At 34.6% G+C, this 57,671-nt stretch carries 44 protein-coding genes and 1 tRNA gene (2 of these 45 cut by a window edge); 16 read left to right on the top strand and 29 right to left on the bottom strand.

All coding sequences use genetic code 11. The features are described from left to right. The 4 genes from WFH39_RS00765 to lpxB form a co-directional block, all read right to left on the bottom strand. A protein-coding gene (locus tag WFH39_RS00765) for a fumarate reductase/succinate dehydrogenase flavoprotein subunit (protein ID WP_336688428.1) crosses the window boundary here: on the bottom strand, positions 1 to 110 show its start. Its footprint begins 1,903 nt before the window's first position; 110 of the gene's 2,013 nt are visible here — the first part of the coding sequence; its start codon is at positions 108 to 110; the stop codon falls past the left edge of the window. Between the two features lie 15 nt (positions 111 to 125). Beyond that, the gene (locus WFH39_RS00760; protein ID WP_235131821.1) at positions 126 to 788 is read right to left on the bottom strand and encodes a succinate dehydrogenase cytochrome b subunit; all 663 of its coding nucleotides are present in this window, start codon (positions 786 to 788) and stop codon (positions 126 to 128) included. 142 nt (positions 789 to 930) lie between these two features. Continuing rightward, the gene (locus tag WFH39_RS00755; protein WP_336688427.1) at positions 931 to 2,706 is read right to left on the bottom strand and encodes a ComEC/Rec2 family competence protein; all 1,776 of its coding nucleotides are present in this window, start codon (positions 2,704 to 2,706) and stop codon (positions 931 to 933) included. A gap of 142 nt (positions 2,707 to 2,848) precedes the next feature. Then, positions 2,849 to 3,952 carry a lipid-A-disaccharide synthase gene (lpxB, locus tag WFH39_RS00750; protein ID WP_336688426.1) on the bottom strand — a complete coding sequence of 368 codons (1,104 nt, stop codon included), beginning with the start codon at positions 3,950 to 3,952 and terminating at the stop codon, positions 2,849 to 2,851. A 78-nt stretch (positions 3,953 to 4,030) separates the two neighbouring features. On the opposite strand from lpxB, the gene WFH39_RS00745 reads away from it, so the two are divergent. Beyond that, positions 4,031 to 4,540 carry a DUF2480 family protein gene (locus tag WFH39_RS00745; protein WP_214591023.1) on the top strand — a complete coding sequence of 170 codons (510 nt, stop codon included), beginning with the start codon at positions 4,031 to 4,033 and terminating at the stop codon, positions 4,538 to 4,540. Between the two features lie 123 nt (positions 4,541 to 4,663). Then, entirely contained in the window at positions 4,664 to 5,317 is a 654-nt protein-coding gene (locus tag WFH39_RS00740) for a DUF937 domain-containing protein (protein ID WP_336688425.1), read from the top strand. Positions 5,318 to 5,373: 56 nt separating this feature from the next. Here the strand turns inward: WFH39_RS00740 and WFH39_RS00735 are convergent, their stop codons facing one another. Both WFH39_RS00735 and WFH39_RS00730 read right to left on the bottom strand, forming a co-directional pair. Beyond that, positions 5,374 to 5,493: a 30S ribosomal protein THX gene (locus tag WFH39_RS00735; RefSeq protein ID WP_214591025.1), complete on the bottom strand. Its 120-nt coding sequence runs from the start codon at positions 5,491 to 5,493 to the stop codon at positions 5,374 to 5,376. Positions 5,494 to 5,680: 187 nt separating this feature from the next. Further along, entirely contained in the window at positions 5,681 to 7,075 is a 1,395-nt protein-coding gene (locus WFH39_RS00730; RefSeq protein ID WP_336688424.1) for an MATE family efflux transporter, read from the bottom strand. A 203-nt stretch (positions 7,076 to 7,278) separates the two neighbouring features. Here WFH39_RS00730 and WFH39_RS00725 point away from each other — a divergent pair, with 203 nt between their 5' ends. The 7 genes from WFH39_RS00725 to WFH39_RS00695 all read left to right on the top strand — a co-directional run bounded on the left by WFH39_RS00725 (position 7,279) and on the right by WFH39_RS00695 (position 15,556). After that, entirely contained in the window at positions 7,279 to 7,875 is a 597-nt protein-coding gene (locus WFH39_RS00725) for a DUF2975 domain-containing protein (protein ID WP_336688423.1), read from the top strand. 3 nt (positions 7,876 to 7,878) lie between these two features. Next, a complete protein-coding gene (locus WFH39_RS00720) occupies positions 7,879 to 8,085 on the top strand; it encodes a helix-turn-helix domain-containing protein (protein ID WP_039365153.1) in 207 nt (68 codons plus the stop codon). A 132-nt stretch (positions 8,086 to 8,217) separates the two neighbouring features. Further along, positions 8,218 to 10,398 carry a S41 family peptidase gene (locus WFH39_RS00715; protein WP_336688422.1) on the top strand — a complete coding sequence of 727 codons (2,181 nt, stop codon included), beginning with the start codon at positions 8,218 to 8,220 and terminating at the stop codon, positions 10,396 to 10,398. 57 nt (positions 10,399 to 10,455) lie between these two features. Then, positions 10,456 to 10,887: an ankyrin repeat domain-containing protein gene (locus WFH39_RS00710; RefSeq protein ID WP_214591029.1), complete on the top strand. Its 432-nt coding sequence runs from the start codon at positions 10,456 to 10,458 to the stop codon at positions 10,885 to 10,887. Between the two features lie 138 nt (positions 10,888 to 11,025). Further along, positions 11,026 to 12,780 carry an aspartate--tRNA ligase gene (gene aspS / locus WFH39_RS00705; protein WP_336688421.1) on the top strand — a complete coding sequence of 585 codons (1,755 nt, stop codon included), beginning with the start codon at positions 11,026 to 11,028 and terminating at the stop codon, positions 12,778 to 12,780. Positions 12,781 to 12,813: 33 nt separating this feature from the next. Next, a complete protein-coding gene (locus tag WFH39_RS00700; RefSeq protein ID WP_336688420.1) occupies positions 12,814 to 13,344 on the top strand; it encodes a hypothetical protein in 531 nt (176 codons plus the stop codon). Between the two features lie 46 nt (positions 13,345 to 13,390). Continuing rightward, positions 13,391 to 15,556: a hypothetical protein gene (locus WFH39_RS00695; protein ID WP_336688419.1), complete on the top strand. Its 2,166-nt coding sequence runs from the start codon at positions 13,391 to 13,393 to the stop codon at positions 15,554 to 15,556. Between the two features lie 291 nt (positions 15,557 to 15,847). Here the strand turns inward: WFH39_RS00695 and WFH39_RS00690 are convergent, their stop codons facing one another. Next, positions 15,848 to 16,174 carry a DUF4870 domain-containing protein gene (locus tag WFH39_RS00690; protein WP_336688418.1) on the bottom strand — a complete coding sequence of 109 codons (327 nt, stop codon included), beginning with the start codon at positions 16,172 to 16,174 and terminating at the stop codon, positions 15,848 to 15,850. A gap of 169 nt (positions 16,175 to 16,343) precedes the next feature. Further along, complete coding sequence (locus tag WFH39_RS00685) at positions 16,344 to 18,017, bottom strand: helix-turn-helix transcriptional regulator (RefSeq protein WP_336688417.1); 1,674 nt, start codon at positions 18,015 to 18,017, stop codon at positions 16,344 to 16,346. A gap of 197 nt (positions 18,018 to 18,214) precedes the next feature. Here WFH39_RS00685 and ku point away from each other — a divergent pair, with 197 nt between their 5' ends. From ku to ligD, 3 genes are all read left to right on the top strand, one after another. After that, positions 18,215 to 19,000, top strand: a complete 786-nt coding sequence (ku, locus tag WFH39_RS00680) for a non-homologous end joining protein Ku (RefSeq protein ID WP_185208849.1) — start codon at positions 18,215 to 18,217, stop codon at positions 18,998 to 19,000. Next, on the top strand, positions 19,000 to 19,602 hold the full coding sequence (locus WFH39_RS00675) for a DNA polymerase ligase N-terminal domain-containing protein (protein ID WP_336688416.1): 603 nt from the start codon (positions 19,000 to 19,002) through the stop codon (positions 19,600 to 19,602). The genes ku and WFH39_RS00675 overlap by 1 nt, the downstream gene beginning before the upstream one ends. Positions 19,603 to 19,679: 77 nt before the next feature. Then, complete coding sequence (gene ligD, locus WFH39_RS00670; protein WP_336688415.1) at positions 19,680 to 21,560, top strand: DNA ligase D; 1,881 nt, start codon at positions 19,680 to 19,682, stop codon at positions 21,558 to 21,560. A gap of 2 nt (positions 21,561 to 21,562) precedes the next feature. Here ligD and WFH39_RS00665 read toward each other — a convergent pair whose 3' ends face one another. From WFH39_RS00665 to WFH39_RS00645, 5 genes are all read right to left on the bottom strand, one after another. Continuing rightward, entirely contained in the window at positions 21,563 to 22,024 is a 462-nt protein-coding gene (locus tag WFH39_RS00665) for a hypothetical protein (protein ID WP_336688414.1), read from the bottom strand. Positions 22,025 to 22,032: 8 nt separating this feature from the next. After that, positions 22,033 to 22,764, bottom strand: a complete 732-nt coding sequence (locus WFH39_RS00660) for an SDR family NAD(P)-dependent oxidoreductase (RefSeq protein WP_336688413.1) — start codon at positions 22,762 to 22,764, stop codon at positions 22,033 to 22,035. A gap of 980 nt (positions 22,765 to 23,744) precedes the next feature. Then, on the bottom strand, positions 23,745 to 24,107 hold the full coding sequence (yajC, locus tag WFH39_RS00655; protein WP_336688677.1) for a preprotein translocase subunit YajC: 363 nt from the start codon (positions 24,105 to 24,107) through the stop codon (positions 23,745 to 23,747). A 10-nt stretch (positions 24,108 to 24,117) separates the two neighbouring features. Next, positions 24,118 to 24,615, bottom strand: coding sequence for a DUF1573 domain-containing protein (locus WFH39_RS00650; protein ID WP_336688412.1), 498 nt, complete (start codon positions 24,613 to 24,615; stop codon positions 24,118 to 24,120). 11 nt (positions 24,616 to 24,626) lie between these two features. Continuing rightward, positions 24,627 to 25,532 (bottom strand): transcription antitermination protein NusB, encoded by a 906-nt coding sequence (locus WFH39_RS00645; protein WP_087709578.1) that lies wholly within the window; start codon positions 25,530 to 25,532, stop codon positions 24,627 to 24,629. Between the two features lie 91 nt (positions 25,533 to 25,623). Here WFH39_RS00645 and WFH39_RS00640 point away from each other — a divergent pair, with 91 nt between their 5' ends. Further along, positions 25,624 to 27,285: an ABC transporter ATP-binding protein gene (locus WFH39_RS00640; protein WP_336688411.1), complete on the top strand. Its 1,662-nt coding sequence runs from the start codon at positions 25,624 to 25,626 to the stop codon at positions 27,283 to 27,285. A gap of 99 nt (positions 27,286 to 27,384) precedes the next feature. Continuing rightward, a complete protein-coding gene (locus tag WFH39_RS00635) occupies positions 27,385 to 27,720 on the top strand; it encodes a DUF3276 family protein (protein WP_002976288.1) in 336 nt (111 codons plus the stop codon). Positions 27,721 to 28,626: 906 nt separating this feature from the next. Here WFH39_RS00635 and WFH39_RS00630 read toward each other — a convergent pair. The 5 genes from WFH39_RS00630 to WFH39_RS00610 form a co-directional block, all read right to left on the bottom strand. After that, positions 28,627 to 28,941: a hypothetical protein gene (locus WFH39_RS00630; protein WP_336688410.1), complete on the bottom strand. Its 315-nt coding sequence runs from the start codon at positions 28,939 to 28,941 to the stop codon at positions 28,627 to 28,629. Then, positions 28,941 to 39,398 carry a SpvB/TcaC N-terminal domain-containing protein gene (locus tag WFH39_RS00625; protein ID WP_336688409.1) on the bottom strand — a complete coding sequence of 3,486 codons (10,458 nt, stop codon included), beginning with the start codon at positions 39,396 to 39,398 and terminating at the stop codon, positions 28,941 to 28,943. Before WFH39_RS00625 ends, WFH39_RS00630 begins: the two co-directional genes overlap by 1 nt. A gap of 114 nt (positions 39,399 to 39,512) precedes the next feature. Next, positions 39,513 to 41,477, bottom strand: coding sequence for a T9SS type A sorting domain-containing protein (locus tag WFH39_RS00620; RefSeq protein ID WP_336688408.1), 1,965 nt, complete (start codon positions 41,475 to 41,477; stop codon positions 39,513 to 39,515). 99 nt (positions 41,478 to 41,576) lie between these two features. Next, positions 41,577 to 43,814 (bottom strand): S8 family serine peptidase, encoded by a 2,238-nt coding sequence (locus WFH39_RS00615; RefSeq protein WP_336688407.1) that lies wholly within the window; start codon positions 43,812 to 43,814, stop codon positions 41,577 to 41,579. Positions 43,815 to 43,838: 24 nt separating this feature from the next. Then, positions 43,839 to 45,056 carry a hypothetical protein gene (locus WFH39_RS00610; RefSeq protein WP_336688406.1) on the bottom strand — a complete coding sequence of 406 codons (1,218 nt, stop codon included), beginning with the start codon at positions 45,054 to 45,056 and terminating at the stop codon, positions 43,839 to 43,841. A 772-nt stretch (positions 45,057 to 45,828) separates the two neighbouring features. Here WFH39_RS00610 and WFH39_RS00605 point away from each other — a divergent pair. Continuing rightward, positions 45,829 to 46,035 (top strand): transposase, encoded by a 207-nt coding sequence (locus WFH39_RS00605; protein WP_336688676.1) that lies wholly within the window; start codon positions 45,829 to 45,831, stop codon positions 46,033 to 46,035. A gap of 117 nt (positions 46,036 to 46,152) precedes the next feature. Here WFH39_RS00605 and WFH39_RS00600 read toward each other — a convergent pair. The 11 genes from WFH39_RS00600 to WFH39_RS00550 form a co-directional block, all read right to left on the bottom strand. Next, positions 46,153 to 46,228, bottom strand: a tRNA-His gene (locus WFH39_RS00600). 35 nt (positions 46,229 to 46,263) lie between these two features. Further along, positions 46,264 to 46,983 (bottom strand): bacillithiol biosynthesis deacetylase BshB1, encoded by a 720-nt coding sequence (gene bshB1 / locus WFH39_RS00595; protein WP_336688405.1) that lies wholly within the window; start codon positions 46,981 to 46,983, stop codon positions 46,264 to 46,266. 78 nt (positions 46,984 to 47,061) lie between these two features. Continuing rightward, the gene (locus WFH39_RS00590; RefSeq protein WP_336688404.1) at positions 47,062 to 48,711 is read right to left on the bottom strand and encodes a tetratricopeptide repeat protein; all 1,650 of its coding nucleotides are present in this window, start codon (positions 48,709 to 48,711) and stop codon (positions 47,062 to 47,064) included. Between the two features lie 95 nt (positions 48,712 to 48,806). Further along, positions 48,807 to 49,679, bottom strand: coding sequence for a PstS family phosphate ABC transporter substrate-binding protein (locus tag WFH39_RS00585; RefSeq protein ID WP_336688403.1), 873 nt, complete (start codon positions 49,677 to 49,679; stop codon positions 48,807 to 48,809). Further along, positions 49,669 to 49,863 (bottom strand): DUF308 domain-containing protein, encoded by a 195-nt coding sequence (locus tag WFH39_RS00580; RefSeq protein ID WP_214591146.1) that lies wholly within the window; start codon positions 49,861 to 49,863, stop codon positions 49,669 to 49,671. The genes WFH39_RS00585 and WFH39_RS00580 overlap by 11 nt, the downstream gene beginning before the upstream one ends. 78 nt (positions 49,864 to 49,941) lie before the next feature. After that, positions 49,942 to 50,784 (bottom strand): energy transducer TonB, encoded by an 843-nt coding sequence (locus WFH39_RS00575; RefSeq protein WP_214587381.1) that lies wholly within the window; start codon positions 50,782 to 50,784, stop codon positions 49,942 to 49,944. Between the two features lie 24 nt (positions 50,785 to 50,808). Next, the gene (locus WFH39_RS00570; RefSeq protein ID WP_214587382.1) at positions 50,809 to 51,384 is read right to left on the bottom strand and encodes an ExbD/TolR family protein; all 576 of its coding nucleotides are present in this window, start codon (positions 51,382 to 51,384) and stop codon (positions 50,809 to 50,811) included. Positions 51,385 to 51,396: 12 nt separating this feature from the next. Beyond that, a complete protein-coding gene (locus tag WFH39_RS00565; RefSeq protein ID WP_214587383.1) occupies positions 51,397 to 52,005 on the bottom strand; it encodes an ExbD/TolR family protein in 609 nt (202 codons plus the stop codon). Positions 52,006 to 52,067: 62 nt separating this feature from the next. Further along, on the bottom strand, positions 52,068 to 52,931 hold the full coding sequence (locus WFH39_RS00560; protein WP_214587384.1) for a MotA/TolQ/ExbB proton channel family protein: 864 nt from the start codon (positions 52,929 to 52,931) through the stop codon (positions 52,068 to 52,070). A 240-nt stretch (positions 52,932 to 53,171) separates the two neighbouring features. Continuing rightward, on the bottom strand, positions 53,172 to 56,186 hold the full coding sequence (locus tag WFH39_RS00555; RefSeq protein WP_336688402.1) for a leucine--tRNA ligase: 3,015 nt from the start codon (positions 56,184 to 56,186) through the stop codon (positions 53,172 to 53,174). Between the two features lie 185 nt (positions 56,187 to 56,371). Further along, positions 56,372 to 56,845 carry a lipocalin family protein gene (locus tag WFH39_RS00550; protein WP_235131754.1) on the bottom strand — a complete coding sequence of 158 codons (474 nt, stop codon included), beginning with the start codon at positions 56,843 to 56,845 and terminating at the stop codon, positions 56,372 to 56,374. Positions 56,846 to 57,043: 198 nt separating this feature from the next. Between WFH39_RS00550 and WFH39_RS00545 the strand changes: the two genes are divergently transcribed. Next, on the top strand, positions 57,044 to 57,671 hold the 5' portion of the coding sequence (locus WFH39_RS00545) for an acyltransferase family protein (protein WP_336688401.1). Its footprint extends 350 nt past the window's final position; the window shows 628 of its 978 coding nt (coding positions 1–628); its start codon is at positions 57,044 to 57,046; its stop codon lies off the right edge, out of view.

The following is a 57,671-nucleotide window of genomic DNA, read 5'->3' as shown; positions in this document are numbered from 1 at the left end:
ATATCAATCTTGTCTCTGTTGTTTGGTGCAACAAGGTTCATATGGTCTTTATGATTTTTCCATTTATCCTTAAGAGGACCCGCTGGAATTTTTGAATCTAATTTACTCATATTAGTATATTGATATTATTGAGTTACAAAGTGAAAAATTGCGATAAAGATAAAACCTGCAGGAATCAGGATAGAATACCATTTTCCGAAAGCCTTAATTACCGGCGTATATTTTGGATGTCTTGCCCCGATTGACTGGAATGAAGACTGGAATCCGTGAGCCAGGTGTAATCCTAATAAAACGAAAGAGATTACATACAAAGCCACTCTCCAGATATCTGCAAACTTCTCGTGAAGTTCCGGCCAGAAACGTTCAGCATCAGGAGCAATTCCCTGAACATACTTGTAGTTGATTTCGTGTAACCAGAAATCATAAAAGTGAAGCGCTAAAAAAGCCAACACTACAGATCCGGAAATAATCATATTTCTGGACATCCATGAAGAATTTGCAGAAGCATTGTTTGCCTCATACTTCACAGGACGTGCTTTGTTATTCTTAATTTCAAGAACAAATCCCATAATGAAATGGAAAAAGACTGCAAAACCAAGAATAGGCTGCATTAAGAACTGCACAAAAGGATTATAGCCCATGAAATCTGATGCGGTATTGAATGCATCACGGTTTAGGACTGATAACAAATTGGTCGTCAAATGCAGTATAAGAAAAATCAGCAAAAACAGAGCTGATAATGCCATAGCATATTTTCTACCTATCGTAGAACTCGTTAAACCTGCCATATAAGTTTAAATTTGATTTTCCACAAAATTAAGAAATGTTAACAACATCAAAAAGTGAGAAATCTCACAAAAACCCAGTTTGTAATCTTTCTAAATAAGACTTAAAATATTATAAATAAAGGAAAAACACAAAATGTAATGATTAATTAAAGTTATAAATTTTGCCATTATAAATTACTTTTGTTACATATTTCGGGAAGGTTTTAATCTGGTAATTACGGATGCGTCTTGCAGAGCAGTAAGGATTAATCACAAACTGAATAATTTTTCTTTTGTCGGAAGCTTCTTCAATCCAGAAACAGGCTTTGCTTCCCTTTTTTACCGATATCATTCTCGCTTTAGAAAAATCATGGAACAAAATTTCATCACGCCGACTTTCATAAAAATTACAACCTGTTCTTAAAACGTAAAAAATAAAAACTGTCATCAATACTATTGTCAGGTTTTTCAGTTTTGGTTTTAAAATGAAAAATCTCAGAAAATAAACGATTAGAAATAAAGCAAAAACTTCAACAACATTCATCGGTATATTTTCATGGAACAACAGATCGAAATCTGCAAACCAATGAATGATTGTAAGCAAAATATTAATAACAAAATCATACGCAACATTCATCAGATTAAAATCAAGATTTAAAGCAATGAAAACGGTCATTAAAAATGAAAAAACAATAATTACTTCAGAAAAGGGAACAATAAAAAAGTTCGCAGCAATTGAAATAAACGAAAACTGATGAAAATAGTACAGAACCAGAGGAAGCGTTGCCAACTGGGCAGAAACGGAAATCGAAATTGTATTAAAAATTAACTTTTTCAACCAGTTATCCTGTATCGGAAAATAATTTAAAATCGGCTGATTCAGCCAGTAAATTCCCAGAACCGCACAAAAGCTCAACTGAAAACCGACATCAAAAAGCTGCTGAGTATCAAATATTAAAATAATAAAAGCTGACAGAGAAAGTGAATGCAGCAGATCGGGTTTCCTTTGAAGCAAAACGTAAACAAAATAAATACTCAGCATTAAACCTGAACGCACAACAGAACTTCCGAATCCGATAAAAACAATAAATAACCATATAAAAATTAAACTGGAAATTATTGCGTATTTTCTGAATTTTAATGGTAAAATTTTAATTAATAAAAGATAAAACAATCCGAAAATTACGACAATATGTGTTCCTGAAATGGCAAGAAAATGCACCAATCCGGAACGGTTAAAATCCTGAATCGTCTGCCCATCCATTTCCGTTCGGTCGGCAAGAATAATTCCTTTTAAAAATTCTTTCGACTTTGAAGACATTCCGGCTTCGTCTATTCTTTGCAAAACTTCCAGTCTTTTCTGAGAAAATTTCTCCGTGAAGCTTAAATCTTTTCTTTCCGCTTCCGCAATTTCATCATTGATATAACACTGGTATTCAATATTTTTCCTTAAAAGATATTTCGAATAATTAAACTGAAAATCATATTGTGGCGGCTTCGGCTTTGAAATGTAAGCCTGAGCCTGATAATAATGTAAGAAATCAAGTTCCTTTTCGCTTTTCGGGATGTAAATAACAGCATTGAAAGTTTGCTTTCCGGCTTGTATCACGCCTTCATACTTCCGATTTTTATCACTGGAATTCAGTTTTTTAGCTATTTTAAAAATAATGGTTTTATTTTTAGAAACCGAAACATTTCCGGAAGCAAAAGCATTGAAAAAATGCAGAATGATTCCGATCCCAAAAAACATAAAACCGAGAAAATAAGGTTTCGCCTTATGGAGGTAGTAATTTTTAAGAAAAGTGATGGCTAAAATGAAAGCACAAATAATGATAATGAAGTAAACAAAATTTTGATCCAGAGAAAAAAAGTCCTGAACAAAAATACCCAAAATAAACAAGATGGCAAGAATTAAAATCGGCTGTTGATTCAATTTCAAAATTTGTGCTTCTCAAAAATATTTAATTGAATAACAATCAGCAAATCAAAATTTTAAAATCTTAAATTTTGACCTTAATTCATGATATAAAAGAAAAATCGCAGAAAAATTTTCTACGATTTTTTATGGTTTGTTTGATTTTTTAAACCTTTAAAATAACATCAGCCGCATTTTCACTGGCTCCTTTTCCGCCTAGCTTTTCTCTCAGCAAATCGTAATCTCTTAAAAGCGGTATTCTTTTATCAGTTTCTAAAATCTTTTTCAGTTCTTCCACCAGATTCTTCGTGTTAAGGTCATTCTGAATCAGTTCTTTAACAACTTCACGATCCATAATTAAATTCACCAGAGAAATATATTTGATGTTTTTAACGAGTCTTTTCGCAATTGCATAAGAAATTTTGCTTCCACGGTAGCAAACCACTTCCGGAACATTCAGTAAAGCAGTTTCTAACGTGGCTGTTCCCGATGTTACCAAAGCTGCTTTCGAGCACCTCAGCAAATCATACGTTTTATTTGAAACAAAATGCACATTTTCGTCTACATAATTCTGATAAAATTCTTTAGGCAAACTCGGCGCTCCTGCAATAACGAACTGATATTCTTTAAAGTAAGGTCTTACAGAAAGCATCATTTCCAGCATTTTTTCCACTTCCTGTTTTCTGGAACCAGGCAAAAGCGCAATAATCTCTTTTTCGTTTAAATTATTTTCCTTTTTAAAATCTTCAACGTGAATATTTTGAAGCGTTGAAATCGCATCCAACAAAGGATGACCTACAAAATGCGAATGTACCCCGTGTTTTTTGTAAAAATCTTCTTCAAAAGGAAGAATGACCATCATTTCATCCACATATTTTTTAATGATCTCTACTCTCCCCTCTTTCCATGCCCAAAGCTGTGGAGAAATATAGTAAACGACTTTAATGCCTAATTCTTTGGCAAATTTTGCAATCCTTAAATTGAATCCGGGATAATCCACCAGAATTAAAACATCCGGTCTGTTATTTCGGATGTCTTCCTTGCAGAATTTAATATTATTGAGAATCGTCCGAAGATTTCTGGCTACTTCAAGAAATCCCATGAAAGCTAAATCACGATAGTGCTTCACCAAAGTTCCGCCCTGTTTCGCCATTAAATCTCCACCCCAGAATCTGAATTCCGAATGGGGATCTTTCTGCTTTAAAGCCTTCATTAAATTGCTTCCATGCAAATCTCCGGAAGCCTCTCCTGCGATAATGTAATATTTCATTTCTATAATCAGAATAGAGAACAAATAAGACGTTGTACGATCTTAATTTGTAAATTTGTTCAAAGATAATGATAAAAAATGTCAGAAGAATTTGAAATACGGAATAAAGTTGCGGAAAGCGGTTTAATCAATTTTGATCTTACGGATCTTGTTCCGAAAGGAGCCAGAAAAGGAATTGATCTTAAAGATTTTCTTTTCATGGAAATGATCTTAAAGGAAAAAGACTTCCGCGAAAAAGTGGCAGCCATTGATGTTGAAGAATATCGTGATGCGTATGTATATGTATACAATTCTGCGGATGCGATCGTTCCGCTTTGGGCGTATTTTTTAATCACGGCAAAGCTTACAGGGGTAACCAAAAAAATAGTTTTCGGAAACCGTGAAGATCTGGAAGTTATTCTGATGCACAACGCTATTCAGAGTCATGATTTTGATGAAATGCGCGGAAAAAGAGTGCTGGTAAAAGGATGTTCAGATAAAGAAATTCCTGAAAACGCCTACATCGAACTGGTTGAACAGCTGCAACCGATTGTGAAGTCGCTGATGTTTGGGGAAGCGTGTTCCAATGTTCCGATTTTAAAAAATTAAACTCTAATAATCAACAACTTAAAACAAATTATAAAAATTAATCTCAAATTTTAATTAAAAAAAATCTTTGGGGAATATTTTTTGATAACTTTGGTTTACTTAATAATAAAATAAACACAAACTATGAGTTTAATCGACCTACTTACAGGGAACACCGGCAACCAGGTTGCCGAACAGGCTGAAAACAAATTCGGGATCAGCAAAACGCAGGTTATTGCTTTACTGGCAGTCGCTGCACCATTAATTATTTCTTACCTTAAAAACAAATCTCAGGATGCAAAAGAAGCTGAAGCGTTGAACAATGCTCTGGATAAAGATCATGACGGAAGCATTCTGGATGATGTTTCTCAGGCAGATGCGAGACAGGCTGAAGGAGGTTCCATATTAAGCCATATTTTTGGTGGAGATAAATCGAATGTAGAAAACCAGCTTTCACAGAATACAGGAATTTCCATTGACAAAGTGGGTCCTGTTTTAGCCATGCTGGCTCCGGTAATTATGGGCTACATCGGCAGAGAAAAGCAGCAGAACAATGTAGGAGCAGGAGGTTTAGGTGATCTTTTGGGGGGAATTCTTGGGAATGCATCCAATCAGGCACAGCAACAGCAGTCTAATCCATTGAATGATATTTTAGGAAGCGTTTTAGGCGGCGGAAATTCTCAGTCCGGAAATCCTTTAAATGACATTCTGGGAAGTGTTCTTGGAGGAGGCAATCAGCAGAAGCAGCAAGGCGGAGGCGGTTTGGGAGATATCCTTGGCGGATTTTTCGGAAAATAATTTAATTTTGTTATCATAAAAAAGACCGGAGATTATTGTTCTCCGGTCTTTTTATTTTAATTTTTAGCTTTTTCTTCTGAGGCAACAACTGTTTTTGAAGCTTTTCTCGGTCTTCTTTTTCCATAGCTTCCATTGTTGATCTTACCTCTTCTAGATTTTTTGTCTCCTTTTCCCATAGAAATAAATTTTAGTTGATTGATGACGAAATTAAAAAATACCCTTTAAAAATAAAAGATTGAAGCTGTTAAAATTTTTATAATTCTGTAGCGGGAAGCCGAGAGAAAGGTGTTGGAAGATTATATTAAAGCGTAAATCTATCTTTGTTAAAAAACCTTTAGCTCCAATCTTCCATCATCCATACTTTTACACTTTTACCGTTTTCCATTTTCCATTTTTAAACAAAATAAAAGCAACAATAGTAATTAAAGTTTCGGTTACGGGAATAGATATAAAGACCCCTTTCGGTCCCATTCCGAAATATTTCGATAGAAAATAGGCTAAAGGAATCTGGAACAGCCAGAATCCGCACAAATTTACCCAAGTCGGAGTCCAGGTATCTCCAGCTCCGTTAAAAGCATTAATCATCACCATTCCTATTCCGTAGAAAATAAATCCTACCGCCATAATATGCAAAGCATTGGTAGCAATAGTTTTAATTTCAGGTTCGTTGGTGAAAAATCCGACTAAAAAATCTCCCATAAAAAAGAAAATAATACTTACGGTTACCATAAAGATCACATTATACTTTACAGTTTTCATAACGGACTGTTCTGCTCTCAACATTTCGTTGGCTCCCATATTTTGTCCGACTAACGTCGATGCGGCGTTGCTTAATCCCCAAGCCGGAAGCAAAAAGAACATCATTAAACGTAAAGCTGTCTGATACCCTGCGGAAGCGTTTTCTCCGCCGGTTGTTGCGACCAGCTGAGCCAGAAAAATCCAACTGCAGGAAGCAATTACAAACTGAAAAATTCCGGGAGTTGCAATTTTTATCACGGATTTAATGATTTCAACATCGGGTTTAAAATATTTTGACTGAATTCTGATCTGCGTATCTGCAATCAAAAGATGATACAATTGATAGATCACTCCAATACTTCTGCCGATCGTAGTAGCCAAAGCCGCTCCCGTTAATCCCATTGCCGGAACCGGACCAAAACCTTTGATTAAAAGCGGACATAAAATTATATTCGCAATATTAGCGATCCAGAGAGATTTCATTGCGATGGCAGCATTTCCTGCGCCGCGAAAAATTCCGTTGATTAAGAATAAAAGTATGATGATGACGCTGCTTCCCATCATAATTCTTGTGAATTCTTTTCCGTATGCTGCTGCTTCGGGCTTTGAACCCATCAGAATTAAAATTTCCTCAGCGTAGATCACTCCAAGCAGACTCAATAGAAAAGTAATAACAAAAGAGACCAACAAAACCTGCGCTGCACTTCTGGAAGCCTGTTCGGGATTTTTTTCTCCCACTCTTCTTGCTACCATCGCTGTTGCCGCCATACTCATCCCGATTGCGATGGAATACATCACGGAAAGTACAGATTCTGTTAATCCCACTGTCTGTATTGCAAACCCACTTTCTTTAAGATGACCTACAAAATACAGATCCACCAATGCGAATACAGATTCCATTGCCATTTCCAGCATCATGGGAATGGCGAGAAGAAGAACCGCACTTCTTATCGTTGCTTTGGTGTAATCTACTTCTTCACCGCTTAAAGCTTTCTTCAGAAAATTGAAATATTTTGACATTGTTGATTCGGTTTTATATTCCGCAAAAATATAGATTCAAAAATGATTATAACTTGGCTTATGAAAAGTTTTCTGAAAAAGATTCTGAACAGATCAGTCGAAGCGCATTTATCAACTCAGAAAAATAAAAATAAAAATTTCAATAAATAATTATCGTAAAACAATAAATAATTATATATTTGCAATAATAAAAATGAATAACCATGAAAATCATCGGTAAAAATTCTCTTTCACAATACATCAGCTATCTGCTTTTATTTCTGGCAGCTTTTTTTGCTCTTCAGCTTATTTACATTACCATTGGTTTTGCTGTTTCTTTTTATAATTTCAAGACAGCAAATAATATTCTTTCAGACTTTTTTATCATCGGAACCGATGTAGGCTGGTCTACAAATGAATGGAGACAACCAATGGAATATCTGATGAAATTTAAGTTCTTTATTCCTTTCACCGAACAGAATCTTCTTACAGGACTGTTTAATCCGGGAAATGTGTTAAGCAATGTTTTCAACGAAATTTTTATAACCCTGCTTTTTTTAATCAGTTATAAATTTTTACGAGAAATCAGCAAAGAAAATGTATTCAATGCCGATGCTTTACTTTGGCTGAAAAGGTTCGGCTGGCTTAATATTATTTATACAGCTGTTACATTGGCTATCGTTCCTTTTACGGTAAAAAGTTTCTTTGCGGTTATGTATTCTGTTGTAATATTCTTATTTTTCGGAGCCTTAATATTATTCATTGTAGAATTTTTCAAAAAAGGGTTAGAACTTCAGGAACAAGCAGATTTAACAATTTAATTTATGCCAATAATCATCAACGTAGACGTCATGTTGGCGAAAAGGAAAATGCAGTCTCAGGAACTTGCCGAAAAAATTGGCATTACTCAGGCTAATCTTTCCATTCTTAAAACCGGAAAAGCCAAAGCCGTAAAGCTTTCAACACTGGAAGCCATCTGCAAAGCACTGGATTGCCAACCCGGAGACATCCTGGAATATGTAAAAGATTAATATTCTTTAAGATTTTAAAACTAAAAAATCCGTTAAAAGTATTCCCAAACCTCACAAACTTCCTTAAAACCATTATTCACTCACAATAATATCAGATCTGACTTTTTAGATTTGACAAAAAATTTAATCACTATGAAAAAATATTTCATCGTCCCATTTCTTCTATGGGGAATGACTTCTTTTGCCCAGCAAAAAATTGAAAATCTCGATTTTGAAACCTCGGAAAACAATTCTCCTGCATTATGGAAATTAATGGGAAATAATTCTGCAAAAGTATTTTCCGATTTTAATGAAAAACAGCAGGGAAAGGCATCTGCAGTGATAGAATCTGAAGGTACAGAAGGCTTCAGAGCAATCATGTACACCCTTCCCAACAATTATGCAGGAAGAAAAATTACGCTTTCCGGATATCTCAAAACAGAAAATGTAACGGATGGATTTGCAGGATTATGGATGAGAATTGATCCTGAAGTTGCTTTTAACAATATGCAAAACGTGGGTCTGAAAGGCACAAACGACTGGAAAAAATATGAGGTTACCCTCAATATGTCTCCGGAAAACACACAGCAAATTGTTATAGGAGCATTGCTTTCAGGAAAAGGAAAAATCTGGGTAGACAACTTAAAAGTTTCCATCGACGGAAAAGACATTGATCATGCTAAAATTTTCGAAAAAAAATTAACGAAGGTTGAGCTTGATAAAGAATTTGATAAGGGTTCTACGATTTCCAATATCAACCTCGACCAAAATAATATTGAAAACCTTAAAAAACTATGCCTAATCTGGGGGTATCTGAAATATTATCATCCAGGCGTAGCAGAAGGAAATTACAACTGGGATTACGAACTTTTCAGAATTTATCATAAGCTTGAAAATGCTTCTTCTGAACAGAGAGATCAGATTTTAACAGACTGGATCAAAGGTTTAGGCAAATTTCAGACAGCAAAAAATTCTGAGCCTAAAAATGTGAAGATGAAACCGGATCTCGACTGGATCACCAGTTCCGGTTTCTCGAAAGAACTTACAGAGGTGCTTTTACAACTGAAAGATGCTAAAAGACCAAAAGTCAATTATTACGTCGATTTCTTTCCGAATGTAGACAATCCTGATTTCAGGCATGAAAATCCTTACAGAGAGATGAAGTATCCCGATGAAGGTTTCAGGCTGCTTTCTCTTTACAGATACTGGAACATAATTCAGTATTATTTTCCTTACAAAAACCTCATCGAGGAAGACTGGAAAGGCGTGCTCAAAGAATTTATCCCAAAATTCATCAACACAAAAGACGAAACGGAATACAATCTCGCTTCTCTGGAACTGATCGGAAGAATTCACGACACTCATGCCAACATTTGGGGAAACAGCAAATCGCTTGAAAAATATTTTGGCGAAAGGTATTCTCCGGTAAAATTAACTTTTGCAGAAAATAAACCTGTGGTTGAAGGCTTTTATGACGAAAATTTAGGAACACAGACCGGATTGAAAAAGGGAGATGTCATCACGGAAATTAATGGTGAAAATATGGACAACATCATTAAAAATATGCTGAAATATCTTCCTGCTTCCAATTATCCTACTCAACTTCGGGACATTTCGAGAAAATTGTTGCGAAGCAATGCAGAAACCATCAATCTTACCATTTTAAGAGACGGAAAAACGGAAGAAAAAACTATAAAAACCTATGCTTATTCAGACATTAAAATAAAAAAAGAGCCGAAAGAGTTTTTTAAAATGCTCGATGGCAACATTGCTTATGTTTATATGGGAAGTGTAAATGCCGATCTTCTTCCTGAAGTTTTTGAAAAAATTAAAAACACGAAAGGTTTGGTTATCGATTTCAGAAGCTATCCTTCAGATTTTGTGGTTTTTAAAATGGGAAAACTGCTAAAACCAGAATCCTCGGATTTCGTAAAATTCACGAATACAAGCAACAGTCAGCCGGGACTTTTCACTTTTACACCAAGCTTAAAAACTCAGGGAACGGGAAAAAAATATTATCAGGGTAAAATTGCCATTTTAATTAATGAAACCACGCAAAGCAGTGCGGAATATCATACCATGGCTTTCAGAACCGCACCAAATGCAAAAGTTTTCGGTTCTACAACGGCGGGAGCTGATGGAAATGTTTCGGATATAAAACTTCCTGGTAATATTTCCACCATGATCAGCGGAATCGGCATTTATTATCCCGACGGAAAAGAAACCCAGAGAATAGGAATCGTTCCCGATGTAGAAGTAAAACCTACAATAGACGGAATAAAAAACAATAAGGACGAAGTTTTGGAAAAAGCAACAAAATGGATTAATAATTAGCAACACTGATCGAAAATTTTATTTAGCTTTGTATATTCTTTAGATAAATCAAGTTTTATGAAAAAAATAATTACAGCAACTTTGCTATTCGGACTTTCTGTTTTTGCCAACGGATTATTTGCACAGGAATTATCAGCAGACCAGCTGAAAACCTTCCGCACCGATAATCTGGAAAGTTTCCAGAAAGCTTTCAGTCAGGAAGATTTTTCAAAATGCTATACCGTAAATGGTACAAAGACCGATCTGCTTTCTTTGAGTGTAAAAGAAAACAAAAAAAATGTCTTCAATTATCTGGTGAGTAAAACTGACGTAAATAAATCCTGCAGCGATGTTACTCCTCTAATGAGCGCAGCAGCTTCCGGAAATATGGATGCCGCAAAAATGCTGATGAAATTCGGGGCTAAAAAAGAGGCAAAAGACAGCAAAGGCAAAACGGCAAAAGACTACGCTGTTAAAAATAAACAGTCTGCAATGGCAATGGTTCTTTAATTTTTTTAGAGATAAATAATTTAAAACTTCCTTCGGGAAGTTTTTTTGTTTTTAAAACCTGCAAAAATCTTATCTTTGCCAACGGAAAATTCAAGGTTCGGATCTGAGCCTTAAACATTGAACTTTAAACAAATAATTATGTTTCGATCGCACACAAACGGAGAATTATCTCTTAAAAATCTTAATGAAGAAGTTACACTTTCAGGATGGGTACAGACTATCCGTGATAAAGGATTTATGATTTGGATAGATCTTCGGGATCGTTACGGAATTACGCAGCTTGTTTTCGATCAGGACCGTTCTACGGCAGAACTGATGGAAAATGCTAAAAAACTGGGACGTGAATTTGTGATTCAGGTTACCGGAAAAGTTATCGAAAGAGTAAGCAAAAACCCTAATATTCCGACAGGAGAAATTGAAATTTTAGTAGAGAAATTAACAGTTCTTAATGAATCTCAGCTTCCACCTTTCACCATTGAAGACGAAACGGACGGTGGCGAAGAATTGAGAATGAAATACCGTTACCTTGATATCAGAAGAAATCCTGTAAAAGACAAATTGATTTTCCGTCACAAAATGGCGCAGAAAGTAAGAAACTATCTTTCAGACAACGGATTTATCGAAGTTGAAACTCCGGTTTTAATTAAATCCACTCCGGAAGGAGCGAGAGATTTCGTGGTTCCGAGCAGAATGAATCCGGGACAATTTTATGCATTACCACAGTCTCCGCAGACTTTCAAACAGTTATTGATGGTCGGTGGAATGGATAAGTATTTCCAGATCGTAAAATGTTTCCGTGACGAGGATTTGAGAGCCGACAGACAGCCGGAATTTACACAAATCGACTGCGAAATGGCTTTCGTAGAGCAGGAAGATGTTATGAATGTTTTCGAAGGAATGACGAAAACTTTATTGAAAGATATTACAGGTCAGGAATTCGGAGATTTCCCAAGAATGACATTTGCTGATGCGATGCAGAAATACGGAAACGACAAACCGGACATCCGTTTCGGAATGGAATTCGTGGAACTGAATGATTTAGTAAAAGGCAAAGATTTCAAAATATTTGACGATGCAGAACTGGTTGTCGGAATCAATGTTGAAGGTTGTGCAGATTATACAAGAAAACAGATCGACGAACTTGTGGATTGGGTAAAAAGACCACAGATCGGAGCTTCGGGAATGGTTTGGATTAAATTCCAGAATGACGGCGTAAAAACTTCTTCGGTAAATAAATTCTACAGCGAGGAAGATTTGGCAAAAATCATTGAAAAATTCGGAGCTAAAGAAGGAGACTTGATGTTGATTCTTTCCGGAAACGAAAATAAGGTAAGAACTCAGCTTTCGGCTTTAAGAATGGAGCTTGGAAACCGTTTGGGATTAAGAAAAGGAAACGAATTCGCACCACTTTGGGTGGTTGATTTTCCTCTTTTGGAATTTGATGAAGAAAGCGGACGTTATCACGCGATGCACCACCCTTTCACGTCTCCAAAACCGGAAGATATTCATTTGCTGGAAACAGATCCGGGAAAAGCCAGAGCAAACGCTTACGATATGGTATTGAACGGAAATGAAATCGGCGGAGGTTCCATCAGAATTTTCGATAAAGATCTTCAGTCTAAAATGTTCGATCTTTTAGGATTTTCAAAAGAAGAAGCAGAAGCACAGTTTGGTTTCTTAATGAATGCCTTCAAATACGGAGCGCCGCCTCACGGTGGATTAGCTTTCGGGTTTGACCGTTTGGTAGCAATTCTGGACGGAAATGAGGTCATCAGAGATTATATCGCTTTCCCTAAAAATAACTCAGGACGTGATGTGATGATCGATGCGCCTTCTTCGATTGCTGATGAACAGCTCGATGAACTGGAACTGAAATTAAATTTAAAATCATAAATTAGAAGCGGGGAATTTTTCTCCGCTTTTTTTATGAAAACACTAATTTCTCTAATAGCCACTTTAGGATATATTTCTGCAATAGTCTGTGCAGTTTATTTCATAATCATATTTATAAAGAAAATACTTTATTACCCTCCAAACGTAAAAGAAAAAGCTTATGAAGAAATAATGAAGCTCTCTTACATTTCAGGATTATTGCTTGTATTTAGCTCAACCTGCTTTGGGGTAGCTAAAGAAATTGTAGAATATGATTTTAAAAGAACGTTGAGAAAACACACTATTGTTTCAGCAGATATTGAAAACATATTTTTTAGTCAGGAGGATATGAAAGGTATTTTTGATCATTTCGAAAATGATGAAGGACGTTACAGGTGCGAAAGCTTTAGCGGAATTATTAATCTGGATAACAACGAATCGATTTCTGTTGAAATTATAAAGCATTGCTATGAAAAGAACAGATACATTATTGTTTCTAAACAATACAGCGTAGAATCTACCATTGGAGACATCAACACGGATAAGTTTGATTATTTAAAAAAGAATATTGATAGTATTCAATAATTTTTAAACATACATCTCGTTAATAAAAGAATCATTTCTTTTTGTCATGAAAAAACTAATACCACTATTCTTTTTATTTTTTATCCATTTATTCAATTGTCAATATGCAGAAGGACAATATTATGAAAGTGAAATTTATAAACTAAAATTAAGAATTGAGAAAGGTGACAAAAAAGCTCTCTATGAACTAACACCTTATTTTGACAGCTCAAAAAAACTGGCGGAATATCTTGGGCATCATTATTATGAAACTGAAGAATTCTATCTTGCAAAAAGAGTTATTGAAGAAAATTTCATTTTTCCTGAGCAGGCAATTAATCTTGAAGAAATAAAAAATTCTGAAACTTATTCTGATTTCTTTAAAAAGAACGAAAACAAAATTAAGTATTCTCCAGAATTAGAAACATTTTATATTACCCCTCTCAAAGACAGAAAAGATTTCATAGAATTTCGGGAGCTGCCGATTGCAAAACTACAGAAACTTATTAAAAGACGCTCTGAAATCATCACTAAAGATTGGATAAAAGCAAGAGGAATTGATGTTTTAATACGCCAGAACAATCCCGAATCTCTTGTAAAAATTTGTGAAGAATTTTATCGTTTAAGAGATAAATTCAACTTTTTCAATAGAGATCAGGAAGATTTTCCGGAGCTTTTAAAATTGCTGATTCATAAAGATATTGGTTCTGTCGGAAGAAATGATTACAGAGTATGGGATACTGATGATTCTAATTTTGATAACAATGCAATCCTTAATTTGCTTATTTATTTCTCAAAAAACTACAAAAATTTTGTTTGGGACAATTCATCACATTGTTTCATTAATAAGTCTTTGAAATCTAAACAAATAGACGATATCGCGAATCTTTTTGAAGAACTCTCCAATGATAATGACTCCATTGCTTTAAATACATTCATTAAGCTTTCGCAAAGCGACACTAAAAGAGTAAACGAAATTAGTGCAGAAAAGGAAAGAAACATTCTTAGCAGTACTAATTCTATTATTCCAATGTTTCCCTATAGATTTCTTAGCCAGCTATCCCTTCTTACGTTGTATTATAGACAAAACCATATCGATTTTCAGGGAACAAAAGATCTTCATACGTATATTGAAAAATTAAGTTCGAAGATTTCTTTTAAAGAAAGAAGGGAGTACGAAAACTATTTAATAGACCATCTTACTTTACAGGATCTCACTCCATTAGAATATTGGTCATTGATTTATGAAAAAAGACCAAAATTATCAGAATCTGTTTCACGAATTTTAGACATTTATTATACGAAAAACTGGGATACAATTCTCAATGATGAAAAGCAGTTAGAATTGTATCTAAAAAAATCTTTATTATACGGAAGAATTGGCATTAACGGAAATGTTAATTATTATCTTTTTAAATTCACAGGAAACGGAGATGATGTGATAAAACTTTTAGATAAAATTAAATCAGAAGATCCTGATATTGTTTTTCAAATAGAAAATGCGAAAAAAATGTGTCTGAAAAGTTTTGACTATCCCATTTCACCTCAAAAAATATCCGATGGAAACTTTAACAGTGAAAAAGTTGATCTGAAAGATGAGACTGAAAAAATAAAAGTTACAGCAAAAGACAGTGATGATTTTGAATATAAAATTTTAAAACTTTTTTCAAAAGTGGGGTATTCACAGATTCCTGAAGCATTACAGATTTTAGAAAAATTAAATTTTAAAGAAAATAGCTACAATAACAAATATTCAATATTTGAAAGAGATTTCGGTTTTTTTGTAATTGAAAACTGGAAAGATAAAAAAGTAAGAGACGGATTTTTATCCGTTTATCAATCGCATACGGAAAAAGAGCTTTATAAATATTATCTTGATCTTGCAGGAATTGATTATAAAAATCAGGATGAAAGTTTAGATTACGATAAAATTTATGAAATTCTGAAATTCAATATTGTGACACCTTTCACTGGCAGTCAGGAACTTGAAAATGAAGTTGGTGCTGTTATTAAACTTTTAGAACTGGAACAAAATACTACACTGGGTTATCCTGATAAACTTTGTAATTCTGCAGGAATGTACATTTGCCCGCCTTCCGACCGCGCTTGGGAATGGAGAAAATATTTAAAAGATAAAAAACTACTTAAAGAAGAGCACTCCAGAATTGTTTCATTTAATTATGGCTATTATATTGATAAAGTTCTTCTTTATAGAGAAATAAACTCAAAATAAACCATCAAATATTCATCATATAACAAAATCCTTATAGAACTTACTGAAAACAAAAACAATATAAAACGGAATAACCGTAGATCCTTCAACATTACTGCTGATCTGTAAAAAATAAAAAGGTCTGAATTTCTTCTGACCTCTATTGGTTTTTTCTCCGCTTGTTTATGAGGATGATTTTTATGTTGATGTAATGGGTGTAATTTAAACCTTGATAAGAAATCTTTTGCAAAAACTGAAAATCTTTTTATAGAGAATAAAAAGATTTGTCAGTCTTTGTGAAGAAATGAATTTTTAATTGATAAAAGAAAATTTATTTACAAACATATTACCGATAATCGGTAGTGGAGTTTCTTTTTCATTTGCGGCATTTATTATTCCCAAAATCATTAAAATAAAGAATAAATAGCCAATGTATCCTAAAAAGTGCAATGACGGAACAATAGCAGCAACTATCGTCAGCACAATATTAAATAACGTGGAAACAATTGCCAATCCCAAACTCTGGCTGAGATGAAAATTAACCAGCTTGTCTTTTTGCGATTTGTCTCTTAAAAAAAATGCGATAAGCCATCCGATAAGCGTGATATACGAAATAATTGCTAAAACTTTGTTGTTCATGTTTTGAGTTTTTAAATTTCTGAATAAGATTATTTTCAACTCGGCAAAGATATTAGCGGCAAATCAGCAACAGCAATTTTGAGTGTCTATAAAGTGTCTATGAGGAAATTAAAAACGTCTACAAAACGTCTACACCAAATTTAAATCGCTTATTTTAAACCATTTACAACTAAGAAAGCTGCTGTATAAATTGATCCAGATCTTCATCTTTCCCCAGATTAAGCTTCTGTTTTATTCTGTAACGCGCCATTCTTATACTTTTTGGCTCTACATTCATCTGGGATGCAATTTCTTTAGTGGAAAGTTTCATCAAAATAAAACCACAATATTTTAAATCCAGCTGTGTAAGATTCTGGTTGGCTTTATCCAGTAGTTTATTGAAAAATTCAGGATAAATGGTATTGAAATTAGATCTGAACTTTTCAAAATCATCATCTACCAGAATTCCCTCTTCTATTGCTTTAAAAATCTGATGATCTATGACAGAAGGCGCGGCAGATTTTTTTTCCATCAGTTTTTCTTTAAGATTATTCAAAATTTCATTTTTCTTTTCAAGATGAAGCACACTTCCGATCAATTCTTTACGAACCTGATTTCTCTCAATCTCTAATTGCTTATTTTTCTCCGAAATAAGATGCATTCTCAGCTTATTATTCTTCTGATACTGATACCAGATGATCAACATTAATACAATCACAACAATCATGATCAGGATATAGATTCTCTGGTTAAAATTTTTAGACATCAGCGTTTCTATTTTTTCTTCCTTTTCTTTCATTTCATATTTTATGATGCTGTTTTGTATCGCTTTGTTTATATTTTCATCGTTTGCTTTCTTACTTGCAGCCTGAAAAAGCTGGTCGATCCTGTAGAATTCTTCCCAATCTTTTTGCGTCGCTGCGATTTTCTTCAGATCATCATAAAATAAAAGTTCTGTGACAGCATCCGGATAAGGCATTGCCTGTGCCTCCTTCAATCCACGATGGAAAAAAGCTTTGGCTTCATCTATTCTCTTATCTTCCAGCAGAATATCTCCCTTTGCGCCATAATAATTCCTGTATATGGACAGATAGTTATACCTTTTAGCAAGATGTAATGCTTTATTAAGATAAACATCGCCTTCCGGATTTTTCTTATAAAAAAGCAAATTATATCCGTAATTAAAATATAATGAAGCCAAAGCAAATTTCTGCGTGGTTTCATTTTTATTCTTTACCAGATCTACCGTTTCCTTTAAATATTTTAACAGCTGCTCCGAATTGTATTTTGAAGCCCGGTTAATATTAAAATCATTCTTCATGTAATTGGCAAATCCGCATCTGGCATTAATAATTGCTCCCACATCTTTGCTTCGATCCGCCAGTTCCAGAGATTCATTCAAAATTTTCACATCCTTATAATTGGAAATATAGAAAACAGAAACTCCAGCATCACTTGCCATTGCAAAATTTTCATTCAGCTTAAAAAGCCTGAAACTCTTTAAAAAATAATTAATTGACTGGTCATTAATCTCCAGAATCATGTATAGCTTTCCAATTGCAAAATTGTAATATGCTTTTGCCGGAGAACTCCCATTCTTACCGGAAAATTTTTCAGCTTCCGTAATATACTTTTTCGCAGATTCATAATCTTTTTTCGTAATGTAGGTTAATGCCAGTAAAGAATTCAGAAGCAGTTGGCTCTCACTAGATTTCGCAGATTTTTTTAATACAGATAAATCTCTTACTGCTTTGTTTAAATCTTCGTTTCTGTTGTTAAAAATATCAATTGCTTTTTCGTTCTGCGCTAAAAGCAACGTCTGAAATAAGAATAAAAAAAATACTGTGATAATTTTAAATTTCATAGAATTTTACCGATATATCTTGCTGTGGTTAAATAAATGTTACGGTAAAGGTAATATTATACTTCCGGATTCTTACGGAGTATTTCTTACATAACCTGTTCCTAAAAAAACATAAATAACTCAACTGTAATTATTTAAGATACCACAAAATAATTACACGGCACAATCATTGTACGTTTTACTTAAAATAAAGTACGATGAAAGCAATCTGGAACGGCGCCATTGGCTTTGGATTAGTCAATATTCCTGTCAAAATATATTCTGCTACCGAAACCACCAAACTGGATTTGGATATGCTGGATAAGTCTGATTTTTCGAATATTAGATTTAAAAGAGTGAACGAAAATACAGGCAAGGAAGTGAAATGGGAAAATATTGTAAAAGGATATCTCATGGACGACAAATACATTATTCTGGATGAAGAAGATTATGAAGCGGCAAGTCCTGAAAAATCCAAAATCCTTTCCATCGATCAGTTTGTAAAAGAAAGTGAAGTAGATTCTGTTTATTTTGAAAATCCGTACTATCTCGAACCTCAGAAAAATGGGGAAAATGCCTATCGTCTTTTGCTTAAAGCTTTAGCAAAAACAGAAATGGTGGGAGTAGGAACATTTGTTCTGCGCGAAAGTGAAGCCATCGGAATGATCCGCCCTTATAACAATGAAGTTCTGGTTTTAAACCGATTAAGATTCGCACAGGAAATCAGGGATTACGGAGATCTTAAAATTCCGGCGGCGAAAGCTCCGAAACCTGCTGAATTAAAAATGGCAGTAAACCTTATCGAACAGCTTTCACAGGAATTTGATCCTGAAATGTACAAAGACACCTATTCTGAAGCTTTAATGAAGATCATTAAACAGAAAGCGAAAGGTAAAAACATCAAAACGAAAAAAGCGGAACCTGCAAAAGAAGGAAAAGTAATTGATCTGATGGCGCAGTTAAAAGCCAGTTTACAGAATACAAAATCCAAAAATGCATCATAATGGCTCTGAAAGATTACAACGAAAAGCGGAAATTCGACAAAACCAGCGAACCGAAAGGAAAAACAAAAAAGAGCAAAGATCAGCTTATTTTTGTGATTCAGCGACACGCTGCATCACGACTGCATTATGATTTCCGTCTGGAAATGGATGGTGTGCTGAAAAGCTGGGCAGTTCCGAAAGGACCTTCCTTAGATCCTAAAGACAAACGTCTTGCGATGATGGTGGAAGATCATCCTTACGATTACAAAGACTTTGAAGGAAATATTCCGGAAGGAAATTACGGAGCCGGACAGGTTGAAATCTGGGACAGCGGAACCTATGAACCTCTTGATAACAATTCCAAACTTTCAGACGAAAAAGAGCTGCTAAAAGAGCTTCACGCCGGATCTTTGAAATTTATCCTTCACGGAAAAAAGCTGAAAGGCGAATTTGCTTTGGTAAAAATGAAAAATACGGAAGAAAATTCATGGCTCTTAATCAAACATAAAGACAATTTTGCAGAAAGTGATTATGATGCCGAAGAAAATACCGCGAAAAATTCTCAGGTCACAAAATTTTTAGAGGAAAAAAAAAGCCTCAAAAGCAGCAAAAAAAAGTCATAATCTCAGAAATAAAGCCCAAATTCAAAAGATACAATTCTTTAGTTGACGAAAAGAAAATTGAAAACTTTATCAAACCCATGCTGGCAAAACCTCATGATGAGGCTTTTGATGATGAAGACTGGATTTTTGAAATCAAATGGGACGGTTATCGCGCCGTTGCCGATTTAAGCAACGATCAACCCCAATTCTACTCCCGAAACGGAATTTCTTTCCTTTCAAAATTTGAAAAAATATCGCGGGATTTTGAAAATCAGATTCATCATATGATTCTTGATGGTGAAATTGTTGCCTACGATGAAAACGGAAAACCTAATTTCCAATGGCTTCAGCAGATTGGAGATAATCCGGATCTGGCTCTCACCTATCAGGTTTTTGATATTTTATGGCTGAATGGTCATTCTACGGAAGAACTGCCATTGATTCAGCGGAAAGAGCTTTTAAAGGAAGCACTCATTGAAACCGACGTCATCAAATACTGTGATCACGTTCCGGAAAAAGGGACTGCATTTTTCAGTCAGATGAAAAAGATGAAGCTCGAAGGGATGATCGCTAAAAAAGCCAACAGTATTTATGTAGAAAATTATCGGAGTTCCGACTGGCTGAAAATCAAATTTACCAATACTGAAGAAGCCATTATTTGCGGTTTTACAGAACCTCGAGGTTCAAGAAAAGGTTTCGGAGCTTTGATTTTAGGAAAATATATTGACGGAAAGCTCACGTACAGCGGACATACGGGAACGGGATTTAACCGCGAACTGATTCAGGAAATTCTTCAGAAATTAGAAAGAATCGCTGTTCCAAATTCTCCTTTCGAGATCAAACCTAAAACCAATATGCCTGTAACATGGACAAAACCTGAACTGGTGTGCGAAATCAAATATTCTGAAATTACCAAAGACGGAATTTTCAGACATCCTGTTTTTATCGCGCTCAGAGAAGACAAAAACCCTGAAGACGTTGAAAATACTTCCGAAGAAACAGAAACTATTTCCCAACCCAAAATGACTAAAATGACAACTTCCAAAAAGATAAAATCTTCTGAAAACGAACAAGAAATTACCCTGAACCGACACAAAGTAAAACTGACCAATCAGGACAAAATTTATTTCCCAAAAGATGGTATTACAAAAGGCGATGTCATCGAATATTACCAGTCGGTTACAGAGTATATTTTACCTCATCTTAAAAACCGTCCGCTTTCACTAAACCGTTTCCCGAACGGAATCGAAGAGCAGAATTTTTATCAGAAAGATGCCGGTGACAATATTCCTGACTGGATAAAAACAACACAGGTTTATTCGGAATCGAATGATAAAGACATTGATTATATTTACTGCAACGACAAAGCTACTTTGGCTTATTTAAACAATTTAGGCTGTATTGATATGAATCCGTGGAATTCTTCACTTCCCGATCTTGATCATCCTGACTTTTTGGTTTTAGACCTCGATCCTTCGAAAAAGAATACGTTTGATGAGGTTATTGAAACAGCTTTGCAGGTGAATGAAGTTTTAGGATCTGTAAAAATCCACGGATACTGCAAAACTTCCGGAAGCACGGGAATTCATATCTACATTCCGATGGGCGGAAAATACGATTTTGATCAGGTGAAAGATTTTGCGCACCTTTTAATGAAACAAGTCAATGAAAAATTGCCAAAACTCACGACACTGGAAAGAAGCTTACAAAAGCGTGACAACAAGAAAATCTACCTCGATTATCTTCAAAACAGAACCGGACAAACTTTAGCGAGTGCTTACAGTTTGCGGCCAAAAGAAGGAGCTTCCGTTTCGATGCCTCTGGAATGGAAAGAGCTGAAAAAAGGCTTACAACCTACAGATTTCAACATTCACAATGCTTTAGACAGAATTAAAGAAAAGGGAGATTTGTTTAAACCTGTTCTGAGAAAGGGAATTGATATGATGAAGGCGCTGGAATTGTTGGGGGATGTTGAATAAAATTAATCGCTTAAATTTTCAATGATTTTTAAGCAAAAATCAATACTATTCTTATCTCTTAAATGATTGGTTAATAAATACAAATTATCAATAATATCATTAATCGATAAAATTAAATCGTTCTTAAAGAATTTTCTTTGCATTAAATGTAGTTCTAAATCATCATATAAATATTGTAAATATTCAACATCATTAATTTTAGAAAAACATTCGCAGAAAACATAATCTGAATTATACTTCCCTTGTAAAATAAAGTCATTGGAATGTAAAAACCTTGACACAATATACATTTGAAAATCTGCCGATTTAAAAACCTCTTCCACAAAATCATCATGCTGTTTTGGAGTTAAATTTTCTAAAATATTCTTTAAGTAAGGATAATGTTCATATTCGAAATTTTCCGAACTGTCATAAGAGCTTATATTGTCAATATAAGTTTTAATTTCTAAAAACTGATCATTCATAGTATGAGTTAAGGAAGTTTCGCCACCAGACTTTCAGGCAGCATTTTCAAAATCAGATAAATGATTTTCCATTTGAAATTCGGAACAATAGTGAAAGAATTTCCTGCGTTTACGATATGTTTTGCCACATAATCAGGTTCCATCATTAAAGATTCATTCAATTGTAAACCTTCATTGATTTTTGTACGGATGTAGCCAATTACTAAAGCATTGACTTTTATATTTCTTAAAGCCAATTCCTGTCTTAAACCAGCTAAATACGTGGTAAAAGCAGCTTTTGTACTACCATAAACAAAATTGCTTTTTCTCCCGCGAACTCCCGAAAGCGAAGACAATCCGATAATCCTTTCGAGATTTTTATTGTTTTTATCCCTCGCAATAATATTCAGAATAGAAACGGCTCCCATATAATTGACCAGCATCATTTGCTGAGCTCCTTTGAAGTCTATCAAAGCGGTTTCATTATCCACTAAAAAACCTGCTGCATACACCACAATATGAGGTTTTACAGGAAGTTCATCATAAAATTTCTGATGAGAATCAAAATCAACAGCATCAAAAGATAAAACCTTCACTTTGGAATTCAGATTATGTTCTAAAACAAATTGTTCTAAAGAGATTGTATTTCGGGAGGCGGCAATAATGGAAAATCCTTTTTCAACGTATTGTTTCGCTGCCTGTTTTGCAACATCGGAATTCGCGCCTAAAATGAGAACGGTTTTGTTTGTGTTTTGATTCATGGGGCAAAGATAACTTAAACCACAAATAACACAAATATTTTCACTAATGGCACAAAGATTTACCGCTATTTTTGTCATTTCGACGAAGGAGAAATCTATTTTTTCCAACCGTTAAGATTTTAGTTGAGGAGTTAAGATTATTAAGGTAGAAGCTTCGCTTTTAATTTCTCGGAGATTTTTTAAACACAAATTTCACGAATGTTTTTTCACAAATAAACACAATTGCTAAATGCTATCCTGTCATTTCGACGGAGGAGAAATCTAATTTTTACCATTAAGATTTAGTTGAGGAGTTAAGATTATTAAGGTAAAAGCTTTGCTTTTGATTTTCAGAATTTTTTTTTAAACACGAATTGCACGAATATTTTTTCACGAATAAACACAATTTACTAAAATCTCGCTTGTCATTTCGACGGAGGAGAAATCTATTTTAAACCGTTAAGATTTAGTTGAGGAGTTAAGATTATTAAGGTAAAAGCTTTGCTTTTAATTTTCAGATTTTTTTTTAAACACGAATTGCACGAATGTTTTTTCACAAATAAACACAATTGCTAAATGCTCTCCTGTCATTTCGACAGAAGAAAAATCTATTTTTAACCGTTAAGATTGAGTTGAGGAGTTAAGATTATTAAGGCAGGAGCTTCGCTTTTAATTTCTCGGAGTTTTTTTAAACACAAATTTCACAAATGGTTTTCACGAATAAACACAATTGCTAAATGCTATTTTGTCATTTCGACGAAGGAGAAATCTATTTTTAAACCGTTAAGATTTAATTGAGATGTTAAGATTATTGAAGTAGATTCTTCTCTCCGCTTGGCTTCGGTCAGAATGACCATCCTACGTTAAAAATAATTGCAGGTTAAATTTCTACGAAGGATAACCTTTCCGGATATTAAAATAGAAAAATATTCATATAAAAATTTTCGGCGGGGTGAGCTTTGCTCACCCCGCCGAAACGAAATATTTTAAAAACTGAAAAATTATTTTTTCTCAGTTTCAATTTCTTTTTTGTCTTCCGCTTTATCAAAAGTCTTGGATTTATCTCCGAAACGCGCTTCCGTAAATTCTCTTGAAACCGCAGCTTTTTCGAATTTCAGCTTTCCGGATAATGTTTCAATAACGAAACCATCTTCCTGAACCTGAGCAATTCTTCCGTGAAGTCCGGAAGTAAGAACCACTCTTGTTCCCACTTTAAGAGTTTCCTGGAAGTTCTTCTCCTGCTTCTGCTTTCTCATCTGAGGTCTGATCATCAGGAAGTAGAAACCTACCACCATCACCCCCATCATGATCATCATCATTCCTCCGCCGCCTTGTGGCTGTGCCTGTAAAAATATGGATAACATGTTCATGATCTTATGGTTGAATATTAGCAGTGAAATTGATTCGGATCGGAGCTTTTTCTACGTTTGCAAAAACATCAGCAAATTTGTTAACATTTCCGTCGAAGTTTGTAGAATCGAAATGCAAAGTAATCTTTCCTTTTTTACCCGGCATAATCGGTTCTTTTGTAAAATCAGGAGCTGTACATCCGCATCCGGGCTTTACTTCAGAGATAACCAAAGGATTTGTTCCGGTATTGGTAATTTCGTAAACGTGTTCTACTTTATCACCTTTTTTAATTTTTCCGAAATCAAAATTGTTTTCAGAAAGTGCAACCGTAGTTAAAGGCTGATTGGAAACCGGAGCCGCAGTTGTTTCTCCTGAAACCGGAGCTACAGCAGCAGAGTCTCCCGTTGCTGCAGGCGTTGAAGCTGCAATTTCAGTTCCTGTAACTTCTTTATTTTCTTTTTTGCAGGAAACGAATCCAAAGCCTATGACAGACAAAGCAATGATGGATAATGTCTTTTTCATATGAAGATAATTTATATTCTGTTTAAATCTTTACAATATTTATCTAAAATTCCGTTAATGAAAATATTGGAGCGGTCTGTTGCGAAAACTTTTGCGATCTCGATATATTCATTAATGATAACTCTTGAAGGGGTAAAAGGAAAATTGTCCAGCTCCGCCATTGCTGTTGATAAGATCACTTTATCCATTAGAGAAACTCTTTCAAGATCCCAGTTTTCCAGTCTTTCTTCCAATTTCTTTTCGTTGTTTTCCCAACTGTCCAAAGTATTTCTAAGAAGCTTCATTGCGAAAGTTTTATCGTCTTCGTCTTTAATCATTTTAATTAAAGTACGGCTTTCTTCATCTTCTTTCAGGAAACCGATGGTCTTCTGCACCATTGAATTCGCGATGTGGATATCATCATACCATGAAAGTTCTTTATCACCAAGATAATCATGAAAATCATCGTTTTCGGCAATATATCTTAAGAATAATTTCCCGATAAACTTCTGATCTTCCTCAAAAGAATATCCTTCTTCTTTCATAAAATCCTGATAACGCTTTCCGGCAGACATTCTCTGGAAAGTTTTTACCAAAAGATCATCATGCAGGTCCCATTTCAATTGCTTGTGCTGTCCTGTGAAAAATAATCTCTCAGGATTTTCTTCCAATTTAATTAAAACTTGATTGTTGATGAATTTTTGGTTAGGATTAATGTCAGCATCGGTTTTGATGTATTTGTTTTTACCGATCTCAATCTGATTTTCAGCCAGTTCTTTCAGCGCAACCAAAAAGTTTAACTGATAGATGTAGAGATAATAGATTTTCTCTATTCCGGCAAACATATTTTTCTCTAATACATCAAACTTTACAGGATTCTGGTAATAAGAATACACAGTCTGTACTACTTTTTCACGGATTTGTCGTCTTCCTAACATTCAAAGAGCTTTTTTATGGGTGCAAAGATACGAAATTTAAAATTTATGAAATTCGTAGTCTGAGGTGATTTTTGTAATTTTGTGAAACTTTATGAAAGCGCTAAAAACATTAAACCCCTATTTCTGGAAGCACAAAATATTGTTGTTCTGGGGAGTATTATTCATCATTGCAAGTAATTTTTTCAATATATATAAGGTTCAGTTTGTAGGAAAATCTGTGGACGAGCTTACGAAAAACGGGAATTTAGGTTTCAACAGACAGGTTTTAGTCTATGTTGCCATTATCGTCGGCTGTTCTTTACTCACCGGATTTTTCACCTTTATGATGCGGCAGACGATTATTGTGGCTTCAAGAAGAATAGAATATGAGCTTAAAAATAAAATCTACAGACATTATCAGGATTTATCTTTAACGGACTATAAACAAACCACGATCGGAGATTTAATGAACCGTTTAAGTGAAGATGTGGTTGCAGTAAGGATGTATCTCGGTCCGGGAGTGATGTATGTTGCCAATTTAATTGTTCTTGTGGTAATCACAGCAATTTATATGCTTACTACGGATGTTTCTATGACACTCTGGACTTTGCTTCCCCTTCCGATTTTATCCTTTGCGATTTATAAAGTAAGCTCAATAATCAATCAGAAATCAAAGATCATGCAGAAAAGCCAGTCGGCGATTTCTACTTTTGTACAGGACAGTTTTTCGGGAATCCGCGTGGTGAAATTTTTTGCAAGGGAAAATTATATCAAAAAAAATTATGGTACGAAGGTAACCGACTATCAGAACAAAGCATTGGATCTGGCAAAAACGGAAGCTTATTTCTTTACGATTATTTTATTCGTTATCGGTTTGCTGAATGTTGCCATTATCTGGATCGGCGGACAGAAATATATTGCAGGAGAATTAAGCATCGGTAAAATTGCCGACTTTTTCATGTATATCAATACGCTTATTTTTCCTTTCTCAATGGTTGGCTGGGTTACTTCAGTGAATCAGAGAGCAGAAGCTTCCATGCAGAGAATTAACGAATTCATGGATAAAAAATCTGAAATCGTTAATAAGAACTTCGACAATTATGAAATTAAAGGCGATATTGAGTTCCGAAATGTTTCTTATGTCTATCCGAATACAGGAATCAGAGCTCTGGATAATCTAAGTTTTACTCTGAAAGCCGGAGAATCTTTGGCGATCATGGGAAAAACAGGAAGCGGAAAATCTACGATTGCATTGCTTCTCTGCCGTTTGATTGATCCTACGGAAGGTGAAATTCTAATTGACGGTAAAAATTTAAAAGAACATAATTTAGAAAACTACAGAAATTTCATCGGATATATTCCTCAGGAAAGTTATCTGTTCTCAGATTCCATTGAAAACAACATCGGATTTGCCATCGACAGACCTTCTCACGAAAAAGTGGTGGAATACGCCAAAATTGCTGATGTTGATAAAAATATTGTTGAGTTTAAAGAACAGTACCAAACCATGGTTGGAGAGCGTGGCGTTATGCTTTCCGGAGGTCAGAAACAGCGAATCTGTATTGCCAGAGCGCTGATTAAAGATCCGAACATTATTATTTTTGACGATTCCCTGTCTGCTCTGGACACTGAAACAGAACAGAACATTCTTGAAAATATAGACCGAAAAATCCGTAATGCAACTTCTATAATCATCACACACAGAGAGTCTAGCGCACAGAGAGCCGACAAAATCCTCAACTTAACCGAAATTAACAATTCCGTAACAGCATAGCAGAATCGTTCACAAATGTTAAATAAATCATAAAAAAAATTTTGTGATTAAAAGAAAACTTTTATATTTGTTCTTAACAAGATTAAAAAATATCTAACAATGAGTGAATACAAGGAACGCCATGAAAATGAAATTTTCACGAAGGTGTTAAAAGCAGGGAGAAGAACTTATTTCTTTGATGTGCGCGAGACGAAAGCAGGAGATTATTATCTTACGATTACCGAAAGCAAAAAGAATTTCGGAGAGAATGGAGAAGCTACATTCGAGAAGCATAAAATTTACCTTTATAAGGAAGATTTTAAGAGTTTTCAGGAGATGTTTAATGAGTCCACAGATTTCATCATTAACGAGAAGGGTGAGGATGTAATATCAGAAAAACACGACAAAGACTTCAAAAGCAGATCTTACACCATCGATTCTGACGACGAAGTTTAAAAAAGAATAATTCTAAAAACACAAGCATCTGAAAAAGGGTGCTTTTTTTTTGCTTATGTATTTTATCTGAGCAGAGCATATTTTTCTTTTTACTGAGGAAAATTAATTATCCAAATCTAAAATCCGCCACACAAATCGTTGTGACAGATTCTATTACAGGCACGGATTGTAAATCCGCGCTATCGGTTACCTGCAGTCACCCCAACAACGATTGTTTATCTTCACCAATTTTAAAATACGAGCAGTAAGCTCTTCATCATAAACATATCTTCCAACACCAACCCTATATACAACACCATTTTTATATGTGAAAATAGCTTGAATTTTTCTATTATTCAGATATATATCAATATCACCATAGCTGTAGGCAATCCCCACTTCTTCTCCTTCAGAAAATTGATTAATTCTGTTACATATAAATATGAGATCATCATTATTTTTAATTTTTAAAAAGTCAATTCAGCCATTATATGCATACCATCTATTTTCAATAGTAATATTATTTTTACTGCAATCAATAGGGGGATTATTACATGAATTAAAGAAAAGAGGGAAAAGAGGGAAAAAAATTAAAATTCTACTATTCATATTACAATTTATTTAGATTTATTTTTACGAGCTGCTTCTTCTATGTGCACTTTTATATTGGTTAATCGGATGTCGCGGATTTGTACTCCGTGGCTATATCACATAAAACCTACTTCAATATACTATTTAAATTTGCACAATTTCTTGCAACGATAAAATAATAATCTCTGCCTCTTTCACTACTTTTCTCTCTACTTTATGAATCTTATATTATCGTAAAAATAACGCTTTCTAAAACAAAAACTTTGCAGATTGCAAAGTTTTTGTTGATATTAAAGGCACGGATTACAAATCCACGCTATCGGGCTTTTTAATGTTTTATTCATATTCTAAATTCAAATAAAATATTGATTCCCCCCTAACAGCTTTTATTTTTAAACTATTTTCTTTTTTAATCAAGCTATCTCCTATTTTTAGTTGATAATAAATACCATCTCTCACAATAAGTTTTTTATTATCATCCATTACTACAGTTCCTTGACCATGATTATCATAATCTCTGTATAAATTTTTGACTTTTGAATTTATAGTTATATTAATTTGGTTAGGATGTGATTTTATTAAAAAAAAAAACGTTCCAAAAAAAAACAATAAAATTGAAATAACAATTATATCTATAAGCCTAATTTTCATTATTTATCAGATTTATTAGATGAGTTATATAAAATATAAGTTGTTCCTGTTTGATAAGAGCCTCCTGCTTTTGCTTTTAAGTTAAATAAGATAGCCGGATTTAATCCTTTTGAAACAGCACCTCCTTTTGTTTTATATCCTGATTGATAATTTACACCTAAATCTCCATTACCTCCTTGGCTATATGAAAACGGTCCAATCCCTCCTTGAAAATTGGTATAGCTTCCTTTTATACTATTATCCCCTTTTGGATGAATTGTAATAGGTCCGTTTATACTTTCATATGTATTATAATTAAAGCCAAGCCCTGCAGAAAGCCCTGCGGATCCATATAAATTAAAATATAATCCTCTATCATAATTCCCATTAAAGTATCCCAGTTCAATGCCCCCCCCTGTAATTGGTGTTGCTTCTAAACTCACAGATAAAGACCATGGATCATCGAAAATTTGTACCCCCCAATTACGTTCTGAATTTGGATAATTTGTAAAATATTGTCCTCTCTGTAATTCTGGTCCATTTACATCATGATACTCAAATTTATCTGGATCTGAATTTGTCATGTTTAGCCATGACCCATCTTCATATAAATTTACTTTACCAATTTCTTCATCTCCTAATCTCACACTTCTAATTCCTCCTTTACCAATATAATGCCCTTCAACAAGTCCATTCTCAACTAACTTATTAAATTGCTCTACTGATGTTAGAGATTTATCATATACATAAGCATGCTTTTTATCATCCCAAAACCAATCTTTTCCATTTGGATCTGTCAGATTTAATGGATTATTTGCACAATAGGTATAAGGAGAAAAGTCTGGGTGTTTCTCCGCCAGTGGATCAACATTTAACCAAAGACTTACTCTTGGGTTATAATATCTCGCTCCATAATAGTAATACCCTGTTTCGCCATCCATTTCTTTACCATTAAACTTATACTGGCTGTTTAAGTCATCCTTATAATGGTTTTCCACGAAGATTTCTCCACTTGGGAAATACTCCATATTCTGGGTTACTTCGCCATCTAATCCGGTAATGAAAGAACTGCTGCCTAAATGATCGGGATGGAACCAATAGATTTCCTTTTCCTCAACATTACTTGCATACGAAGATACGCAATTTCCGGTATATCCTCCATTCTGCCCATAATTTACTGGCGGGGTAAGGTTATTGGTCTGCATAATCACCAGATTGCTTTGCGTAGCCGTCTGCAAAATCTGGTTAGAGACATTCACAGGATTAATTGGCGATGTTGTTCCTCCAAACGGGATAATAAGCCATGCACAGTCAAATGCTCCTACGTTTCCGCTGTTACCGTTTTTAGACTGTATTCTCTGGCTTCCTGCATAATAATGCTTGGTGTAGCTTGGCTCCTGTAACATTCCGTTCTGAAGATCGTAGGTAAGCTTAAGTGTAATGAGTCCGCTTGGATAGATTGATGCTTCATGAATGGTTTCACCGCTTACTTCTATATGGTTGCTATTGTATTTTCCTATTTTTCCTTTAAACAAAACATCTTTTATAATACGCTCTCCTCCTGCATCATAGGTATAAATTGCCGCACCATCTGCTTCCGGTGTGGTAGGATTGGTATCTACAAATCGTAACCTGTTTTCTTCGTCCCACAGATACACCGCTTTTTCTTCCTGATTGGTACACGTCTGCTGCAGGATCTTCGTAGGATTTCCTTTAGGATCATATTGATAATCCTGAAACTTCACTCCCGGATCGTCCGGATTACAGCATGTAGCATTCGGGACAACATTCGGTTCGTCTATAATTCTGGATGGCGCATGCGGATGCGAAGGATCCTGATATTTATAGTTCAGACGGTAGGAAGTCGGTTCAACAGTAGCCCAGTTGTTAGAAGTAGTACCTTCCACCCACTCATGCTTTTGCGTTTTGCTCATGATATTATGCATATTATCATACGTCATCCCTACGGTGAAACGGTGTCTCTCTTCTGTAGGAACGTAAATAATATTACCCTGAGAATCATAAGTTTCCTTCATTTTAATCCCTCTCCAGTTCCCTGATGAAGACGTAAGACGGTACAGATCGTCATATCCATACGCATAGTTGGTTCCTCCTCCTAATAATCCCTGTACCACAGGCGCGTTGTTGTGTACCTGCATTACATTAGATACCACATCATACTGGTAAGTATTCTGCATAAAGTATCTGTTGCTGTTTTTAGCATACATTTTAAGCAGTCTTCTACGGTTGGTTTCGTATTCATAGGTCGTTTCCGTACCGTTTCCATACTGAAGATAAACTCTCTGCTCAAATTTATCATACCCCAGATTCTTTATGATGTCCCTGCTGAAACCATCTTTTACAGAGTTCATCTTGAAAAGATTACCTGCCTTATTGTAGGTATATTTTACTTCTTCTCCATCCGGATAGGTGATCTTTTTCACACGGTTCCAGGTGTCATATTCCCAAGATGTTCCAAACCAATATACTCCTGCGTCCGGAACGGCAACAGAACGGCGTTGGTAGATAAGTTCGCCAAGTCTTCCGTATTTCAGATACTGCGTTCCTGTAGCATCTGTCTGATACCAAAGTCTTCCCACCGCATTATTATCCATTGCAGATGCGTCCATTGCAGCTCCATAATAATATTTAACATTATTTTCAGGATACACAGGATAGTTTACTTCTTTCAGTCTGGTATAATCATACTTGTAATTAACAATTTCATTGGCTGCATTGGTTTTTGAATTCATATTTCCTGCCGGATCATACTTATAAGTGGTAATGCCACTATCAGGATGATTGTAAGAAATTCTTCTTCCTAAATCGTCATATTGTGACGTCGTGATATTTCCTGCCACATCTTCCACCTGAAGAATCTGTCCGATCGCATCATGCGTGAATTTTGTTTTAATATCTCCGGTGTTCGAAACTTCCCAGACAGAAGTTGTTCTGCCTTTGATATCTGTATAAGACTTTTTAATGCTTCCCAGTTCATCTTTAAAGGTGGTTGCAAACATCTGTCTTCCCTGTACATCATCAGCAAAGCCATATTCTATGGTTGAGAACAGGTTTTCTCCCGGTAGTTTTGTATACACTACTCTGTCCAATACATCATACTGATTAATTGTTGGCTCAGTAGTGTCCACAGAAGCATTGTACAAGGTGTTTCCACTTCCTAGGTTTTCTGTTGTAGGATAGTATGTTTTTAACGCTCTTCCGAAAGCGTCTGATTCTACTTTTCCGACAATAATATATTTAACTCCATCATTATAAATATCACCCGTTTTTTTCACCTGAATGGCTTCACCAAAACCATCCGCAATGGTGATGGTATTGATGGTGCTTGTTCCTTGATATTCTGGATCATAATGCTTGGTTACTGCGTAAGATTGCGCATTGGTAGCATTAAGCGGAGCATTGGTAATAGGGTTGTATTCAAACTTTATTGTCCAAGGTATGTTGTTGAACATTTCATACGGTCCTGTAATTTCGGTAGTTCTTGCTTTTGCATCATACACATATTTCATTGGCTGCAAATTCATGTCTTCCGTAAGCGTAGGTACACCGAAACGGAAATCGTACTGCGTTTTGCTGGTGTATCCAAATGCGTCCTGAACTTTTACAGGATAGGTCTTCACATTGTCATCATAGGTATACTGATGGAAGAATCTCTGGTTTACGCTGTTTGTAGGCCCTGTAGATTTCGTAATGTTTCCGTACACATCATATTCAAAATCATATACAGAGTAATCTAAACCTTGATTCTTGATGACAATTTTATTCAGATCTCCTGTTAAAGAATTGTATTCTGCTCTTTTTTCTCTAACAACACCTGTTGCTGTATTTTTTACTGTTTTAGGAGCAATAACATATTTCCCAGGAGCAACTTCTTCGTAAGTAACTTGAGAAGATACTATTTCTGTATTTCCAATCTGTGTATCGCCATAATCTGTTACTTTAACAGCGTTCCCCCATTCATCATATTCTGTAATACTGCTCGAGGTGTATTTAGTAGCTGTTGCTAGTCCTTCATAAAATTTAGAATCTGTATTCTTAAGCGCAACAAAGCAAGCATAATCCGTATGATTCTTTTCAGATTCTTTTTCCAGATTTAATAGGGTGTTTAATGTATTTGGACTATGAATTTTTCTCAGTTCATAAGTATTATTTTTTTCAGTCCAAATTTTCCCAGAAGCATCTAATAATTTTTCATTAAGCAATGCTCCTTTTAAATAGTAGTTTTTATTATTGAACGTTTGCTCTGTTTTTCTGTAAATTACGTTTGAGGAAGCTCCTCCTTGTTTTGTGTCAATCTGATTAACCGTAACTTTTTCAAAACCATAGAAAGTACGTTCTCGTCTGCTGTGATAAGGATTTGCATACTGAATGGTAACTTTTGAAACATCAGGGCTGAATGCATTATCTCCGGTAAATCCATCATTGGTCGTTACTGTTTTTAATACATATTTGCTTTGTGGCATATCGTACGTATTCCCAACTCTCTCATATTCCACTTCCCAGCTTCCTCCGGATGGAGTGGTTACTTTGCGAAGGAGGTTGGTTGTACCGATTTGGTTAAGTTGTACCGTGACAGAGTTTGTATCGTCCGATGTTACAAAATCTGGATAGCCGTCTCCGTTTACATCTTTAAAAGTAGAATTTGATTTTGTTGCTGAAAAACCTTTTGAAACTCCTGCAGTAATATTCAATTTTAGTCCTGTTGTAAAAGCAGGAGCAAAAGGAATTGGTATTAAAACTGTTCCAGCCACATTTCCTCCGACATTAACAGATTTATCTTTATGCAAATCTGTTGCGCTTAAAGCAGATACATTAGGTAATGATGCTAAAGAAATTCCGTTTCCTGTGTTCAAATAAATAGTTGGTAAAGAACCACTATAAATAATTTTGTCAGGTAAACCGTCTCCGTTGATATCAATTAATTCTTTGGATGTCGTACTTGTAGTGGATGAATAACTCAAACCAAAATCAAAACTACCCCTGAATAGAGAAATCCCTGCTCCTAGCCCTGCCCCAGTACTCTCTCCTTCGGAAACAAAATTATTGCCCCAAGAATCATTTCCTGCGAATTGCTTTCCTATATTTAGCTGAAAATTTCCATCACTATATTTGTCTGGTAATCCATCTCCATTAATGTCTAAAAATGTTTGCTTTGTAAATTCTGTAGACTGTTCAATATTTCCACTGATCGATAGTTTCGTAGCTGCTTTTCTACTTTCGCTTTCGCTATTAACAAGACTTTCATTGAATGCATTTTTATCTTTATTTCCACTTTTTGGCTGTATAAACGCCATTCTTGTTGAGTTTCCATGAACGAAAGAAAAACCAGAACTTAAACCAGAGTTAGAGGCTCTGGACAATGATTGACTTCCCACATTTAATGGATCTGTATTAGATAAAAATCCTAATGGGAAAGTTGTTTTAATGTTTGTCTTATTAAAATCGTCAGGAAATCCATCTCCATTGTAATCTAAAACATTACGTATGGATTTTCCTTCGGAAAAGATAGTTCCCGATGCATTTACGCTTGCATTTCCACCACTTACTCCACCTGCTACACTTACACTTTGATTCCTTAAAATAATAGAAGGAGCTGAAAGTTGTGAGCCTATGGTCTGACTTAAAGAATAATTATTGAAGTTACTATCTATATTATGAACTCCTGCTCTAGATGCAATTATTAAATTTTGATTAATGTATATTGATGGATCTACATCTGACCATCTTCCTTTATCCACATTATTTATATTGGACGTTAAGGTCAGAAAATAGTTCTTTGATAAAGAAGCATTATTATCATTTATAGTTACATTTCCATTATTGTCAATAGTCGGATTATTAACCGTTGGATTGGTTCCTGGATCTTGCGAGTATACTTGGCTTAATGCTAATCTTGTCTCGTCTACTTTCATTTCTGTAACACTACCTCCATTAGCATAGTTTCCTGCAAGTGTATAATTTTCTGTAATGTTACTACCATTGGCCTGATTATTACCATTTAGAACAAATCCGCCCCAACCTCTGTATAATAATCCAAATCTATTATCATATTGATTGGAAGCTAATGCTATCGATGGATTTTCAGGTGTAAATATTGGTCTATGAGCAACAATAGGATTAGACGTAATAATTGTTTGGCTTGTTCCAACATTATTAATACTGATTCTTGCTCTTCCCCCATTAAAAACATTCAGTTCATATGAGTACGTTCCTTGAGCTATTGGTGTTGAAACTAAAGAACTCTGAGAAGAATCTGCAAATAAATTAGCAACAATATTTCCTTGATCATCATATACAGTCAATTCTGCAGTAAAAGCACTATTGGGATCTGGAGACGAAAAGGCCATAACATTAAGTGTCAGCGTATTATTGGCCAAAGGGGAACCTACATATATAGATCCTGTTTTATTAACTAAAGTCTGAATGGTAGATGTTCCTGGGTTATCTATGTAATTCCCTATATAACTTGCTAGTGTAGTACTAAGATTAGGTAATGCTGCGGCAAAATCTTTTTTAGAGTTAATGGTATGTTCAATATAAATTATTTTTCCTACATCAACCTGTTTCACTTCATAAGGGGATGTATAGATGGTACTATTAACATAACTGTTTCCTACTTTTTTTCTAACAACAACGGTTTTTGAAAGTAATTTATTTACAAATTTTAAAGATGATGTTATGCTTCCCTCATAATTAAAACTACTTGTAGGAAAATTATTAATTTTAGCATACAATTTCTTTCCTACATCTGTAGATTGTATTGTATAAAAGTATTGATCTCCTCTATCGTTATACATTGTGTACTCTACCTGTACATAATACTTATCACCGGTCTGACTTTCAGTAAATTCAGGAATTACTTTAAATCGTGTCCAGTCAATTTGTGTATCAGTCAAAACTCTTACAGACACCTTATCATTTGGATTCAACTGAATAGGAGATGAATTAATGTTTCCATTATATATACCCTCTGAAGCAATATTATACTCAGGCTGATCAATATCATTAATTGTCCAAATTACCTTTGCATTATCGGATAATGGAACACTTTTATTAAGTGAAATGTTTAATGTTCCTGCATTTCCTGCGTAAAATACGCTATTGTTAGAACTTACGAAATCTTCTTGAGCTCTATATACAGATAAGTTTCTATTATCACTGTCCACGGCTGGATTATTGAGAACAGAGTAGGTAATCTCTGGATTCCAACTGACCTGATCTAAAGTGCCATCATATTTTGAAGATATTCTAAAGTATAATTTCTCTCCTTTGGCTATATTTATTACTTGATCTGCAAAAGAATGAGAAGTGTAATCTCCAGCGTTAATATTCTGTACTATTGGATCATTATTTTTATACTGGAAAGAAACAGCAACCCCATCTGCATTACCACAATCTTCATCTGGACTACAAGACAGCTGATTTAAACTAAATGTATTTTTTACTGTAACAATACCCGTATTTGGAGCTACCCATATTCTTACAATATCATGCAACGGATTTTGCTCTAACATTTTCTTCTTATCTGCCTTATCTTCATTATCAAACAATGAAGAAGCCGTTTGTACATTAGAAGCTGTAATGTTTATAGGATAAGGAGTTTCGGTACTATCTAAATTAAATGTTGGAACAAATTTTTGAATTATCGAATCATAAACCAATCTGTTAAAATATACTTTGCCATCTTTTACAAAATCTACCAACCCGTCACTATTAAAATCCATAAAATATGACGTAGTAGTAGATGTACTGTTAGAATAATCGAATCCAATACTTCCTCCTCCAAAGTTCCCATTAATACCTACACCCCATGCAGAACTTTTAGATTTTCCAACTTCTGTTAAGCCTGCAACTTTTACTATTGAATCAAATTTTTGAGTCCCTGTGCTTGTTAATGAAATATTTTTAGAATAATATATTATTCCATTATTCAAATACACCCTATCTGGCAAATTATCCCCATCAATATCTAAAACGCTTATTTTACTATCTGACAATGAATTAGACACCGATCCATGCGCTCCAAAAGTCCCTTGTCTAAATGAAAATAATCCCTGATCTCCCACTGGGTTTCCTGCCATATTGTAAAAGCCAATATTTACCCCAAAGCTATATCCTGTAGATTTTGAATAATTTCCAGATAACATAGAATAGCCCTGAATGAAATCTCCAGAAGATAATAGCCCTGAAAAACTCGCATTATCTGGTGCTATCCATGGTTGTGGAGATCCAAATAATGTTGCAGGAGCCTTATCATATTCAATTTTATTGGTATAGAATATCACATCTGAAGCATCTTTTTCTGTGATACTCTCTAATAAAGATTTTTTGAAAGACGAGTCGTCATTTCGATAGGTAAATCCATAACTTCTAATCTTCTCACTTCCGTATTTTACTTCTATTGAAGAAAGTCTTTTGGATTCTATCTGCAAAAATCCTAAGCGTCCATTTATTTGTACATCTTCCCTTCCAGAAACTGTATTAAAAGTCACCTTATAGTTTTTGGGAGGATTTTGCATATCATGTAACGTATAGTTAATTTCTGAAATATGCAGTTCTTGTCCTCCATTTCCAGGATTCCCTCCGTAAATAGATTTATCATACGTGTACACTACATAATTTCCATTGGTATCTATGGTTTTATACAATGCCCAATGTCCTATGTTGCCGCTAGTATCTTTTAAATAATATTGTTCTGGATTATTGGCTGTTCCATCATTTCCAAAAATGCTTCTCGTTCCATCTTTAGATATAACCTCCCACCAATATTCTTTAGGAGAACTTCTATGACGGATAATCTTGCTGTATCCTCCCTCTATTCTTGGATAAAACTTAGTATAATCTTGTACAACGCCATTTTCTATTTCAAAAATACTATTCCTGTTTTTTTTAAAACCTTCTGCTCTATTCGGAAGAACATAAGTATTTGTTGCCACATCTTTAAAGGTAAGCTGTTCTCCTCCTAAAGTATAAATTTCTGATTCAAAAGTAGGATCATAAGTAGGAACTCCCCATCGTGTATCAATGGAAATCGATGGAATAGAAAGATCCCAACCTAATCCTAACCAGCCATTTCCGCCTTCGCTGCTGTAATTCACTGAAAGTGAAGGCTGCATTCCGCCTCTTCCTGCTGGTAATTTAATTGGAAAACTTGTATTAACAGTTCCCATATTGTTCGCGGTAGGTGGCGCAATAGAAACTATTCCTTCTGTTGGATTAGCAGCTTTAATGTCTTTTATGGAGTTAGGAGCATAGCTTCCTGTTTCCGGAGATTCGGGAACTTTAATGATCCCGTTTACCATATCCGTAAAATGGGTTGTTTTAGATACAATAACATTGCTACTTTTGTGAAGAGAATCTCTTTCGGCTTTCTCTAAAGGAATCCATTTTTTCTGAGTAAGATCAAAATAAAAGGTTTTGATATCCTGTTCGGTATATCCTGCCGGTATTTTAGATTTATCATATCCAATGGATACTTTTGCCGGCACCGAAAAATTCTCTCCATGAGGTAAAAATCTATATCCGAAATGATCTGCCGTTACATTTACCATTTCAGGAGTAAGAGCAGGCATATCAATATCTCTGAGAGCAGTAATGGAATATACTGCAGTATTTTTCACAGAACTTCCTTCTATTTTTAAGGTAGCTGAATTTAAACTTAATTCTTCTGCCTGGCTTTGAGCATTTATATATTTAGAGTTGGTTTGACCCAAATATGAATTTGCAAATTCTGAAGGAGCACTCTTTTTATCCGAAGCAACTATACGAAGATTTCTGATTTTGTAGCTGTAATCGGAAGAGTTAGGAATTGTAAATACAATAATATTTTTGCCTTCTTTAACAGCAGTTGCTTTTACCGGCTCTGTTTGGTGCGTCCAAACTGTTGTTTTTTCTACGTTTTGACCTCCTACAGCCAATTCATCATTGATAACTTTGCTTACCTGCTTATAATCTTTTAATCCATAAAGATCATATTCCAAGCTATATTGTTTATCAGATCTGATTTTTTCATTTACTGTAACATTAAATATGTTATCATATATCTGATCTATCGGATGTTCGGAATCTTTTCCTATAATTCCTTCTTTTATATCAGAAATATACAACCCTGATATCGGCTGATTAATAAAAGCTTTTTGTCCGCTAATCAACTTTTTATTTCCATTTCCTGATCGATTAAGGATATCTTCAGAATCAATATTTTTCTCATTTGGATAAGAAATAGTATTTTCTAAAGTCTTATCGGTTTCTGAAGTTTTTTCAGTATTCTTCAAAAAGCTGCCGTCATTTTGAACAACAGTTGAATAATGAAAATCTGCACCCGGTAAAGTTTCTTTGGGCTTATTTAAGTACGCTGTATTTGCGTAAGCATGAAGCTGTGTCCATGAAGTAAGAAAAACCAGAACTTTTACAATTTTAGGATTTTCTCTTAATCTACTTAATATCGAATTTCTCATTTGTGTATATGCTTTTCTACTACAAAATGATTACCTGTAAACTGTTGAAAGAATTTCAGGCAATTAGTTTTTGTTTAATTCCTTTTTTATCTATAAGAGATTGTTTATTAGCGGCTAATTGGTGACGATGAGCTTAAATACTTTTAATTCAGAAGTCGTTTTCACAACAATTACATAAGCTCCCTCTACTAAAAGCGTATCTTTAATTTCATAATAGTCTTTTCCATTATCCTGTATGGTCTTTACAAGCCTTCCCGAAGCATCATAGATTTTGATATCTACATTCTCTTTTATATCTGATATAATTCTTATGGTAAACACCTGACCTTTAGGCACTGGATTTGGGTATAATACAATTCCGTTTTCTCTTTTACGAGTTACTTTTACTGTATCTTTTTTTGTACAGCCATCTGGTGTATTCACTGTTACCGTATAAACTCCAGGTTCATACACTGTAATATTAGCGGAAGAGCTGCTAAATCCATTATCTGATGTCCATTGATAAGTAGCATTCGGATTCGAGATCTGGGTACTTGCGTCGAAATGAGCAGATCCTCCGGAACTTATTATCACATCAGGTCCTAAATCTAAATTGATCGAGTTAAAATCATTGACTGTAAAATCTTCATTAATTATATTCCCATCCGCATCCGTAATGATAAGATGATAGTTTCCGATTACCAAGTCGGGGAAAGATAACTGGGATGTAGAAACATTAAAATTCTGATTAATACCGTTACCCGTTAATTGAATATGGTAAGGAGCTTTACCTCCTTTAATATTTATATTTAATGTTCCCTTCCTCTGTGTACAAGTAGGCTGCTGAAGTTCATTAATTGATAATATTTTATTTCCTAAAGCAAAAGTGAAAACATCTGTTCCTGATAAATCCTGATCAAAGGTGATATTATTAAAATGAACATTTTGATCTGCATCTACATAATCCATAGGAAATACTTCTACGTTGACAGAATTAAAATTTCCCTGTCCGGTTTTATCAATAAATAACCATAACTTTTTATCTGCAGGTATAGTAAGTATATTTTTAACAGAAAAAACCACTTCAGTCGGAATGGTCTGAGAAGTCTCTGTAGAAAATCTGGTTTTCCATTTTCTTTTAAACAACTGATATCCGGAAGTAGGAGTATCTAACAATAATTGCTCTTTATTATCTCCCCATATAAGAAAACTTTGATCGGGAAAATCTGCATCATTGCTATTGTTGTCTAAAGCTAATTTTTTAGCTGCAATAATAAGCCGCTTATTTTCTGAAGAACTCGTTGCCTGTTTCTGATATAAACCTGAATACTTATCTCTGGCAATTCCTGCTATGTTTGCAGAGTAATTAGTAAAGTCATCCTGCTTCCATATCTTTTTACTTTTTGAACTATAATATTCAGTATAAGGCATTGTAACTGCATATTTTACAGCCAGATAAGAATTTACACGGTTTCTTTCATTTTGAGTAAGAATTTTACGGTATATGAAAAATTCCGGAAGTTTACCTTTAAAATTTTGCCAGCCGGTACTTCTTATATCTTTTCCTACGTACATAGAAGATATTCCCGTCGTACCTATAACAGAATGAATCTTTTCTGAGGGAATTCCGAATCTTGTATACATACTGAATGAAGGAAGATCATCAATATTACTGGTATTGATATAGCTAATCTGTTCATTGTTATATCGGAAAATATTTTTTGTGCTGAAATATATTTCCTTCTCGTAAGACTTTTCTGAAGAAAACATAGCTGTTTCCGTGGATGTATTTTGATTTTGATACGCTGTAAAGAAAGTAGTCTTATCCATAGTCTCCATCAAATATGGAAATTTCAGATAATCATCCACCCCGTCAAAATCCAAACTTTCATTATAATTAAATAATGTATAATTAGGTTGGTTCTGAGTAGATATCGCTTTAATTTCATTCTGATTCCCACTATAATCCTGATAAGTTAATGCAGGAGTTTGTGCAGAATTAGCTTTAAACCAAACACTCACTCCCGAAACACCGCCAGGAGACTGGGCAAAACACATATCCAGCAAAAGGATATGAAAAAAGAAAAGTATTTTTTTCATCATAAGTGTTTATCTCAAATTTTGAAAATTTGTAATCGCTGAGAATCGTCTAAAATATTTTTATCGCGCTAAATAACGGCACATTCGATTCTCAAAGATTTATTTTTTAATAAGCTTTTTAGTTTCTTTAAAGTCACTACATTCTAAACTAACCGTATAAATTCCAGAAGGATAATCACTCACATCAATTGTTCGTAAATATTCGCCTTTTGGAAATGCTTCACTACTTTGGTTATTCAGAATAATTTTTCCGGAAGCATCATATACGGATATTTTTACTGCTGATGAGTTTTCTAATCTGAATTTTATATGAGCTTCATCTTTTGTAGGATTCGGAAAGATTGCAAAATTACTTTCGCTTTTTATAGTTTCAGGAAGAACATTCTGATCCGAAACTCTTTTTTGTGCAACATATCTGAATGCTGAAATCATATCAAAACAAGGAGTAATGAGTGCATGAAAGCCTGAAGCATTTTCTGCATGAAAACCAACTTTCAATGTAATATCTTTTGAAGCCAGATATTCAACATTTTGTACAGGAGCAATAATTTTATTACTTGCTACGATCTGCTTTGCCCAGATAGTTTGTGGAGTTGTAATGTCATCAATCGGACTTGTAAGTATTTTTAAATCTTCTTTATAACAAAAATCTACATTAGAAACAACAATAGAAAAATTCTGAACACCATTTGGAAGTAATGGTGTTGTGTTTGTTTTTGGGGACACAATAATTTTGTAAGTGTCCTTAGTAGGATTTTTAATATCTACTCTCTCAATTGTATCTACATTATTCGTGGAATTTTTAGTCGCTGCTGCCGTAACATTATTCATTCCTCCTAATTTCCAAGGGTAATAAACAGTCTCTGTACCATTTGAATTTACTTTAACAATTTTAAGATCAAGATCATTAACTAAATTAGGGGTAGAAAGATCTACAGTATTGCTCACAAGATTTCCTTGAGGATCAGTCCATGATATCGTGGCGGATAAAGGCTGGCTAACATCCAAAGGAACTACATACAAAGTATATTTATTTCCCTGATTAAGAGAAATCTCTTTGATTAATGTAGATTTTTTATAATCCCCAATAATTCCTTCAATATTATCATGTATAGCAGCAACTGCTCTTTTCGCATCTGCCATTCCCCATCCGTAAATATAATCTGGCCCTTCCGTTCCCTTATCATTAGCTGTATGAGCCAACAAAGCACGAACTGTAGAAGATTGCATATAGCTTTGAGAAGGACTCACAGATTTATAATATTGCTGTAATAATGTTATAATACCAGAAACTACAGCAGTCGCTGATGAAGTTCCTTTATAAGTTCCGTATGCGGAGTCATAAGTCTCAATAGATGAATATATAGTCTCTCCAGGTGCGCACAGGTCCGGCTTTATTCTTCCGTCGTCAGTTGGACCATAACTGCTGAATGAAGAAATATCAAAATCTTCATCAGAATTCATATTAAGATTTTTTTTAGCAGAAGCCACAACCAAAACATTTTTAGCAATTCCCGCTCCTTCAAGTAAATCATATCCTCCCTTCGCAGTTACCTGAGGAACAAGAGCAGGATCTATTTCTCTGGAATTTCCCGCAGCCTTAACAATTTGTAAATATGGTTTTAAATACATCAGGTTATCCCAGTTCTGTGCTGTAGAATTATATTTTCCAAACTGATAGGTTTGAAGATATAAAGGATCGAAACCATAACTATTATTGGCAACTAAAATACCCGTTGGATTATTTGGGGAATAAGCTTCATTAAGCATTTCAGATACATCATTTACCCAATCATATGCATGAAGTTTAGCATTAAATGCAATTCCTCTTGCATTTGCGTCTCCATTACTTCCAACCATTGTTCCTGCAATGTTCGTACTGTGCCTTGTTATAGTCTGATTTTGAGAAGAATCATAAGTAATCTTTCCGGAAAGCAATTCATGAGTAACTCTTGGCTTTGAATAATCCCACTGTCCTATTATCATATTTTGTCCTGAAATGTCTAATCCGGCAGTTCCTCCAGCATATAATGTATTAGCTTTTGTCATTTGTGCCGCTCCGGCATTCAATGTCGTATAGTATAATGGTCTGCCATTTTCATCAGAACCAACTAATTGCTTATTATTTCCATCTTTTTCAATAAATTCCGGAAATCCTAAAGATTTTAAACGCTCTACTTCCTGTTTCTGTTTATTCTCTTTATTTATAATCTGTAACTGGAAATTCTTTTGATCTTCTATTAATCGATTATTGGCATCTTGCTTTTCTTGTGAAAATACCGACATGAAAAAGAATACAGAAATTCCCAAAACTGACTTTTGGTATATTTTATACATCGGAAAATATTTTTAGGATTATTTCTACTTTGCCTTTTCTAATTTTTCTAATCTTTCATTCAAAGATTTAAGAATATCTGCCTGACTTTTGATTAAGTTCTCTTGTTCTTTATTTTTCTTATTCAGATCAATGGAATATAAAGTTAGTTCTTCAATTTTTTCAAGAAGCTTATTGGTTGTTATTCCTAGTTCTAATCCATTCTCAATAATTTCTTTTGAGGATGAAAAATTAGGCAAATGGTGATATTTTTTGGTAAACTCTTCTACTTCATCTAAAGATAACAATTTATAATCATTCTTTAAATCAGAAGCCCCGTTATAATACTTTTGAAAAACATAATCTGCAGGTACCTGCAAATCGATTTTCACTTCCTCTGCATGAATTTTTCCTTTTACTGTAAGTTTTGAATCTGGATTTACCGAGCCTATCCCTACATTTCCGTTGTTGGCAATTCTTAATCTTTCAGTCCACCAATTGTTATTTGCAACATTACTCATATTAAAAAATTGAAATCCATCTTTTGAACTTTGCATCATGGTATGAACATTATTCTGTACATCGCCCATCTGGATCGCTGCAGCTTGACCAATATCACTCGTAGAATTCTGACGATATATTTCTAAATCGTTACCTATATAAGAACTTGTATTTCCTTCAATCTTAACTCCTAAATTATCCGCATTATGAATTGTCAATTTTCCAGCTGGTGATGTTGTTCCTATTCCTACATTACCCGACTGTGCCTTAACTACAAAAGCTCCACTAGTAGAGTTAGGCTCTATTACTACATCTCCATTTCCTCCCCGGATAATTGTTTTACTATGATACTGTCCTCCAAGATTACCAAAAGATAATATATTACCGGAACTTTCTGAATAGCTAATAACAGGAACGTTGTATCCGTTAGAATTTAGTTTAATATAATAAGAGCCATCATTACCATTATTGTATCTTTCGTTAGCAGTAACAGAACCATTAACATCTAATTTTTGGGTTGGGTTATCAGTCCCTACTCCTACACTTCCATTAAGTGTTATTCTTACCTTTTCAGAATTGTTTGTTCTAAATATTAAAGGCTGAGCATCTATAGTACCTAAGAAATTTGTAGATGGATTTGTTCCGTTGTTACCTGTCGTATTCCAGATTTGTGCTGAAGAGAATACAGCGATCAGAGAACTTATCGTGAGTAATATTTTTTTCATTCCTGTATTTTTTTTCGCAAATATATATATTTTTTTCACTCAAAAAAATTTGTATAAATTAACATCAAATGGTAATAAAATTTATTAGAATCACATATTTAAATACTTAAATCAAATTTTAAATCATAACCCTAATTTATTTACATTTTATCATTCGTAATTAATTATTATCCTTAATAATTTTTATTATTTTTTTATTATAAACCCGTGATAAGTAATAAAGAATAAGCATTTTGATTTTAATAGTAAAATCCACATTCTTTATTATCCAATATTTTACGATTTTTCTATCTCTTAAATGAAAAGGGTTAAAAAACGTATTCATAAAATCTTATCATTAATTATTCCCACAGTTTTGTATTTTTTACCATTTTACTTAGTTATTTTAAATCTGTAAGTAATAAATACGGTATTGTATTATAATAATTTTACAAATTCATAATTTTCTAAATTCATTAATTTACAATAACATATTTTAAAACATATGTATCAACCTTATTTACAACTATTACAGCATTTGTTCGCAAGAAAAATGAAATTATAAAACAATCCATAGACAGGAAAGTGAAACCTGAAATTCAGATTTTTGAAGACCGAGATACCCGAAAACAACTCCTGATAACAAGCCTACATTTACTTTTCGAAAGCATGGAAAATGGACAAAAAATCGGATTACACAGGCAGAACTCCTGTTTAGAGAATATCCTGACTTAGAAAAAATCTACCATTTATCGGATGGTTTAAGGAAGATATACAATCATAACATCTCCAGATCAGTTGTGATGCTATAGCTTGACTATTGGTTTAGAATATTGAAGAGTCAGGTTTTAAATCATTATCGACGCTCAAAAATACCATTATAAATCATTACAACGATATTCTCAATTATTTTGAAGCAAGAAGCACCAATGCCGCTACGGAATCTTTTAATGTGAAAATAAAAAATTTCAGATTACATCTGAGAGGTGTAAAAGACAAAGCGTTCTTCTTATTCAGATTAACTAAACTTTTTGCATAGCCCCCAACTTTTGCGCTTGATCCAGAAAATCTCAGGAATAAACTTTTAATTTAATTTGTTGAAATTAAAATCTGTTGTAAAATAAAAAAGTACACTTTTGAAAAGTGTACTTTTATTGGGTGAATGATGGGTCTCGAACCCACGACCTTCGGAACCACAATCCGACGCTCTAACCAACTGAGCTACAATCACCGTTTTGTGAGTGCAAATATAGGAAAGATTTTTTAATTACCAAACAATTCCATCAAAATTTTTCAATGCAATTAGCTTCTCAGACGTAAATCCCTCAGCATAAGTCACTCCCGATAATCTTCCTAAATCCATCGCTCGGTAAGTTAAGCTGTCCAAAAAGTTTTTTGAAGTAATCGGAGTTTCCGGCTCTTTAGAATCCGGATCATAAAACTGAGTCTTAAAAGCCTTACAAGCTTCAATTTTCGCATCCAGAAATTCTGAAATATCAATAACGAATTCAGGTTCCACATTTTTCCATTGCATATAGTTAAAAATATGTTTTGGCCTCCATGCTTCCTGATTTTCGCCTTCCAAAACTGTTTCGATTTTTCTTAAACCGGCTAAAAAGCACGCATCCGACACTAATTTCGATCCTTTTGCATGATCGGGATGTCTGTCATCAGTTGTATTAGAAAAGACGATTTCCGGTCTGTATTTGCGAACCATTTTTATAATCCTCATCTGATACTCCTCGTTATTTTCCAAAAACCCATCTTTCATATTTAAATTTTCTCTGATAGAAACACCGAGAATTTTTGCAGCATCTAATGCTTCATTTTTTCTGGTTTCCTCAGTTCCTCTCGTTCCGAGTTCTCCTCTCGTAAGATCAACAATAACGCAGGTTTTTCCTTCTGAAACCATTTTGGCTATCGTTCCTCCACATCCCAATTCTACATCATCAGGATGTGCACCAAAAGCTAGTATATCTGTTTTCATACTATCAAAGATAGGGCTAAATTAAAAACTTCCCAAACATTAAGAATGGGAAGTTTCATTATTTATAATTGTATTAAATTATTTATTAAGTTCTGCATTTAATTTTACTGCATCCTGATAAGTTGGATCCAACTGTACAGATTTTGCAACATAATCTTTTGCTTTTGTCAAGTCTGAATCTTTAGACATGTATGCTACAGCAAAATAAGCATAAGCAAGGGTTTGCTTGTTGGCATCCTGTTCTGTAGGTTTCACAGTGCTAATGAATTTTTCGTATGCCATTTTCGCAGCATCACTATTTCCGGCTTGCTGGTAAGAATATCCTAAACTGTAATAACCAGGTGCCCAATCAGGTAATAAAGCATTCATTTTTTGCCATGTCGCGATTGCACCGTTCCAGTTTTTTGCATCCTGATAAGCTGTTGCCAACTTAAATAGAGAGTCTGAATCCTGAGCATTCGCTGCAACTTTCTGCTTCAATCCTTCGATTGTAGGGTTTGTAGGTCCTGCATCAATATCAGCCTGAGAAGCGCCTCCTCCTGCTATTTTTACCAATTCCATATCCCACTTTAATGTTTCATCTTTCGCTGCTTTTGCGATAGCTATTTTTTGTTGTGCTTCAGATGTTAAAGCGGCTTTCTTAGCGGTATCTTTTTCAGTTTTTGCTAAACCTGCTGCGATAAGCCCTTGCAGCCCCTGATCTGCAGGTTGTACTCTTGATTTATCAGCCTGAGAAACAAAATTATCCATATTCTGTTTTGCTTCTGCATATTTTCCGTCAGCATATAATTGATACGCTCTTAATTTAAATTTAATAGGATCATTGATCTTATCAAAAATCTTATCTAAAACCTGCTTGGAATTTGCATAGTCTTCATTAGTAAAATAAAGCTTTGCAATTTCTAATTGAGTATATGGGTCTTCATCAGCGTATTTTGTATAGTTGATAAGATCCTGAGTTGCTTTTGCGTTTTGCTGATATCTGATATCGTAAGCAGCAAGAGCTTTATAAGCAGGAGCATAAGAAGGATCTGTCGCGATTGCTTTATCTATGCTTGTTTTAGCTTGCTGCCATTGTTGCGCAGCCATCCATAAAGTACCAATTCTTGTATAAACCGACGCTTTATTTTTAGCCAGAGGAAGGGCTTTGTCATAAGCAGACATTGCATCTCCGGGCATTCTTTTTAGTCTGTAAGCATCTCCTAAAGTATAATAGTAATGAGCCGGAACTCCTTTTTTCTCAGCTCTTTCAATCGCTTTATTCAAATACTGAATTGCAAGATCAGGAGAGTTATTTTTTTCAAATAAAGTCAATGCTTCTGCCGCTCTGAAAAGAACTTCTGCATCTTTCTCTTTTGAATCTGTTACAATTTTCTGAATTTCAGCAATAGCATTTTTATCTCCTTTTCCAAGTTTTACAGTTGCTAAACCTAATTTATTTAAGTAACTTTTACTGTCTGCCGCAAGACCTTTGTTAAAATTCTCGGTTGCAGCCACATAATCAGGTTCTCCCTGCTTCAGATACGTATTCCCTAAATAGAAATAGTTTTCTGCAGTAGGTGCTGAAGCGATCATGTTCGTAAAATTAGTTTTTGCCTGAGCATATTTATCGCTATCGATACTGTTGATACCATCCTGTACAGTTTGTGCAACGGCAAAGTTGGTAAAAAACATTACAGCTGCTCCAAAAGCAAGCTTCTTTACATTCATATTCATTATATCTTTCATTTTATATTTTCTAATCAAAATTCAATTTAATTAATACACAATTTTCAGACCAAAATAATACATTTATTTTGGTTAAAGGATTAATTTAATACTTTTTAACGCATCTGAACTTCTCGTCTGTAAAGATTATAAGGTTGCAAGCCTTCTTTCTGAACAATCATCTGTCCAAGTTGTGTGCACGAATACCTTATAAAGCCATTGGCAAGATTGAAGTTTCCTTCGTTTGTTAAAAAATATAGGACTCTTGTAAATGGATAATTCATTTTACGGAGGTTTTCAAAATCTGTATTGTAAAGTTTTCCCTTGTCTTCAACAGGAAGAATTTTCACCATACTTCTCAGCTGTTCAGATTCCTTATCATAAGGACGGCTGAAAGTATTAAGACCGATAACCCCTATTTTATCAGGATATTTATTGAGTTCTTCAATAATATTCTTGCTTCCCGGAATGACTGAAAATTTTAAATCTTTTGGGAGTTTTTTAAGCTTTTGCGCAACAAAATTCAGATTGCTGGAATTTGCTCCGTCAAAAATAAATTCTTTATCGTCAGACTGTAATCCTTTCTGAATCTCATCAATTGTAATCTTTTCTTTGGGAGAATCTTTGGGAACAACAAAAATAACAGCATCTGCTGCAAATTTTGCGGGCAGAAATTTCAGTTCAATCTGTTTTTCATATTCTTTAATCTCTTCAGGAGTAAGATCTCTCGACATTACAGCGATTCTTACTTTATTGTTAAGTAAATCAATAAATCCGAGATCTTCTTTTTTGGTAGTTACTTTTATTTTTGTTTCAGGATAATTGATCATATAGCCTTCTGCTAAAGCCTCTGTTACACTTTTAAAAGATTCATCGGTGAGAATTGTCATTTCACCTTTATGGTATGACGCAGATTTATCTTCTTTTTTACAACTTACTGCTACAATGCTAACGAAAAACAGCATTATAAGTTTAATACTATTCTTCATTTCCTGAATTTTTAATTCTAGTAATTGCTCTGTAAATTCTGAAAATTCCATATAAAATAAGAAGTCCACCTAGCGCGTAGGCAACTCCAGGATCCAAAACTGTGAAGAAAAATTTGTAGAATATCACTACAATTCCCAGAACGATATAAAATAATCCCGTAACCAGAGATAACCAATTGAACATCATGTAACAAAAATACCAAAAAAAATAAAAAGAGAAGCAAATGCTTCTCTTTTTTAATTATTATTTTAAAGATAAATCTTATCCTTCAAAATTCATTGTTAAAGGTAATCTGAATCTGTAACGTACAGACTGACCGTTAATCTTAGCAGGAGTCCATTTATTTTTAATAGACTTAATGGTTCTGATTGCTTCAGCATTAAAATCTGAATTTCCACCACTTGCTTTAACGTCAGTAATACTTCCGTCTCTCTCTACCACAAAGGTAATCTCAGTTTTTACCGTACCTTCATCTCCGTTCATTGCTGAACCATCAAAGTTACTGGATACTTTATTTCTGAAAGCATTAATACCTCCAGGGAATTCAGCAGTCTGCTCAACTTCTGTATAAACCTGTGTATCGCTTACCTGAGGTTTTACTTCAGCGGTAGATGCCTTTGTACCTGTTGATGGCGGCGGTGGCGGCGGAGTGTAAGCCGGAGCTTTTACCCCTTCCTGATTTACCAGACCCGTCGTTGTTTCTAATTGCTTAGAAATTGGTGGCGGTGGTGTTTCAATTTTTGGAGCTTTTACAGGCTCTGGAACCACGTTTTGAATAATTTCAATTTTCTCTTCCTCTTTTGGCGGAGGTGGTGGTGGTGGTTCTTCTTCTTTTGGCTGCTCAATAATTTTATCTTCCTGAAGAACATCTACCAGATCAGCCTTAACTTCCTGTTTAGGCGGAGCAGTAAGTCTCTTAATGGTAAGATAGATAAATGGAGACAAAGCAGCAATAAGGAATAATGCTGTTCCAACGATGAAAGATTTTGTCAGAAGTTTTGGGTACTGATGTCTTAAATCGTATGCACCATATTCCTTGTTTCTATTTTCAAATACAATCTCATCTAAAGTAAGATTCGGATCGTATACATTTTCATTTGCCATAGATTTACAATTTTATGGTTTAAATTACTTAGTAGCCGGAGTTGCAGCTGCAGCTCCAGAATTACCCACTTTTTTATCGTAAATAGCTTTTTCCCAAGGTTTAAGATCAGTAACACCGTACTGCTCGCTTTTTGTAATTGCCATTTCGTCAAGGATATCTACGAAGTTTTTATATACAGCATCGTCAGTTGGCTTAATAATAACCGTAAATTTAGTTTTATCTGCCGCATTTGCTTTTGCCTGCTCAATTACTTTTCTGATTCCTTCTCTATCAAAAGTAGTTTCGTTAAGATTCTGATCTGTTAAAGACGTGTTGTCCTGCTGATGCCAGAAAATCTTATTGTCTTTACCTAATAATAAAGATATAGAGTTAGAAAGTTTAATTTCTGTTGGAGGTGGTTTTTTTGTTTCATCCTTCGGTTTTGCCGGAAGACCCAAATCCATTACATTCGGTTTAGAGAATGTGGTTGTGAACATAAAGAAGGTAATCAATAGAAAACCCAAGTCCACCATCGGAGTCATATCGACTCTGGTACTCTGTTTCTTGGAACGTACCTTGCCGCCTTTGGCGCCCTTTTCCTGTACTTGTACTTCTGCCATTTCTAAATGATATTATTCATTAGGTTTACCTTCTTGTGATGTAATCAACCAAAATTTAAGAAAATCGATATCTCTTAAACCCTCAAATAAGCTTTTAACTTTTGGGTATTCTGTTGTAACGTCTCCTTTAATTGCTAATTTGTAATCAGGATTTACGTTCAAACTTTCTTTTACCCAGTCTACTAACTGCTTATTTGTACTATCCATAGGAATCCCTGTAGGACTCTTGAAATTTTTCTGCTCGTCATCTGGCAAATCAAGATAGCTTTTAAGCTGGTTCATAGGAACCCCAATTGCTTGTACTTTCTGGAATGCAGCTTTTTCGTTATTGTCAAAAGTAATTCCATACTTTCTTCCCATATTGTCTAAAAGCTGTATTCTCTCAGATGCATTTTCTACTGGCTGAAAATAAAATTTTCCGTCCGGAGTAGCGTTGATGGTCATCAAACTTGCATCAGGAAGTAACTTCTCTGATATTGAAGATGGCGGTTTAATCTGCTCCACATCAGGTTTTTTAAACTGAGTGGTCAAGATAAAGAACGTAAGCAGCAGGAACGCAACGTCACACATTGCCGTCATATCCGTCACTACTCCATGTCTTTTTGGTTTGACTCTCGCCATTATTATTAATGATTTTTAATTAAACTTCTTTTTACTTACTGCAAATTCCTTGCTAAAAATTCTTAGTTGAATTCAGCAAAAGACTGTTGGATACTCATTGCGATCTCGTCGATCTTATAAGTTAATCCGTCGATTTTAGAAGTAAAGAAGTTATAAAGGATAATAGCGATTGCTGAAGTACCAATACCTAAAGCTGTGTTAATCAAAGCCTCAGAGATACCAGTAGAAAGTGCAGCAGCATCCGGAGTACCACCTCCTGAACCTAATGCGAAGAACGCCTTGATCATCCCGATTACTGTACCTAAAAGTGCTACTAACGTTGCAACAGTACCTAAAGTAGAAAGGATCATCATGTTTTTCTCAAGCATTGGCATTTCAAGAGTTGTCGCTTCTTCGATTGCTTTGTTAAGCGCTACCATTTTTTGCTCTTTGTTTAAAGTAGTATCGTGAGATAAAGCTTTGTAAGTCGTAAGACCTTCTTTTACAACGTTACCAACAGAACCCTGCTGTCTGTCGCACTCTTCTAAAGCTTCATCAATTTTGTTCTGGTTTAGTAAGCTTCTTACCTGTACAACGAAGTTATCTAGGTTACCTTTTCCTGCTGCTCTTCCTAAAACTAAAGCTCTTTCAATTGAAAAAACAATAACGGTAAGCATGAAAGTAATCAAGATAGGTACAATAACCCCTCCTTTGTAGATAATCCCTAAGAACGATTCCGGGTGAATGTCTTTTCCTTCAACATCAGAGAAAGCAACAGACCCTGCACCTAACTTATCGGCATCCTTAAAGTTACCTGGACTTCCCAAAACGAATAAATAAATACAAATTCCTATTGCAAAGATAATAGGAATAATTACAGCTGGGTTTAAACCTCCCGACTTTCTAGCAATTACTTGCTCATCATTTTTTGAAACATTCATTTCCATATTTAACTAAATTATATTGTTTTAAAATTTTACAAGGTGTAAATTAAAGGCAAAAATAATTAAAATGCAAGAGTCTTAAATAAACATTTGCCATTTTTTTGATAAAGAAATTTTAATACACTTTCGATATTATAATTATTTTCTCTTTTTTTGGTAATATTTTTCAATTTTAGCATTTACGTTAAAAAATCAAAAAATTTAAGCCTTCATTTTTTTTAATTTGCCAATGTTAATTTTTTTTTAAATTACTATATTCACAATTCTGTGAGGAACTACAATGATTTTCGTCGGGGTTTTACCTTCCAGAATCTGCAGCATTTTTTCGTCTTTAAGTACAACTTCCTCTACTTCTTTCGGAGAAAGCTGTGCAGAAAGTGAAATTTTAAACTTCATTCTTCCGTTTACACTTACCGGATACAAAATTTCGTCTTCCACTAAGTAATCCTCGTTCAATACAGGGAATTTTTCAAATTCAATAGAATCCTGATGCCCTAATAAGCTCCAAAGCTCTTCACAGATGTGAGGTGCATACGGAGAAATGATAACGGCTAAAGGTTCTAAAATATTGCGTTTGTTGCATTTTATTTTTTGCAGTTCGTTTACAGCGATCATAAAAGAAGAGACAGACGTATTGAAAGAAAAGTTTTCGATATCATAAACCACCTTCTTTATTAAGGTATGCAAAACTTTGTATTCTGCTTTAGTTGGCTCTTCATCGGAAACCGAGAACGTATCTCCGTCAAAATAAAGATTCCAGAACTTTTTAAGGAAGCCATACACTCCACTCAGACCTTGCGTGTTCCAAGGCTTGGATTGTTCCAACGGACCTAAGAACATTTCATACAATCGTAGACCGTCTGCTCCGTATTCTTCGCAAATATCGTCAGGATTTACCACATTGTATTTTGATTTAGACATTTTTTCCACTTCACGACCTGTGATGTATTTTCCGTCTTCCAAAATAAATTCCGCATCTGCGTAATCCGGTCTCCAGGCTTTAAAGGCTTCAGTATCCAATTCATCAGTTGTTCCTTTTAATAAGGATACATCAACGTGGATTTCAGTTAATGAAACACTGAAAAAATTCAATAATTCTTGATCAATTTCAAAACCAATAATTTCGCAGAATTTTTCTACTATTTTAGTTGTTTCAAAATCAATAAGACTATTTAAGTCATTTTTAATTTTTTTTGAAAGGAATAAGCTCTCAAATTTTTCATTAAACTTCTTAATGTAATTCTCAACTATCTCTTTTTGTTTATTATCGATAGTTAAGTTGTAGTGTTTTAAAAGATTTAAATCTGTAGCAACTAATTTACATCTATAAACAAAAGCACTCATCCCCAAAATCATTCCTTGGTTAATCAATTTTTGGAAAGGCTCATCCTGATTAATATATCCTCTGTCTTTTAAGAACATATTCCAGAAACGGGAATATAATAAATGTCCTGTTGCGTGTTCGCTTCCTCCGATGTACAAATCTACCTGTCCCCAATAATCTGACAATTCTTTTTTAGTGAAGACTTCTTCATTTTTCGGATCCATGTATCTTAAGAAATACCATGAGCTTCCTGCCCAACCCGGCATTGTAGATAATTCTAACGGGAAAACTGTTTTTTCGTCAATTAAATTCGTATCGACTACTTTTTGGTTGGCTTCGTCCCACGCAAACGTTTTTGCATTTCCCAATGGTGGATCGCCATCTTCTGTTGGTAAATATTTTTCAACTTTCGGAAGTTCCAAAGGCAAAGCGGAAGTCGGCAATGTATAAGGCATTCCATCCTTATAATAGATAGGAACCGGTTCTCCCCAATATCTTTGTCTTGAGAAAATCGCATCACGCTGTCTGTAGTTCGTTGTTCCGTGACCAATTCCTTTTTTCTCAATAGCTGAAATAATCAATGCTTTTGCATCGTTATAATTTAATCCATTTAAGAAATCAGAATTTACGCAAACAGAATCTTTAGAATCGAAAGAAGCTTTCTGAACATCTTCTTCCGTTTCCACTACTTTCTTTATTTCTAAATTAAATTTCTTTGCAAATCTGTGATCGCGCTCGTCATGTGCAGGAACTGCCATTACAGCACCTGTTCCGTAACCCATCAAAACATAATCTGAAATATAGATCGGCATTCTTTCTCCACTGAAAGGATTTAAAGCATAACTTCCCGTGAAAGCGCCTGAAACATTTTTCACGTCCGCCATTCTGTCACGTTCCGTTTTCTTGGAAGTTTCTTCAATATAAGAATCTACCTCAACTTTTTGCTCTGCAGTTGTTATGGTTTCCACCAAAGGATTTTCCGGAGCTAAAACCATAAAAGTCGCTCCGAAAATAGTATCCGGTCTTGTTGTAAACACTTCAACGATTTCATCATGTCCTTCCACATTGAATCTCACCTGCGCTCCCTGAGATTTTCCGATCCAGTATTCCTGAGAATCTTTCAAAGGCTGCGGCCAGTCCAGAGTTTTTAATCCCTGTAATAATCTTTCAGAGTACGCAGAAATTCTCATGCTCCACTGCATCATTTTCTTTTGGAAAACCGGGAAACCTCCTCTTTCGGATTTTCCGTCTTTTACTTCATCATTTGCCAGAACGGTTCCCAAAGCAGGACACCAGTTCACGGTGGTTTCGGCTCTGTAAGCCAAACGGTAATTTAATAAGATGTCTTCTTTATCAATTTCCGAAGCTTCTTTCCACTCTTCCGCCGTGAAATTTAATTCATCGTTCTGATTGGCATTTAATCCTTCCGTTCCTTTTTCTTCAAAACGTTTAATTAAATATGAAATAGGTTCCGCTTTATCGGTATCTTTATTATACCATGAATGGAACAGCTCAATAAAAATCCACTGTGTCCATTTATAATAAGAAGCATCGGATGTTCTTACTTCTCTGCTCCAGTCGAAAGAAAAGCCAATTTTTCTAAGCTGCTCTTCGTATCTTGTAATGTTTTGCTCAGTCGTAATCGCAGGATGCTGCCCTGTCTGAATAGCATATTGTTCAGCAGGAAGTCCGAAACTGTCGTAACCAACAGGGTGAAGTACATTGAAACCCTGATGTCTTTTGTATCTCGCGTAAATGTCGGAAGCAATATATCCAAGAGGATGCCCTACATGGAGTCCCGCTCCGGATGGATACGGAAACATATCGAGAACATAAAATTTAGGTTTGTCTGTATTATCGGAAGTTTTATAGGTCTGATTTTCTTCCCAGTACTTCTGCCACTTTTTTTCTATCTGCTGATGATCGTAAAACACTTTTTATAATAGATGTTAGATGTTAGACTTTAGAGATCAGATTTAATTTTCATTATTAATTCCAAAATCAAGATGCACAAAAATAATGATTTTAAAAGAAATGGAAATTTAAATTTGATTAAATAATGCACAAAAAAATCCCATCCGTGGATGAGATTTGTATTTTATATTGATAAATCAGACTATTACTGAGTGACTCTCTTGAATGTATAGGTTTCAGAATGGAATTTTGTAGGATCTGTTTTATCTTCAAACATGATATTTAATGCAGTATCGCTGATGCTGATGATTTTTCCCTGATCCGGCTGAACAATACCCTGATATTTTATCTGAATAGCTTTGCTGTCTTTATCGTAAGTATAAGTGAATGTTCTGTCGAAAGTCGGCGTGCAGGTTCCCGGTGTTGCGCTGTCTCCCATATCCGTTCTTTTCCCTCCATTTCCGGAAGCGAACGTCCATCTTGAAGTTTTCTGGCAAGTTGTGTCAAAAGAAATACCGTCGGAAACAGGAACCTGCCCTGTTGCAACTACAGTTACAACTTTTTTCACCGGCTGCCAAACTCCTACCAACGGAGCCTCGAGTACCGTTTCGTCGTTGTTATTACATCCTGTCGCTACAAATAATGATAAACCTGCAAATAATAATGCTAATTTCTTCATATATCAAATTTTTCAAGCGCTAAAATTATGATTTATTTATATTATTATACAATTTTTTTAAAGAAATATTATTAAAATTTATTATTTTCTGTGTATTGATATTTTAAAACGGATGTTTTTCCCTGATTTGGCAAACATTCATTGTCTTCAATATTATGTTTCTGCGAAAAAAACTATTTTTGTAGCAAACAAATGCAAATGCAAGACATTACGAAAAACAATTTTGATTTTATCCGTGTTCTCCTCGCTTTTATCGTTTTTTTGGGACATCTCGGAGCTTTAAGCGTTTCTCCGGAGCTGAAATTTCTGGAGCACAGTCCTATCGAAGTTGCTGTTTTCGGATTTTTCGTAGTGAGCGGATTTCTTATCGCCAGAAGTTATGAGCGTTCTTCCAGTCTCAAAAGCTACATAAGCAAAAGAATCAGGAGGATTGTTCCCGCTTATTTACTGGTTGTTTTTCTTTGTGCTGTTTTACTAAGTCTTGTAAGCAGTTATTCTTTCAGGGAATATTTTACCAATACGCAGGTTTACAAATATCTTTTCTGGAATTCCATCTTTTTAAATTTTAAAGCACCGTGGCTTCCCGGAGTTTTCGGAAATCAGGCAGTGAACGGAGCACTTTGGACACTAAAGATAGAAATGTGCTATTATTTCGCTGTTCCGCTTATATTTTTACTGTTCGGAAAAAACAATAAATACAGAAACATCAGTTTAATCATTCTTTATTTCCTTTCCCTTGTTTATCTTAATTATTTTGAACATCAGGGAAAAATTTCAATGGCAAAACAGCTTCCGGGAACTCTCTCCTATTTTATACCGGGAATGC

It is taken from the genome of Chryseobacterium sp. MMO-72 (assembly GCF_037146035.1).
GTDB classification, from domain to species: domain Bacteria; phylum Bacteroidota; class Bacteroidia; order Flavobacteriales; family Weeksellaceae; genus Chryseobacterium; species Chryseobacterium indicum.
Note: the sequence above shows the minus strand (reverse complement) of the source record. Positions and strands in the feature narration are given on the sequence as shown.

Excerpts from the sequence above, each read along its gene's own strand:
- WFH39_RS00760 (WP_235131821.1), bottom strand. The coding sequence starts at position 788 with ATGGCAGGTTTAACGAGTTCTACGATAGGTAGAAAATATGCTATGGCA.
- lpxB (WP_336688426.1), bottom strand. The coding sequence starts at position 3,952 with ATGAAATATTACATTATCGCAGGAGAGGCTTCCGGAGATTTGCATGGA.
- WFH39_RS00745 (WP_214591023.1), top strand. The coding sequence starts at position 4,031 with ATGTCAGAAGAATTTGAAATACGGAATAAAGTTGCGGAAAGCGGTTTA.
- WFH39_RS00740 (WP_336688425.1), top strand. The coding sequence starts at position 4,664 with ATGAGTTTAATCGACCTACTTACAGGGAACACCGGCAACCAGGTTGCC.
- WFH39_RS00735 (WP_214591025.1), bottom strand. The coding sequence starts at position 5,493 with ATGGGAAAAGGAGACAAAAAATCTAGAAGAGGTAAGATCAACAATGGA.
- WFH39_RS00730 (WP_336688424.1), bottom strand. The coding sequence starts at position 7,075 with ATGTCAAAATATTTCAATTTTCTGAAGAAAGCTTTAAGCGGTGAAGAA.
- WFH39_RS00725 (WP_336688423.1), top strand. The coding sequence starts at position 7,279 with ATGAAAATCATCGGTAAAAATTCTCTTTCACAATACATCAGCTATCTG.
- WFH39_RS00720 (WP_039365153.1), top strand. The coding sequence starts at position 7,879 with ATGCCAATAATCATCAACGTAGACGTCATGTTGGCGAAAAGGAAAATG.
- WFH39_RS00715 (WP_336688422.1), top strand. The coding sequence starts at position 8,218 with ATGAAAAAATATTTCATCGTCCCATTTCTTCTATGGGGAATGACTTCT.
- WFH39_RS00710 (WP_214591029.1), top strand. The coding sequence starts at position 10,456 with ATGAAAAAAATAATTACAGCAACTTTGCTATTCGGACTTTCTGTTTTT.
- aspS (WP_336688421.1), top strand. The coding sequence starts at position 11,026 with ATGTTTCGATCGCACACAAACGGAGAATTATCTCTTAAAAATCTTAAT.
- WFH39_RS00700 (WP_336688420.1), top strand. The coding sequence starts at position 12,814 with ATGAAAACACTAATTTCTCTAATAGCCACTTTAGGATATATTTCTGCA.
- WFH39_RS00695 (WP_336688419.1), top strand. The coding sequence starts at position 13,391 with ATGAAAAAACTAATACCACTATTCTTTTTATTTTTTATCCATTTATTC.
- WFH39_RS00690 (WP_336688418.1), bottom strand. The coding sequence starts at position 16,174 with ATGAACAACAAAGTTTTAGCAATTATTTCGTATATCACGCTTATCGGA.
- WFH39_RS00685 (WP_336688417.1), bottom strand. The coding sequence starts at position 18,017 with ATGAAATTTAAAATTATCACAGTATTTTTTTTATTCTTATTTCAGACG.
- ku (WP_185208849.1), top strand. The coding sequence starts at position 18,215 with ATGAAAGCAATCTGGAACGGCGCCATTGGCTTTGGATTAGTCAATATT.
- WFH39_RS00675 (WP_336688416.1), top strand. The coding sequence starts at position 19,000 with ATGGCTCTGAAAGATTACAACGAAAAGCGGAAATTCGACAAAACCAGC.
- ligD (WP_336688415.1), top strand. The coding sequence starts at position 19,680 with ATGCTGGCAAAACCTCATGATGAGGCTTTTGATGATGAAGACTGGATT.
- WFH39_RS00665 (WP_336688414.1), bottom strand. The coding sequence starts at position 22,024 with ATGAATGATCAGTTTTTAGAAATTAAAACTTATATTGACAATATAAGC.
- WFH39_RS00660 (WP_336688413.1), bottom strand. The coding sequence starts at position 22,764 with ATGAATCAAAACACAAACAAAACCGTTCTCATTTTAGGCGCGAATTCC.
- yajC (WP_336688677.1), bottom strand. The coding sequence starts at position 24,107 with ATGTTATCCATATTTTTACAGGCACAGCCACAAGGCGGCGGAGGAATG.
- WFH39_RS00650 (WP_336688412.1), bottom strand. The coding sequence starts at position 24,615 with ATGAAAAAGACATTATCCATCATTGCTTTGTCTGTCATAGGCTTTGGA.
- WFH39_RS00645 (WP_087709578.1), bottom strand. The coding sequence starts at position 25,532 with ATGTTAGGAAGACGACAAATCCGTGAAAAAGTAGTACAGACTGTGTAT.
- WFH39_RS00640 (WP_336688411.1), top strand. The coding sequence starts at position 25,624 with ATGAAAGCGCTAAAAACATTAAACCCCTATTTCTGGAAGCACAAAATA.
- WFH39_RS00635 (WP_002976288.1), top strand. The coding sequence starts at position 27,385 with ATGAGTGAATACAAGGAACGCCATGAAAATGAAATTTTCACGAAGGTG.
- WFH39_RS00630 (WP_336688410.1), bottom strand. The coding sequence starts at position 28,941 with ATGAAAATTAGGCTTATAGATATAATTGTTATTTCAATTTTATTGTTT.
- WFH39_RS00625 (WP_336688409.1), bottom strand. The coding sequence starts at position 39,398 with ATGAGAAATTCGATATTAAGTAGATTAAGAGAAAATCCTAAAATTGTA.
- WFH39_RS00620 (WP_336688408.1), bottom strand. The coding sequence starts at position 41,477 with ATGAAAAAAATACTTTTCTTTTTTCATATCCTTTTGCTGGATATGTGT.
- WFH39_RS00615 (WP_336688407.1), bottom strand. The coding sequence starts at position 43,814 with ATGTATAAAATATACCAAAAGTCAGTTTTGGGAATTTCTGTATTCTTT.
- bshB1 (WP_336688405.1), bottom strand. The coding sequence starts at position 46,983 with ATGAAAACAGATATACTAGCTTTTGGTGCACATCCTGATGATGTAGAA.
- WFH39_RS00590 (WP_336688404.1), bottom strand. The coding sequence starts at position 48,711 with ATGAAAGATATAATGAATATGAATGTAAAGAAGCTTGCTTTTGGAGCA.
- WFH39_RS00585 (WP_336688403.1), bottom strand. The coding sequence starts at position 49,679 with ATGAAGAATAGTATTAAACTTATAATGCTGTTTTTCGTTAGCATTGTA.
- WFH39_RS00580 (WP_214591146.1), bottom strand. The coding sequence starts at position 49,863 with ATGTTCAATTGGTTATCTCTGGTTACGGGATTATTTTATATCGTTCTG.
- WFH39_RS00575 (WP_214587381.1), bottom strand. The coding sequence starts at position 50,784 with ATGGCAAATGAAAATGTATACGATCCGAATCTTACTTTAGATGAGATT.
- WFH39_RS00570 (WP_214587382.1), bottom strand. The coding sequence starts at position 51,384 with ATGGCAGAAGTACAAGTACAGGAAAAGGGCGCCAAAGGCGGCAAGGTA.
- WFH39_RS00565 (WP_214587383.1), bottom strand. The coding sequence starts at position 52,005 with ATGGCGAGAGTCAAACCAAAAAGACATGGAGTAGTGACGGATATGACG.
- WFH39_RS00560 (WP_214587384.1), bottom strand. The coding sequence starts at position 52,931 with ATGGAAATGAATGTTTCAAAAAATGATGAGCAAGTAATTGCTAGAAAG.
- WFH39_RS00550 (WP_235131754.1), bottom strand. The coding sequence starts at position 56,845 with ATGAAGAAATTAGCATTATTATTTGCAGGTTTATCATTATTTGTAGCG.